This is a genomic window from Streptomyces yerevanensis (assembly GCF_000716805.1).
Lineage (GTDB): Bacteria > Actinomycetota > Actinomycetes > Streptomycetales > Streptomycetaceae > Streptomyces > Streptomyces flaveus.
This window is the reverse complement of record NZ_JNWJ01000022.1, coordinates 1-57,671: the sequence shown is the minus strand read 5'-3', so window position 1 is coordinate 57,671 and position 57,671 is coordinate 1. Positions and strand designations below refer to the sequence as shown.

The window sequence follows — 57,671 nt, the reverse complement described above, 5'->3', positions numbered from 1 at the left end:
GGTGCCGGTGCTGGTCTGGCCGCCCGGGGCCGCGATGTCCACGACCGAACCGAAGTTGGAGTACGAGGCCTTGGCGCCGGTGCGGCTCAGCGCGGCGACGGAGATGACGTTGTTGCAGCTCGCCGGCGAGTAGTTGGCCGCGTTGGCATTGCTGTTGCCCGCCGCGACGACGACCGTGGTGCCGCGGTTCACGGCGTTGTTGATCGCGGTCTGGGTGGCGCTGGTGCAGGCGCCGCCACCGCCCAGGCTCATGTTGATGACCTTGGCGACGTTGGTGTTGGCGGGGACGCCGGAGACGGTGCCGCCGGACGCCCAGGTGATGGCGTCGATGATGTCGGAGTCGTAGCCGCCGCACTTGCCGAGAACGCGGACCGGGGAGATCTTCGCGTTGTACGCGATGCCGGCGACGCCCTTGCTGTTGTTGGTGGCGGCGGCGATGGTGCCCGCGACGTGGGTGCCGTGCCAGGAGGAGGTGCTGCCCTCGGCCTGGCCGCACTCGCCGTCGGCGTACCAGTCGCCCGGGTCGGCCGGGTTGCTGTCGCGGCCGTTGCCGTCGACGGAGACCTCGGTGTCGGCGATGAAGTCGTAGCCGCCGACGATGTTGGCGGCGAGGTCGGAGTGGGTGACGTAGCCGGTGTCGATCACGGCGACGGTCACGCCGGTGCCGGTCGCGGTGTCCCAGGCGCCCGGTACGCGCATGCCCGCGGTGGTCTCGAACAGGTCCCACTGCTTGCTGTACTCGGTGTCGTTCGGGTCCGCGAGAGGCTTGTTGAGGCGGTCCGGTACGACGTATGCGACCTGCGGGTCGGCCTGGTACTCGGCGACGACGTCGGCGACCGCGGCCTTGCTGAGCTTCGCGCCCAGGTCGACGAGCGCGGCACCGGTGCCGAGGCGGCGCTGGAAGTCGAGGTCCTCGCCCGCGTCCTTGCCCTTGGCCTCGGCGTCTTCGCCGGCGGCCTTGTTCGACTTGGCCTCACTGGCGCCGGACTTGTACCCGACGATCAGCCGCTCGGCGGGGGCGGCCACGGCGGAGGCGGCGGCAGTGGTCTGCTCGGCGGCGGCAGTCTTCGTCTGCCCGGTGGGGACGGCGGCGACCGAGGTGGCGGTGCCTGCCAGCAGCGTCGCGGATATCGCGGTGACGGATATCAGCGTCCGTCTCGCGGAGCGTGAAGTACGCAAGAGTGTGTGCCTTTCGGGGGCCGGCTCCGGGGCGAGGCGCCCAGCGTGACGCGACGGAGCAGCGTTCGAATCGCTTCGTCGTCGAAGCGGCGGGGGGTGCGATCGAAAAGACAGGTGCGATCGGAAAGACGCGGCGGCCAGCCAGGTGCGAGCGACCCTTATGGGGGTGACCCATGGGTCAGCTGTGTTCGAACAATAGGCGGGGCCCTGAGCCTCCGGATACGGGGAAAACCCTCGATCCCCCACCGAGACCCCCCTACGGACCGCCCGGTCGAGGGCCGGAAGACACCGCTTTCCCCCGCTCGGTCCGCTCTCGTCCCGTCGTTCCGTATCGGACTGCGGGGTGAAGACAGACGAAACAGCCCCGCGCCCCTTCGGGGCGCTAGGCGTCTGCCGCCGCGAGGAACTGCGTAGCGGCGAGTTCGGCGTAGAGCGGGTCGGCGGCGACGAGTTCGCGGTGGGTGCCGACGGCCCGTACCTCGCCCGCGTCCATGACGACTATGCGGTCCGCCATGGTGACCGTGGACAGCCGGTGCGCGACGACCAGGACCGTGGTCGTACGGGCGACATCGGCGACGGTGTCGCGCAGCGCCGCTTCGTTGACCGCGTCGAGCTGACTGGTGGCCTCGTCGAGCAGCAGCAGCCGGGGGCGGCGCAGCAGGGCGCGGGCGATGGCGACCCGCTGGCGTTCGCCGCCGGAGAGCTTGGTGCCGCGGTGGCCGACGAGGGTGTCCAGGCCGTTCGGCAGCCGGTCGACGAGGCCGTCGAGGCGGGTGGTCTTCAGTGCGCGGAGTACGTCGTTCTCGTCGGCGCCGGGATTGCCGAGCACAAGGTTGTCGCGAAGGCTTCCGGAGAGGACGGGCGCGTCCTGCTCCACGTAACCGATGGAGGACCGGAGCCCGGACACGTCCCAGTCGGCGAGATCCCGGCCGTCCAGCGTGATCCGGCCCTCGCCCGGGTCGTAGAACCGCTCGATGAGGGAGAAGACGGTGGTCTTGCCCGCGCCTGACGGCCCGACGAAGGCGGTCATGCCGCGCGGCGGGATGGTGAAGGTCACGCCGTGGTGGACGTACGGCAGGTCGTCGGCGTACCGGAAGCGGACGTTCTCGAAGGCGACGGCGGCGGGTTCGGCGCCGGGGCTGGGCAGCGGCGCGGGTTCGGTCGCCGGTTCGGCGGGCAGCTGCCGGGCCTCCTCGATCCGGGCCAGGGCGGCGGCACCGGTCTGGTACTGCGCGACGGCGCCGACGACCTGCTGGATCGGCGACATCAGATAGAAGACGAACAGCAGGAAGGCGACCAGCGTGCCGATGTCGATGGCCCCGGTCGCGACCCGCGCCCCGCCCACCGCGAGCACGGTGATGAACGCGATCTGCATCGACAGACCGGCCGTATTGCCCGCCAGCGCCGACCACTTGGCGGCCTTCACGCTCTGCCGCCACGACTCCTGCGCGGCGGCGTGCACGGCCTGTTCCTCACGGTGCTCGGCCCCGGACGCCTTGACGGTACGCAGCGCGCCCAGGACCCGCTCCAGTGAGGCACCCATCGCGCCGACCGCGTTCTGCGCCTGCCTGCTGGCCCGGTTGATACGGGGCACGATCACCCCGATCACCGTGCCCGCGCCGAACACCACGCCCAGGGTGACGGCGAACAGCACAGGGTCGACCACCCCCATCATCACGAGCGTGGCGACGAGGGTCAGTCCGCCCGTGCCGATACCGACCAGCGAATCGGTGGTGACCTCGCGCAGCAGTGTGGTGTCGGAGGTGATCCGGGCCATCAGATCGCCGGGTTCGCTGCGGTCGACGGCGGCTATACGCAGCCGCAGCAGATGCGACACCAGCGCACGCCGCGCCCCGAGCACCACGGACTCGGCGGTGTACCGCAGTACGTAGCCACCCAGCGCCCCGATCCCGGCATTGGCAACCACAAGCGCGGACATGGCCAGCAATGCCCCGGTGATGGCCCGGTCGTGCTGCAGGTCGTCGATCAACCCCCGGGCCACCAACGGCAACGCGAGCCCCGCCGCCCCGGTCATCAACGACAGAACCGCCCCGCCCAGCAGCGCCCAGCGATGCGGCCGCACATATCCGAGCAACAGCCGCCAAGGCGGCACGGCGGGCGGGGCGGACGGCTCGGAATCCTGCACGGCGCTCCCCGTACGGCATTGATGACACCCTGACGTTGTTGGAACTGTAGCCGTACGCTGGTCGCCACTATCAAGACGGTTTACGACGTACGACGAACTCGACGGCAGCTGGTGGCGATCGGGAGGTCACGGGGGTGGAAGGGCGCAGCCCTGCACGGGTTCGCAATGAGTTGGCGGCCGAAGTCGTCGACGTATTACAGGAGTCGGCCACGGTGCGGCACGGAAACAGTGTCGAACTGTGGGTGAGCATGCTGGGCCAGGAACTGCGCACGCCGGTGGAGCCGTTACGCAGCGAGGCGCTGCGTCCGTGGCTGCTGCGCCTGGTGGAGAGCTGCACGCAGATCCCTGACGGCTTGTCATGTCTGGTGCGCTGCCTGGGATATGTGGAGCAGCAGTCCGTCGCCATCGTGTCGCTGCGACGTCTGGTGGACGAGTGGGAGGCGGTGGATTTCTTCGACGGCGCGGACCTGCGTCCACTGCGGCCGGTACTGCGCGAGATTCGGTCGTCGGCGGGCCTCGCGGCGATGATGCGGCGGGCCAGCCGGTCGCGTATCCAGGAGCTGCCCGAGTGGTGCGACACGGGCTGGGCGGTCTTCCTGCGCCTTGCCGGGGACAACTCGGCCGCGAACGAACTACCGGTGAGCATGGCGTTCCTGGCGCTGGCCGCCGATCAGCTCATGGAGGACGGGCAGGCGGAGGCGGCGGAGCTGCTGCGCCGCTGGAACCGTGGGCAGGCCCGCGCGTGGGGGCTGGAGGACAAGATGGCGGACTGGCAGCGTGGTGGCGCCGTCCAGCCGCCGCCCTCCCTGGTGCCGGCCTACCTGATGATCCAGTTCGAGCCCGACGGTGTGGATTCCGACCGTTACTACCTCTCCCACTGGCGGCAGTCGGACGCGGAGGGCTGGCATCCCGTGCCGGGCGAGACGCTGCACCTGCACCGCGACGACCTTCCCCGCGAGGTCGAGCAGCTCATCGAGCAGACCGAGGAGCGGTGGGCGGATCTGAGGCAGCCGGTCGTCCTCGAGTTCATCCTCCCGTGGGAATTGCTGGGCGAGCCGGTGGAGTGGTGGCACAAGGAGTCGTCCTCGTCGTCCCCGACCCCGCTGGTGATGGACTACGCCGTCCTGGTCCGCAGCTTCGAGCGGCTGCGCAAGGCGGCCTGGCACCGGCCCTGGCACAAGAAGTGGCGTCATCTCAAGGAGAAGCCGGCGGACAGCCACCCGTACTGGAACCGTCCCGGCCGGTCGCAGTTCCACCTGGAGCTGGAGTTGAAGGAGGACGAGCACGCGGTGTGTCTGGTGCTCAGCCAGCCGCCGGGCACCGACTCGACGGCCAGTCAGCAGGAGTTCATGGCGGCTCTGCGGGCCGGCATACCGGCGATGATCTGGCATCGCGGCGACTGCGACGACCCCGCCTTCAAGGAGGCGGTCGCCGACATCGTGCAGGACAGGGGGCTGGCCGGTCTGGTGGAGCGGGCCGGAAAATGGCGCAAGGAGGCACTGGCGGTGGGGCCGGAAGGCTGGGACAACCACGTGGGGCGCCATCTCGCGATCCTGGTCGATGATCCGGAGCGCAGACCCGGTCCCTCCGGGCCGGACCGTGCTCCGGTGAAGCCTTGAACCGGCCGCACGGACGCATGTCCGTGGACCGCGCGCACCCGGCGAGGAAGGGGCGTCACGCCGTGCACCTGGATGCTTCCGCTGACGCACATATGTTCCACCCCGGCGCCATGATCCCAGTCATGCCGGGCATGCTGTCGCCCACGCCTCGTGTGAGCCCCCGCACGCACTTGCCCGGAGAGCGGACGCACTGCGAGGCTTTGCCCGTGGACGTCACGCATGCCCGCGGTCTGCGGGGCTCCGCGAAACTCTCACCGTCACCGCGACGCCATGAGAGCAAGAGCACCTATGCACGATGACGACGGGCAGCGGCCGGCACCTGCCACGCGGGCACGGCGGGAGGCCGCACACGTCCTGAGCAGGCTCAGCCGGCCGGGCGGACAGGAGCCCGCGGAGGCGGTCCTCGTCATCGACACCCACGTGACGATGAAGCTGTGGGACCGAGCCGTCGAGGAGCTGGCCGGCGAGCTGGATCAGGCGGGGGACTTCACCCGGGTGCGGGTGGTGCGCCTGCTGGGGACGGACGAGACCGATCCGGCGCGGATACAGCTGGAGGAACCTCTCTGGTACGACGCGCGGGTGCGCCGCGTGGTGCTGGTACTGACCGACGGGCTGGCCGCCGGATGGCGATCGGGCGCCGTGCCGCCCCTGCTGCGCGCGTGGGGGCGTACGTGCCCGGTGGCCGTGGTGCACATGCTGCCGCAGCAGCTGTGGTTCCGTACGGGGCTCGACGTCTCGCGTGTACGGATTCGCTCTCCCCGTGCCTGGGCGGCCAACAGCGAGTTCGACTGGGAACCGCGTGTCGCCCCGGTGGAGTTACCCGACACCCGCGAACACGAGTCCGACAGGGACGACGGCAACACCGACACCGTCGTCGTACCGGTCCTCGCGCTGACCAACACCTGGGCGGAGGCCCTGACACGCCTGGTCTCGGGGCAGGAGCCGCGCTGGCTGGACCTGTCCGCCGTTCAGGCCAGGTCGTGGAAGCGCAGGCCCGACGCCGCGCGTGCCCTGCCCTGGGTGGAGTACGTTCCCGACCCGCAGAGCACGGTGCCCGCGGCGGAGCGTGTCTCGGACTTCCGGGCGGGCGCCTCCCCCACGGCGTTCACGCTCGCGACCCGGCTGTCCGCCGCGCCGTTGAGTCTTCCCGTCATCCACCGGATCGTGGCGACCACTCCGGGCGCGGGCCCGGTCCATGTGTCGGAACTGCTGATGAGCGGTCTGGTCCGGCCCAGCGGAGTACGGGGCGAGGGCCCGGCGGCTGTGACGTTCGTCTTCGCTCCCGACATCCGCGAGGAACTCCTCGCGCTGGGACGCCGGAGTGACACCGCGCGGATTCTGCGTGACGTACGCGAATTACTGGCCGACGAGGCGGCGGAAGGCGGCTCGCCTCTGCCGCCGCCCACCGAACCGCTGGACACCCTGGCCATGCCGCGCGTGAACAGTCGCAATATCGCGTTCCTGCGTGTGGAGCTCGCTGCTCTGCGGGCGTTGTCCGGCCGCTATGCGCAGCGCACCGACATGTTGGCCAGTGTGTTGCACTGGCACGATCGGCGATACGCGGTCAGCCTGGAGAAAACACCGCACATTCCGACGGGCCCCGCACCGTCCGGCTCGGGGACAGCTGAACACGGTGATTCCCCCATTTCCCGTAACGTTTCTGAAGGAGCATCGGAGATGTCGACTACGCCCCAGCCAACGGTGGCGGGGGACCGCACCTCACAACCGCGCGTCTGGGGAAATCTGCCGCCCCGGAACCCCAATTTCACCGGTCGCATGGAGTTGCTGGAACAGCTCGACGAGCGATTGCGGGAAGGCACGACCACGGTTCTGCCGGAAGCGATTCACGGCATGGGCGGTGTCGGCAAAACACAGCTCGCCATCGAGTACGCGTACCGCCACCAGTCGGAGTACGACATCGTGTGGTGGATTCCCGCGGAGCGGCCCGGCCAGATCGGGCAGGCCCTGGTGGAGCTTGCCGGGCGCCTCGGTATCGAGACCAGCACCGAAGCCAATATCGCCGGACCCGCGGTCCGCGAGGCGCTGCGCGAGGGGCGGCCCTTCTCCCGCTGGCTGCTCATCTTCGACAATGCCGACAGCCCGGAGCAGGTACGTCACTATTTCCCCACCGGCGGCGACGGAACGATCCTTGTCACCTCCCGCAACCGGCGGTGGGGGCTGGTCGGCGGATCCCTCGAAGTGGATGTGTTCACCCGCGAGGAGAGCAAGGAACTGCTGCGCCGCTCCGGTCCTGCGCTGCAGGACGACGAGGCCGATCAGCTGGCCGAGGCGCTGGGCGACCTGCCCCTGGCACTGGAACAGGCGGCCGCCTGGCGGGCGGAGACGGGAATGCCCGCCTCCGAATACCTGCGGCTGTTCGAGAGCAAGCGCACCGAACTCCTCGAAGTGGCCCCACCGCCGGACTACCAACTGCCTGTCGCCGCGGCCTGGAATGTTTCCCTCGACCATCTGGAAACGCGGAGTCCGTCAGCTCTGCGGCTGCTGCAGCTGTGCTCCTATTTCGCCCCGGACCCGATCTCCCGGTCCATCTTCTCCGGACTCGGGAACAGCAGCATTTTCCCCGAGCTGGACGCGACGCTGAACGATCCGATGAAACTCGCCCGGGCCATAAGGGAGGTGAACCGCTACTCCCTGGCGCGGATCGACCATCGCACGAACTCCATTGAGATGCATCGCCTGGTGCAGCTCGTGCTGAACAACCGCATGACCCCCGCGGAGCAGTCCCGCATGCGCCACGGCGCCCACACCCTGCTGGCCGCCGCCGACCCGAAATCTCCCACCAGCCCGGGGAGTTGGCCGCGGTATGCCGAGCTCTACGGTCACGTCATCGCCTCCGACGCGATCAAGTCCGACCAGCCGTGGGTGCGGCAACTGGTCATGAACATCGCCCAGTACCTCTACTACTGGGGCGACCACGAGGTGTCGCTCGACTTCTCCGAGCAGGCCTGGGGCTCCTGGCGCACCATTTTCGGCGAGGAGGACCAGCAGACGCTCCTCATGGGGCAGTGGCTCTGCTTCATGTACCGGGTCGTGGGCCGCTTCGACGACGCGGCCGGGCTGGTGGCCCAGCTCCGGGAGGTCTACGAGCGGACCGCCCCCGCCGAGGGCGAGGACACCCGAGAGGACGCCCTGGACGCGATCAACCTCGAAGCCGCCGTTCGCCGCTCCGAAGGCAGGTTCGCCACCGGCGCCGAACTGGACGAGATCGCGTACGAGCGGGCCCGCAGGGCCTTCGGCGAGGACGACCCCACCACCCTCAACACCGCCCACAACCTCGGAGTGAGCCTGCGCTCGGCCGGCGAGTTCCGCCGGGCTCTGGAACTGGACCAGCAGACTCTGGCACTCAAGCTGCGACTGTTCGGCCGCGACGACCAGCGGACCCTGATCACCGAGAACTCCGTCGCCATCGATGTGCGGGAGACGGGGGACTACATCGGGGCGCGTGCCCTCCAGGAAGCCGTACTGGACGCGTACCGCGATGTGTTCGGCCGCGGAAACCCCGCCACCATCGCTGTGACACGTCAGCTCAGCGAGGCGTACCGCAAGGAGGGCGACCACGCCCGCTCACTCGAACTGGCCACGGAGGCCCACGCCAAGTTCACCCGGCGCTACGGCGACGCCCATCCCCATTCGCTGTCCGCCGCGCTGACCCTGTCGGTGGCCCTGCGCCAGAACGGCGACCTGCAGGCGGCCCGTGCGCGCGGCGTCAACGCCTGCAAGGACTACCGGCAGGTCTTCGACCCGGCCCATCCGCTTGTCCTGTCCTCGGACGTCAACCTCGCGGTCACCCTGCGGCTGCTCGGTCAGCCCGAGGAGGCACACCGCCTGAACGCGGCCGCTCTCACCTCCCTCACCGAGCGGCTCGGCGCGGCTCACCCCACCACCCTCAACTGCGCGATCAACCTCGCCAGTGATCTCGCCGCTCTCGGCAACCACGTCGAGGCCCGCATCCGGGGCGAGACGGCGCTGCCGCTGTGCCTGAACACCTTCGGCCCGGACCACCCGACCACGTTGGCGTGCGCCGGAAACCTCGCGATGGACCTCATCGCCGTCGGAGCCGAAGAGGAGGGCGCCGCACTCCGCCAGGACACTCTGGAGCGGATGGAGCGGGTTCTCGACGTCCCGCGGCTGCGATCCGGCACGGGCACCGCCCACCCGGCCACTGTCCAGGCCAAGGAGGGACAGCGGGCCAACTGCGACATCGACCCGACGGGGCTGTGACGGTCCGCGGATGACGGTCCGGGCCGTGCTTGACGCGCCGCAGGGCCCGCTCGACGCCCGGCTCAGGGCCTGTCCGGCCCTGAGCCGCCGGACAGGCCCTGGCGTTCCGTCGCCTCGCCCTGGCCCAGCCAGGCCGCGAGGCGCACGGGGTCCGGCGCCCGGCCTGTGACGGCCTCGACAGCCTCGTGCACGGCACGTGCCCGCTCCGGGAAGCGGAGCAGCAGCCGGGAAGCAGCCCTGTCGGCCTGCCCCTCACCCGCAAGTGCCCGCCCCAGACCGGCCCAGGCAGCCACAGACGCACCCTTGCCGGACAACTCCGCGACGAGAGCGTCTCGCGCTCCGGCACGATCGTCGCAGGCCAGCAGGACGTCCGCTGCACTGGCGCCCTCGACGCCTCCGGCAACCCCGGAGTCCTGGGCGGCGAGGTGCCGCCAGGCTCCGTCGGGTTCACTGAGGCGGTACCGGGCCAGGACGGCCGCGCTGTCCAGAAAAGGGACCTCGCTGTCCGGCACCAGCTCGGGCTCGGCGGCGAGGCCGGCCGGAGCCTGTGCGTCGCCCCTCTGCCAGGCCCGTACGGCATCCTCCACGGCCGCCGCGGGAGGCCGTAGATGGTACGCGCGCCAGCGGGCCCGGTGGTCGGCCACCGCTTCCCGGGCCAGCGCCAGCTCGGCGTCCGGAACGGGGTCGGCCAGCCACTGCGCACTTCGCTCGCGCAGCCCCTCGATCACATACCGACCCAGGGGTGTCAGCCGCTCATGACCGCGCACGAGATTCAGTGTGGACCACACCTGTGTACGCCACAGAGCGAACTCGAAGTGCGCCGACGGGACCTGCCCGGCGTCGGCGGCGTACCGATGTACGCGCCAGAAACGGGTGACCCCCACGAAGGCGTAGATGCCCTGCAACAGACCGCGCAGCGGTCGGGGGTCGTCCCGCCAGGGGGCGTAGAACAGCTCCTCCGGGTCCTGCGCGGGCTGGAAACGGACCAGCGGTTGCAGGTGTATCAGGCCACCCAGCTTGGTGTGCTGGAACTCGTGCACCAGCGTGGCGGCGAGCTGCGCCGCGTCGTCCGGACAGGACGCCGTGACACCGCCGAACGCGTCCCCGGCTGTCCCGCTGTACGGCCGGAACCTTTCCCTCGTCGATGCGGGAACCATCGCCAGCAGTCCGTACCGCATCGCCTCCGCGCTCTCCGGCTCGTCACGCAACAGGATCTCCCACGCGTCGGCGAGCATGCCCTCCCATGTCCCGGCCTCGGCGGCTGACAGGAGCCGGGGCTCACTCGGGCGGGGAAAGGTCCGGTAGGGGTCCAGCTCTTCGAGCGTCAGGCGTTTGGGACGGTCTCCCGACTCCAGTACGACGCGGCGTACCGGGTGCCAGTCAGGGACGTTCGCCTTCGCCTCCGCATCCCGCGGGACCAGCACCTCTCCGTGCTCACCCGTGATCCTCAACGTCCCTCGGCGCGCCTCGATCCGGGCCACACTCCACTGCTCGCGCACGGGCAGCACCGCGCAGCCCAGCGTCGGCAGCTGTACCAGGCCACGGCGCACGGGGACGGCGATCGCGAAGTCCAGGCCTGCCCGGGCCGCGGCCGCGGCCGCCAGCGCCGACAGATGTCCGAGCACCACCCACAAGGGAGCGTCGTCCGAGAACTTGCCTCGCGTCTGGTGCAGCGCGAGGGACACCCACCTGCCGGTGGGCGGCGACATCAGGACGTCCTCGAACACCTCGGGCGCCTGCCGCTGGACACGTTCGAGGAGGGACCAGGCGTCCCGGTGCGAGATCGCCGTCCCGGGCGCCTGCGGCGGGCCGCCTTCGGACGAATCCGCACCCGCGGACAGGCCCTCGGCCTCGGACGCGTCCGCGCCTTTGGACATGCCTTCGTCGAGGGCGCGCAGGAGCAGCAGCCGACGACTGCGCTCGGCGGCCAGGATCTCCGCGACCACGGAGGCACCGCCCTCACCTCGGGAAAGGGCCTGTAAGCTCACCGCCGACAGTTGGTGGAACGACAGGTCCCCCGACGCCTCGGGCTCACCCGGCATGCGTACTCCACCGCACCGAGCCGGTCTTCTCAGTCCTGGCGTGACGGGTTGTAATCCGACTCCGTGATGGACTGAGGGCTGTCGATGTGGTGCAGCAGCCGCTCCAGCGACTCGGCGACGGCCGTGTTGTCCATGGAGCGCAGCGCTTCAAGAGAAACCCCCGAGAGATCTACGAGACCGGACTCGACGGCAGGCATCGATCGCTCCTCGGCTGCCAAGTCCCCTCCTGTATCCCGTAATTCCATGTCCGCGCGGTCCGTGCCCTCATCATGATGACCCAGCAGGCCTCAAGCCGAAACCCCGCGACCAGGCCACACCGCGAGATCGAGTCAGCCAGATCGCCGGGCCAGCCGGGCCGCCTCCTGGTCGACCTTGGCCACTTCGGAGGACGGCCCCTCCAGCAGACGTACGGCCTCCAGGAGCTGGTCGAGCGTGCCCGGATAGCGCAGACAGGTGCGTACGATCCCGTAGACGTCCATCCTCAGCCGGGGATCCCTCGGGCTGTTCGCCGCGATCTCCGCGCTGATGCTGTCGAGCAGCAGGGCCATGCTGTTCGCGTTGCGCAGGGAGGGAAGCGCCACCAAGGCGTCCACGAGGTCCGTGAGTTCACTCAGCGGCAGGTCGGGAGGCAGACCGGTCAGGCCGGCGACCGGCCGGGAATGTACGGGGTCTGTCGCGGACCCGAGGCGCTCACGCGCCGGCAGGCCGGCGTACCGGTGGAACCGCTCCAGCTCGGCGGCGGACAGCACGTCGTACCAGTGCTCGACGCGGCTGGCGGCCAGCCTCCCCAGGCCGTCCGAGCGGTGATGAGCGCTCACCACTCCGATCACGGCACCGTCGCACCACACCACGGCACCCGACATTCCCTCCCAGGGGGAACGCTCCGGTTCGCTGTCGGCTCGTGGGGCGGGGACGGCCAGTTCAAGGGTGCCTTCCCGGCGGTTGGACAGTACGGAGACCGTTCCCGTGAGGTGGCAGGAGTCCCGGTACTGGCTGGGAGCGCCGTCGTCGAGGAGGCGCATGCTGTCCTTGCGCAGTTTGAACCGGGGGAAGCCCACCGCGCTGAACGGCAGCACCACGTCGGCGTCGGGCACCGCGGCGTAGCGAGGCCGCTCGGTGCCATCGGGCCCGGGCGGCGCGCCCGTGATCTCGAGCAGTGCGACATCGGCGGCTTCGGCGAGGAGCACGACGTGGGCGTCGGCGGTCCACTCCCCCGGCCGGTCGGCATCGACGCGTACCCGCACCGACGTCACCGGCCCCGCCACCACGTGCGCCGCCGTCAGCACGCACCGCTCCGCCACCCGGTAGCCGGACCCACGCCGCCCGGGCTGTCCACCGGGCCTGCTGACGAGTACTTCGGCGACCCGCACCGCCGCCAACCCCTGGGCCCGTATCTGCGTCTGAGCTGACATCGGACCGGCTCAGCGCTCGCGTTCCGCTGCGTCTCCGCTCACCTGTGGCCGCGCCTCCGAGTCACGGAGGCGAGGCTCCAGGGTCAACGTGACCCGATGGGTGGTGCTGTTCCCCGTATGGCCGACGGCGCCGGCCTCCACGACCCAGAAGCGGACCCTGCCCTCCGCCGTACCGGACCGCTCCACGACGAACTCCGCCTCGAGCTCCACAGCGCCCAGCTCGAAGCGCAGCTCCTCGTCGCGCGCCGCGGACATGGCGGCGGAGAGTTCCGTACGCAACTGGGCGATCATTTCCGCGAGTTCAATCACATGGCCCCTCTACCCCCGGCGTGATCCCAGCACGCGTGGGGACGGGGAAACATGGTTCGACCCGGACCGCCTTCACGTCCAGGACGGATCGGCCGCATGGGCGTCGGCCGATCCGTCCTGGGGCTCCGATACCGCCGATACCGCCGATGTCGCGGATATCGCCGCTGTCTCCACTGCCATCGCTGCCTCTGTCGCCGTCGCCGTCGTCGCCTCCGCCGGCAGTTCGGCCCAGACGATGCGGCCGGACCGGTGCGGTGCGTCCCTGACGCCCCAGTCGTTGCTCAGCACGCCGACGAGCAGAAGCCCGCGGCCACCTTGGTCGTCGGGCTTCGGCTGTCTGCACGCCGGGAGAGTATGGCCGCGGTTCTGGTCCTCGACCTCGATATGGAGCCGCTCTCCCGCGGCGCGGAGTCTGCACACGACCAGATCGCTCTCCGTGTGCGTGAGCGCGTTGGTGACGAGCTCGGAGGTCACCAGTACGGCGTTGTCACAGGTCTCGCGGCTGATGCCCCACTCGCCCAGCAGCTCCCGTACGTTCCTGCGGGCCGCGCCCACCGAGGCGGGGACGGCGGGCAGGCCGAACACGCCTGCTTTGTGGAGGAGTTCGTCTCCGGAAAGTCGGCCCAAGGACTGGGGGAAGGAGGGCGAAACCATCGCCGTACGCCTTTCGTCTGCAGAGCACAACACTCCGAGTTGCGGCCCGTGATCCCCCAACTGGGCTGCACAGCCCCTTCGTTCACCGGCCCGGGCGGTACGACCACTGTGACACCTGCCGACAACGTCCCGCAACCATCAAGTTGAAAATTGCATTTTGTAGGGCGCAGGCCGCCCCGGTCGGCGATGATCGTGACAGACTGCGATGCGTTGGCCCGGACTACGGGTGAGGAGGTAAGGCGTGACCTCGGAAACCGACTGGGGCGGCGCGCCTTCCGTCCTGCGCATGATCCTGGGCAAACAGCTGGAGGAGCTGCGCAACCGGGCCGGTCTGACGTACGAGCAGGCAGCCATGGCGATCGGGGTCAGCCACTCCACGATCCGCCGGATGGAGTCCGCCAAGGTGGCGCGGCTCAGGCTCGCGGACGCCGAGAAGCTGCTCCAGATCTATGGCGTCAAGGACCAGCAGGAGATCGACACCTTCCTGAAGTCGGTCCGCGAGGCCAACAAGCGCGGCTGGTGGCACACCTACCGTGACGTACTGCCCGACTGGTTCGCCGCGTATCTGAGCCTGGAGCAGGCGGCGTTGCAGATCCGGGCGTACGAAGCGCAGTTCGTGCACGGACTGCTGCAGACCGAGGCCTACGCGCGCGCCCTGCTCGGCGCGGGCAATCCGCACGCTCCGGAGGAGGCGACGGAGCGCCGGGTCGCGCTCCGTATGCAGCGCCAGGAACTGCTGTCCCGTCCGAACCCGCCCCGCGTGTGGATCGTGATGGACGAGACGGTGCTGAGGTGGCCGGTCGGGGGACCCGAAGTGATGCGCGCCCAGGTCGACCACCTGATCGCGCTGAACGCGCTGCCCCATGTGACCGTCCAGATCATGCCGTTCAGCAACGGTCCGCATCCGGCGATGCGGGCCGGCGCCTTCCATCTCTTCCGGTTCAGGGCCAGGGAGTTGCCCGACATCGTGTATCTCAGCGGCCTGGTCGGCGCTGTGTATCTCGACAAGGCCGACGACGTCCTGGTCTATCGCGAGGCCCTGGACCGGCTGGGCGCCCAGTCGACGCCCGCCAGCAGGACCGAGGCTTTCCTCGGTGCGATACGCAAGGAGCTCTGACGTGCACCACCACCACATACGCAACGGCATGCCGGCCCGTGATCTCGGCGCGCAGGACTGGCACAAGCCGTGGAGCGACGACGCGGGCGGCGCCTGCCTCGAAGTGAAGAAGCTGGGCGACGGACGGGTGGCGGTGCGTCAGTCCACCGATCCGGGCGGTCCGGCCCTGGTTTTCACCCCTCGCGAGATGACGAGCTTCCTGACGGGCGTGAAGGCGGGCGACGCCGACTTCCTGCTCTGACCGCTCCGACTGCTCTGATCGCTCTGAGCAACCCCGGTCCGAAACACCCTTGTTGACCGAACTACCCTTGTTCTCCGACGACTTGATGGGAGGGCCGCGTTGTCCGACAACGGATGGCCTGCCGACCGTATCGACACCGAGAGCGCGCACTCAGCGCGTATCTACGACTACATCCTCGGCGGAAAGGACTACTACCCCGCCGACAAGGAAGCCGGCGACGCCATGTCGCACGAGTGGCCCGCCCTGCCGGTCCACATGCGGGCCAACCGCGACTTCATGAACCGCGCGGTGCGCTGGCTGGCCGAGGAGGCGGGGATACGCCAGTTCCTCGACATCGGCACGGGCATCCCCACCTCCCCGAACCTCCATGAGATCGCCCAGTCGGTGGCCCCCGAGTCCCGCGTCGTCTACGTGGACAACGACCCCATCGTCCTCACCCTCTCCCAAGGCCTGCTGGCCAGCGCGCCCGAGGGGAAGACGTCGTACATCGAGGCCGACTTCCAGCACCCGGAGGCCATCCTCGACTCCGCCGAGTTCCGCGACACCCTCGACCTGTCCAAGCCGGTCGCGCTGACCGTCATCGCGATCGTCCACTTCGTACTGGACGAGGACGACGCGGTCGGCATCGTCCGCCGCCTCCTCGAACCGCTCCCCTCGGGCAGCTATCTCGCGATGTCCATCGGCACCGCGGAGTTCGCACCGGAGGAGGTGGGCCGGGTCGCGCGCGAGTACGCGGCGCGCAACATGCCCATGCGGTTGCGTACGTTCCCGGAGGCCGAGGAGTTCTTCGAGGGCCTCGAACTCGTCGAGCCGGGGATCACGCAGGTCCACAAGTGGCATCCGGACGGCAGCGATTCGGAGCCCATCCGGGACGAGGACATCGCGATGTACGGGGCGGTGGCTCGTAAGCCCTGAGCCAGGCCCCGTCCTGGCCGCAGGCACCGTTGAATGTTCTATTCAGCATCTCTAGCATCACTCGGTGGGTCCATTCACCCACCGAGGAGATGCCGTGCTCTCAGCCACTCGTGTCAGAGGTAGGAGTAGGAGACGGACGCGGCGACCGGCGATGCTGGTCGCCGCGCTGCTGACGGCCGCGGGGATGGCGGCCCCGCCGTCGTCGTCCGCGGCGGAGCAGCCGCCGAGCGCCGCTGCGAAGGTGTGGCCGACTCCCCAGAGCATGAAGGCCGGTTCGGGTCGGCTCACCGTCCCCGACCGGGTCGTGGAAGTCGTCGGCCCTCGGACCGACCCGTCGGCCCGACAGCTCGTCGAGTCCGTTCTGCGCGACGCCGGAGCCGACAAGATCATCACCGTGAGCGACGGTGACAAGCCCCCCGCCGCCGGGCTCACGGTCTACGTGGGCGGCCCGGACGAGAGCGGCGCCACCGGGAAGGCGCTGAAACGGCTGGGCGCCGAGCCGCCGACCGGCCTGGCCTCGGGCGGCTACGTCCTGGCGTCCGGGCGCAAGGACGGACGGGCCCTCGTCGCCCTGTCCGGTGTCGACACCACCGGCACGTTCTACGCGGCCCAGACCCTGCGCCGGCTCGTCACCAAGACACGCGGATCGCGTTCCGTACTCCCCGAAGTGACCGTGCGGGACTGGCCGGCAGCCGCGCTGCGCGGGGTCATCGAGGGTTTCTACGGGACTCCCTGGTCGCACGCCGAGCGGCTGAACCAGCTGGACTTCTACGGCCGTACGAAGCAGAACGTCTACGTCTACTCGCCCAAGGACGACCCGTACCTGCGGGCGAAGTGGCGCGACGCGTACCCGTCCGCCGAACTGGCCCGGATCGAGGAGCTGGTGGACCGGGCCGACGCCAACCACGTCCGCTTCACCTACGCCCTGTCGCCGGGACTGTCGGTCTGCTACTCCTCGGACGCCGACATCAAGGCCCTCACCGCCAAGTTCGACTCGCTGTACGACATCGGCGTGCGCTCCTTCGCGATCCCGCTCGACGACATCAGCTACACGAAGTGGAACTGCGACGCCGACGAGAAGGAGTTCGGCACCGGTGGCGGCGCGGCGGGCACGGCACAGGCCCATCTGCTCAACCAGGTGTGGCAGGACTTCTCCGCCGACCACTCCGGCCTGCAACCGCTGGAAATGGTCCCCACCGAGTACTCCGACCTCGCCGACTCCCCCTACAAGAAGGCGCTCCGGGAGAAGCTGGACCCCTCTGTGGTCGTGGAGTGGACCGGCGTCGGCGTGATCGCGCCGACCATCACCGCCGACCAGGTCGAGCAGGCCCGCAAGGTGTACGGCCACCCGATCCTGATCTGGGACAACTACCCGGTCAACGACTACGTCACCAGCCGCCTGCTCCTCGGCCCCTACACCGGCCGCGAACCCGCAGTGGCCGCGGCGGCAACCGGAGTGACCGCCAACCCCATGGTCCAGGGCGAGGCGAGCCGGATCGCCCTGTTCACCTCCGCCGACTACCTCTGGAACCCGGACGCCTACGATCCCCGCACGTCCTTCCTCGCCTCCGTCCGCGACCTCGGCGGGCCCGCGGCGGCGAAATGGCTGCGGATCTTCGCCGAGAACAACTACTCCTCCCAGCTCGACGCGACCGAATCACCCACACTCACCCCGCTCATCGACGCCTTCCGCAAGGCGTACGAGCAGGACAGCGGCCTCGACCAGGCCGCCGAGGCCCTCAGGGCGTACTTCACCGACATGGCCGCCACGCCCCGCGAACTGCGCGCCCGGCTCGACAACCCCGGCTTCCTGACGGAGACATCCGCCTGGCTGGACAAGCTCGGCCGCTACGGCACGGCGGGACAGACGGCCGTGGACCTGCTCCTGGCGAACAAGCGGGGCGACGCCGACGCGGTCGCCACGTACTGGAAGAAGCTCGGGGCCGAGCGCAAGGAGCTGGACGCGATTCCCCAGCAGGTCTCACCGGGAGTGATGGACCAGTTCCTCTACACGACGGTGATCGAGAACGCGCCCGACCCCGGCGTCGACATCTCCTTCGATCCCGGTTCCCTCGCCCTGAAGCCCGGCACGACCGAGACGGTGACCCTGGCTCTGACCGACAAGCGGTCCACGTCCGCCCGGACGGTCTCCTGGAAGCTCGACGTGCCCGACGGCGTAACCGCCGCACCCAACGAGGGCACCCTGACCGTCCCCGCCGGAGGCAGCGCCTCCACCACCGTCACCTTCACGGCGCGGGACGGCGCCGTAGACGGGGTCCGCTCCGTCGTGGCGACGGGCTCGGCGGACGGCACGGCCGTGCTGGACCGGGCGATCCCGGTCCAGGTCGGCGACGGCACGGGCACGCCGCGGGCGCTGACGGCCAACTTCAGCGGCGCTTCGGTCAGTTCGATCGACCTGGACTCCGGGAAGAGCACCGACATCTCGGTGGGCGACAACCCGGGTGAGGTGATCCTCAGCGCGGACGGGCGTACCGCCTACGCCGCCAACCAGGGCTCGAACTCGGTCAGCGTCATCGACGTGGCGCGCGGCACGGTCACCGCCACGGTCGCCGTGGGCCGCGTCCCCGCCGGGCTCGCGCTCACGCCGGACGGCCGTACGCTCTGGGTCGCCAACTACTCCGACAACACGGTCCAACCGGTGGACACCGCCGACCTCACAGCGGGCACCGCCCTCCCGGTCGGCTCCGGCCCGGAGAACATGGCGATCACGCCTGACGGCAGGACGCTGTACGTGGCCGACATCCACGACAACACCGTCACGCCGGTCGACCTGGCCACCCAGAAGGCCGGCGCTCCCATTCCGGTGGGCCCCCGCCCCTTCAACGTGGTGGCCGCACCCGACGGCAGGACGGTGTACGTGTCCAACTCCGGCGGTTCGACGGTCACTCCGATCGACACGGCCACCAACGACACCGAGCCGACGCTCCTGGTCTCCGGCCAGGCCTACGGTCTCGCCCTGTCCCCGGACGGACGGACCCTGTGGGTCAGCCCCAGCACCGGCGACACCGTCACCCCCGTCGACACGGTCACCGGCGCCCCCGGCACCACGATCAAGGTCGGCAGGTCCGCCTTCGACGTCGCCCTGGACTGGAACGGCGCCAAGGCCTACGTCACCACCGCCGACGGAAACGTCCTGGTACCGGTCGACACCTCGTCGGGCACCACCGGGCCGCCTCTGGCCACCGGCGCCTATCCGCTCGCGGTGGCGCTCACATCCGTACCCGTGGGGTAGCGGGGGTCAGCTCGCGGTGATCGGTGGTTCCGCCATGACGGCGGGCAGCAGCCGCATGCGATACGCCTCTCGCTGTGCCCGGGACGTGAAGATTGGTCCCTTCGCACCACCAGCCTTCTCGCTCAGGTCGTGTATTCCAGCTCCGTCATAGCGGCCTGGTGTACCGCCATGGCCCTTTGTGACATGTCGAGACTTTCGAGGTACCGCACCAGGGCCTCGCGAGCCTCCAGGAGCTGCAGTTTCCGCCGTGCCGCCCACTAGTTTCTGTTCACGGTTCGGGTCACCCCCGCGACGACGGCTGTGGTGAGCACCCAGCCTGCGGCGATCAGCACGTAGGCCAGCCACTGGCGGACGCTCTCCGTCCAGTACCAGGCGGTGCGCTGCCCAAGACCACCGATGGGAATCAGCAGGTCGAGGGTGTAGACGAAGGGCTGGAACGGGGCGCCTTCACCTGGCTTCACCTGGGTAGGAGAGTGGGTCCCGAAGACCAGCGTGCCGAGCAGGGTCAGCGCAATGAGCCACACACCGGCCAACCACGGGCGGTAGCCGTAGCCAACGGTGGCATCCAGCAGATGACCCCACACGCGTCCGCCAGCGTGCAGCGTGCGGCGGCGGTGGCGCTGCTTCGCCAGGAGCACCCGGCGCGCGTCGCTGTCGTGGCCGATCTGCCGGTACCAGCCTGCCAGTTGCTCGTACGGCTGCGGGGCGTAGCCGGGATTCCGGCGGATCCATGCCAGGCGACGTGCGACCTCGTCCCTCGCGGGCGTCGTGTCTCCCGCAGTCGTTCCGTCTTCCCCTGCCACCCCGTCTTCCGCAGACTCCGTCTCCCCGAGACGGATGGAGCCGTACGTGAACCCTTCCAGCAGCACTTCCTCCGGCCAGGCACGCTCGCTGTCCTGGCACCAAATGGCATGCGCGGAGCGGAGATCCACCGTTCCCGAGGGCGGTGTGGCGGTCCTGAAGTCGAAGTCCCCTACGTGCATCGCTATGCACACCAGGGCGGTGCCGTCGCCCTTCAGATGTGCCCCCTCGAAGGTCAGCAGGTCCTCTATGCGAGCACTTCGCAACCGTACGGTCCCCTGCGCGGTGAATCCCTGGGAGCAGTCCACGGTCGAGGCGGCCACATGGCCTGCGGCGAGTGCGACGCCGTCGGCGTTCTCCAGCCGGGCGCCCTGCAGGAACAGGCCCCTGGGGAGGTGTGCGCCCGGCAGCCGCAGCCCGCCCTGCGTGGTCAGTCGCTCGGCGAAGACGCCGCCTTCCATGACGAGCCCGCCCGCGAGCACCGCCCACTCTCCGGGACCCGAGATCCTGGCGTCGGTCAGGATCAACTCCCCGGCCACCCGGGCGTTGATGAGTGTGAGTGAGCCGCCTTCGATGGTCGACCGCCTCAAGTCGAGGGCGCCGTCGATCCGGGCGATCCCGGCGTCGATCCCGGGAACCCAGCTGTTCGCGATCCTGATCGTCCGGGTCGTGGCCCCGTACAGGCTTACCGCCTCCTCCAGGCGGCAGTCCTCGAGCGAGAACGTGTGACAGATCTCCGCTCCTGACAGGTCGAGACGGCCGGAGATCCGCGCACCGGCGAGCCGCAGGGCGGCGACGACGCCGGCCCGCTCGTTGTTCGCGCCGAGCAGCAGCGCCGCCACGACAGCCGCGCGAACCGAGCGTTCCGGGCCCCACTGGGCACCCGCGTCGGGGGCGTCCGCCTCGGGCATGCCCGTACGCAGGTCCACTCGACGCCCCTCGGGGAAGGCGTCCCACAGCTCACGTTCCGGCTGGGTCAACTCATCGTATGAAAGCACCCATGCAGGGTAGTGACCTGCTCGTCCTCGGAGCTCGCCCTGCCCAACACCCCAAACACCACGGGCGAATGGTCGGCTACACCATCACGCGGGACGCCATCCGTGACGTTGCTGGGCTGCAGAGCGACCGGCGAGCCCTCCTCGGCATCCTGCAGCGCTTACATCGAGAGGCTTCGTGGATGGTCGGGCGTCTCTCGTGTCCCAGGCGGATTGCATCGAACACCCGCCGCTTCTTGCCATTTCTGACTGTGATTGAAGTGGCGGGGTTGGAGTGCTGTGCAGGGTGAGAGTCTGCACCGGCACTCCAGCGCTATTTCAGCACGTGCTGTCTGTTTCTGGTCGGACGAGATTTCCGCAGGCCCGCGACACTGCGGCCAGCAAAATTCGAACAAACCCGGGCCCAAGCCTGACCCACGGCGTGTTTGGGAGGCAGTCCCGTGCTCGACGCTGATCGTCCCGGCGGATTTGTCAGTGCCCGCTGCTAAACCAATTCCTGTAGCCCAGACCGCAGTTGGCGGTCTGCCGACAGGAGGAGGAATCAATGGCGAAGCCGCCCGAGGGATATCACAGGGTCCGCAGCCATAACCGTCGCAACCCGCGCCCGAGTGGGAAGAAATTGAGTGGCTGGACGATCGCAGGGCTGATCGCGGTGGTGTGGTTATGGAGCCAGCTCATCGGCTTCGGCGAGGCCTCTCCGACGAAGCCGGATGCGCCCACGCCGACCGTGTCGGCGAGTGTGGGCCGTTGATGGCCCGCCCTCGCCGGTCTCGGCTGCGCCCGCCCCGCGGCGGCAGGGAGCAAGCTGCCGCCGCAGCCGTCGCCTGCGCCGTGCTCTGGCTGCTGGCCAAGATCGCGGTGACCACCTGGCACGCGACTGTACGTGTCTGGCCGCTGCTCGCCCTCTTCGCCATCGTCGGCCTCGGGTACGCGGCCTGGCGGTTGGTGCGTGCGGTGCGAGCCCGGCGGGTGCGTGCCCAGATGCTGGCCCGGTTGCGGATCACACTCGCTCAGTTCGACGTCATGGACGACCAGGCCTTCGAGTTCGCACTACGTGACCTGCTCATCAGGGATGGCTGGCGTGCACGGCAGGTCGGCCGGCAGGGAGACCAGGCCGCCGACGTCATCGGTGAGGACCGGCGGCGAGGCAGGATCGTCGTACAGGCCAAGCACACCACCGTCGCGGGCAAGGTGGGCTCGTCGGTGATGTATCAGGTCAAGGGCACCGCCGGCCCAGTCCACGGCGCCGACATCGCGGTCGTCGTGACGAACGGCTCCTTCACCCGCGACGCCAAGGCATGGGGCGAACGCCATCAGGTGTACTGGGTCGACCGGGACCGGCTGCGCCGGTGGGCCGAGTACGGCACGCCGTTGCAGGACCTGCTGCGCCTGCCCAGCCGACCAGCTCCTAGGACGGCCTTTCGCCGAGCGGCATGAAAAACACCTGTCTGGCCGCTTCAGAAGCCGTCTCTCAACCGAACGGGAGGCGGCTGCCCGTGTGGTGTGTGAGCGCTCATCGGTTGGGCACCTTCGACGGCTTCTGTAGCCTGGCGTTGGTCGTGTGCCGGGGGGGGAGCTGAGCTGACCGTGGTGAACATCCTGTCCGTGGCCATCGGTGCCGGTTTCGGCCTCATAGGGGCCGTGTTCGGTTCTTGGTTCACCGCGCGCCGACAAGACCGCATGTGGCTTCGCGAACAGAAGCTCAAAGCCGGGATCGGCTTCAACACTGCTGTGACTCAGCTGATCGACTACCTCCGGGAAACACAGCTGAGTGACGACGGTGCTGGGGGCAACGAGCTGGCGGGCCGGATGCAGGAAGCCCGGTCGGCCCTCTACCTGGTGTGTGCCGACGACACCGTCGAACTAGCCGACACTCTCGCGCGTCGAGTCTGGAAGGCCCGGTCCAGCGAGGGCAGGGACGATCGCAGGGCCGAGCACCATGAGACGTTGGACCTCCTTCGCCGCTTTACCCATCAGCTCCGGCGAGAGATCGCCAGGACGTAGTCTCAGGCGAATCAGCGGTCGGGCCAGAAGAAGATGCCTGCGATGTGGAGTCCGGCCAGGTAGATGGTCGCGATCTTCTCGTAGCGGGTGGCGATGCCTCGCCACTGCTTCAAGCGGTTGATGCACCGCTCGACGGTGTTGGGCTGCTTGTATGTTTCGCGGTCGAAGGCCGGTGGCCTGCCGCCCCGGCTGCCCCGTTGCGGCCGTGGGCCTCCTGATCCGCCGGGACGGGGATCACAGTGCGGATGCCGCGCACCCCGGCGTGGTGGGCGGCTTCACCCTGACCGGATTCCCCCAACCCATGCCGTCCGTAGTGCTTTTGGAACACCTCAGCGGCGCGACGTACGTTGAGGGCGACGACGCGACGCCCTTCGCCAAGGCCTTCGAACGCATCCGTGCGACGGCGCTTCCTGTGGAGGACTCGCTCGCGAGGATCGCCGAGTTGGAAGAGGGCCACCGAAAGTGACCGACCCCAAGGCTGCGCTGTACGCATGCGACCTCACCGGGGCGATATGGCGCAAGGCATCCGCCAGCGGCGCGGAACACGACTGCGTCGAGATCGCCGACAACCTCCCCCGTCTCGTCCCCGTCCGCGACAGCAAGCACCCCACCGGCCCACTGATCACGTTCAGCCCTCAAGCCTGGCGCGCTTTCATCGCCCACCTGGACTGAACCCGACGACGCCCAGAGGCCCAACGCGGGCAATCGCCCCTGCCTGATGCCGTGACCGGAAACGTTCACCGGGTTGTGGCAGCAGAGCAGTGTGTGCCGATATTCGTTTCGTGCCGTGTGGGAAGCGCCTTACCGTGGCGCGGTGACGACTCAGGTGATCATTCTCAACGGTGGTTCCAGCTCGGGGAAGTCCGGGATCGTACGGTGTCTGCAGGCCGAACTGCCGGATCCGTGGCTGGCGTTCGGGTGCGACTCGTTCGTCGACGCCATGCCCGCGAAGATGCAGTCGTCGGACGAGGGGATCGTGTTCGCGGCGGACGGCGGGGTGAGCGTCGGGGCGGACTTCCGGGCGCTGGAGGCAGCCTGGATGGAGGGCGTCATGGCGATGGCCCGTGCGGGGGCCAGGGTCATCATCGATGACGTCTTCCTCGGCGGAGCGGCATCCCAGGAGCGGTGGCAGAAGGCTCTGGGTGGAATGGCCGCGTTGTGGGTCGGCGTCAGGTGTGAGAGCGCGGTCGCCGCAGGCCGTGAGGCCGCACGAGGCGATCGCACCCCGGGGATGGCCGCGTTGCAGGCGGACGTGGTTCACGAGGGCGTGGTCTATGACCTGGAGGTGGACACGACGCATACCGAGTCCCTGGTGTGTGCGCGAACCATCGCTGCCCACGTCAGCTGATCGTCGGATTGGCTCCCGCTGCCCAGCATCGAGACGACAAGGAGCACAGGATGACGGCCCGTCTGGGTTCATTGAACGAGTTCTGCTGGATGGACCTCAAAACCCGCGACTTGGCCGGCACAGTCAACTTCTTTTCGAAGACGCTGGGCTGGCGCTTCGCGGTGGACGAGGAGGACTGGCGCAAGGCCACCAAGATAGCCATCGACGGCCATCTGATCGGCGGCGTGAGTGACTTGGCGAACCCGGTCTACCCAGCGGGAACGCCCGCCCACATCGCCTACTATCTGGCAGTCGACGACGTCGATCGCCGTGCCGAAGCGGCGGCAGTGAACGGCGCTCGCCTTGTCGTGCCTCCCTTCGACGCGGGCGATCAGGGCCGCATGGCGACGTTGATCGATCCGGTGGGTGCGGCCTTCTCGCTGTGGCAGCCGCACCGCTTCACCGGGTGGAAGTTCCCGCACCACTCGGCGGGTGCTCCGCACCGCATGGTCCTGGCCTGCGAACAGCCCGACAAGGTCCGGCACTTCTACGGGAAGACTACTGGTGCCCCTCTGACCTGCGCCGATTTCATCGCCACACGCGGAACCAGTGCATCCGCCCCGCAGTGGGAACTCGCGGTCGAGGTCGGTGATCTGGATGGCGTCGTTGCCCGCGCACACGACCTTGGCCAAGACTCGGTTACCTGGTCCGAAGAGACCGGGGCTCGTGTAGTGCGGTTGAGCAGCCCCGAGGGGCTGACCTTTCAGGTTCGCCGCCTGGCCGCCCGTAGCAGTGAGCCTTTTCAGCGGTCCGCTCAAGGGTGAGAGCGGCGGCGGAGAATGACGACCGGGGCGCCCCTGGCTGGCGGGTGGGCGATGACTGTCGGGGTCGGTTCAGTTCCCGGTCGACCCGGTTGAGCGGGCGTATTCGGTGGGGGTTTGACCGTAGCGCTTCTTGAAGGCCCGGATGAAGTGGCTGCTGTCCGCGAACTGCCAGTGGGCGGCGAGTTCCGAGACGCTCAGCCGGGTGGCCGGGGCGGTGAGGGCGAGGCGGGCCTCTTCCAGTCGCCGCCCGCGGATGTAGGCGGTCACCGACTCTCCCTCCGCGGCGAACGCCCGCTGCAGGGTGCGTACGGAGACGTTGAGTTCACGCGCCAGCATCGCCGGAGACAGTTCGGGATCGGCGAGATGGCTGTTGGCGAGGTCTTTCGCGGCCTGGGCGAGCGCGGGCACCAGCCTGGGTTCCACGTCGTCGAAACGGCCCTGCGCCACCGCCTTGGCCAGCTCGATCATGGCGCTGTGGGCAGCATGCACACCGGCCGCGCCGAGGTCGGCGGCGGTCGCGTGGACCATATTCGTGTGGGCCACCAGCAGACGCAGCTCGGGGGAGTCCACCGGACCGGTGATGCTGCGATTCCTGAGCAGGGGTCTGAGCATCGCAGCAGGTAAGAAGATGAGCTTCGCCGTCGTGTGCGGCGCCGACTCGAAGTGCGACGGCCGGCCGACGTGCCGCAAGAGGAACTGCCCGGCCGGTATGGTCCGTTCGTCGCGACCGCGCGGGTCACTCACAGCCCATGCGCCGCGCCGTACCACCTGCATCCGCACCTGATCCTCGACGTTGCCCAGGATGGCATTTCCCCGGGCGGCTGACGCGCCGTGGACATCGACGATCACCACGTCGCGCACCCTGACGCCGCGGACCTTGACCCGAAAGTCTCCGATCGTGGCGGGACTCAGGTCCGGCAGCCGGAAGACGGCGCCGAGCTGCGTCTCCCACTCGCGCCGGAAGGCCTCGAATCCTCGCGGTAAGGCGCCCGGGGTGGTGGAGTCCACGGCGAACGACCCGCGCGACCCGTCGGCCTCCGTTCCAGTGCTGTTCATTGCGGTCGATCCGCCTCGCGTTCGGTTCGATACTCGGGCGCTGTCCAGTGGTGCGTAATGGTTGGCGCCTATGTTCTGTCCGGACGCTGCTGTGGTTCAAGTGGTTGCCGTGCCGACCTTCCTGAGCTCCGGGCCGGCGGAAGATCCGCCGACCGTGCGGTGCGTCGGGACGAGTCGCCACCCTCAGCTCAACTGGCCGTGCGGCGGATCCGCCCGGCGTAGTGCTTCTCCAGTTCCAGGTTGCCCTCGAAGCCGCCGGGGACGTTGGCCGAGACGTACACCGGCGGTCGTCGGTCGGCGGCCAGGAGGAGGGAGGTCGCCTCGGCGACGGCCATCTGGACCAGCATGACGCCGGTGAGAGTGGACAGGGCGCATACGGCGCCGCCGTCGGGGAGTTCGAGGAGGGCGTCGCCGGGCGGGGCCGCGTTGTCGAGGACGACGTCGGCGAGGTCGGCGAGTTTCTTGCCGCTGGGGTGGGAGGCGGGGACGGCTCGGGTGTGGGCGACCGAGGTGATGGCCAGGAGGCGGTGGCCCTGTTCCTTGGCGTGCAGGGCCATCTCCACGATCACGTTGTTCACACCGGAGTTGGAGATGATGACGAAGAGGTCCTCGGGGCGTGGGGCGGCGAGGTCGTAGATCCGCCGGGCGACACCGGACTTGCGCTCCAGAAGCGGGTCGTCGAGGACTCCGGCGTCTTCGCCGCCGTACAGGACGAGGTCGGCGATGCTCAGCCGGTTGGTGGGCACCAGGCCGCCGGCGCGGCCCGCGACCTCCAGGACGATGGCCTGGGAGTGCCCGGTGCCGAAGGCCTGGATGACGCCGTCCGCGCTCACGCAGTCGGCGATCAGCTCGGCGGCACGCCGCACCTCCTCGCGCGCGGACCCGGTGACCCGGTCAAGGACAGCCAGGCTCTCGCGCGCGAAGCCGTCGGCGCTCACGGAGCCGCCGTTCACGGACTCGACAGACAAGGGGTACTCCCCACCGGTGGCTGTAACCACCATCGCGTGCATCCGTACGTGAATGAATAAAACACACCTCGCGATCAGCGGGCAACCACGGGCGACATCCGCAGCCGCATCCCGCTCGCATCCATCGCCACGTCCGCCACCACGTCCGCTGGCACCCCGTACCCGCCGGTCCTGAATTTCAACAAGCCAGTTGTACGGTGGCTGTTACCTTCTCAGCGGCCAGTTTCAAGGAGATCGGATGCCCCCTACGGACGTCACCTCACTCATCCGCACCGAGCTGCCCCGGCTGGCCGGCTCCCTGCGGAAGGTGGGCGAGCTGATCCTGGAGGATCCGGCGAGCGTCACGCACGCCTCGGCCGCCGAGCTGGGCCGCAGGACCGGGACCTCGCAGGCGACGGTGACCCGTTTCTGCCGCGCCATCGGGCTCGACTCGTACCAGCATCTGCTGATCGAACTCGCCCAGGAACGCGGTCGCGGTGAGGTCTCCGACTGGGGCAGCGCCGAGATCGGCCCGGACATCTCCCCGGACGACGACCTCGAACGCGTCGTCCAGGTCGTGGGCAGCGCCGACCTGCGCGCGGTGCAGCAGACCATCGACCGGATCGACCTCGACGCGATGGAGCGCGCGGCCCAGGCCGTCGCCCGCGCCAGGCGCATCGACGTCTACGGCGTCGGCGGCAGCGGCGCGGTGGCGCAGGAGACCGAGACCCGGCTGTTCCGCATCGGCTGCTCGGTGCGCGGCTGGACCGAGGTGCACGCCGCGGCCACCTCCGCGGCCCTGCTCACACCGGCGGACGTCGCCATCGGCATCTCGCACTCGGGAGCCACCCGCGAGACCATCGAGCCGTTCGAGCTCGCCAAGGAGCGCGGTGCCACGACGGTGGCGATCACCTCCGACCCGCGCTCGCCGCTCGCCAAGGCCGCCGACATCCGGCTCACCTCCACCTCTTCGGAGACCATCTTCCCCGGGCGCACCGGCAGCATCGGCGGCCGGCACTCGGTGCTGGTACTCATCGACTGCCTGTACGTACGGGTCGCCCAGCTCTCCTACCAGCGGGCGAGCGCGTCGCTGGCGCTGACCGACCACATCACGCCGCAGCATGCGGTGAAGACGCGCCGTACCCGCTGAGCGCCCGGCTGGAGGTGCAGTGATTCGGCTGCGGGCCGGTGGGGGCTGGTCGCGCCCACACGGCGGAGCCGCACATTGACACAGCCCCGCGCCCCTGTTGAGGGGCCTACGGCCCTCAACAGGGGCGCGGATACTGCACCGGAGGCCCGCGTAGGCGCATCCTGCATGGATGAACCACCAACAACACGCACGCATGGTTGTTTGAACCATCCCTCCGGTGTCAGGATGTGGCTCCGCCGAGCCCTCTCGTAGGAGACCCATGCGCGTCACCTCTGTCGAGTCGACCGAGCTTTTCGTCGGAACCACCGATCAGCCGCGCCAGGTGGTCGCCGTCGAGCTGAGCCACCTCCCCGGCCGGACCGTCCGCCTCACCGTCGAGGGTCCCGGCGTGACCGGCGAGACCGAGGCCACCGCTGCCGAGGACGGCACCGTGCGCGCCGAGATCCCCGTGGTCACCGAGCCCGGGCTCGCCGTCGGCGAGCGTCGCGAGATCACGGTGACAGTCGCCGACGAGGACCAACTCGCCCGCCATACCGGTGAGTTCACCGTCGCCGAGCCCGGCTGGACCATGTTCATGGTCAGTCACTTCCACTACGACCCCGTCTGGTGGAACACCCAGGCCGCGTACACCGAGACCTGGGACGTCGCCGACGACCCCGCCTCCACCGGCCTCCCGGCCCGTACCTTCGATTCACGCGGCCAGTCCGGGATGAGCCTGGTGCGGGCCCACTGCGATCTGGCGCGGCGCGATCCGGCGTACACCTTCGTGCTCGCGGAGGTCGACTACCTCAAGCCGTACTGGGACGCCTTCCCGGAGGAGCGCGCCTTTCTGCGCGAACTGATCCGCACCGGTCGCGTGGAGATCATGGGCGGTACGTACAACGAGCCCAACACCAATCTCACCGGCGCCGAGGCGACCGTACGCAACGCCGTGTACGGCGACGGCTTCCAGCGAGCCGTCATGGGCGCGTCCCCGGAAACCGCCTGGCAGTTGGACGCCTTCGGGCACGATCCCCAGTTCCCGGGGCTGATGGCGGACGCGGGGCTGAGCTCCAGCTCATGGGCGCGTGGGCCCTTCCACCAGTGGGGGCCGACACTGTCCGTCTTCGGGGAGGAGCCGCGGGATCCGAACCGGATGCAGTTCCCGGCGGAGTTCTCGTGGATCGCTCCTTCGGGGCGCGGGCTGTTGACCGCGTACATGGTCAACCATTACGGGGCGGGCTGGGCGATCGACAACGCGCCGACGCTGCCCGAGGCGGAAGCCGCCGCGTACAAGCTGTTCAAGGGGCTCAAGCAGGTGGCGCTCACGCGCAATGTGCTGCTTCCGGTCGGCGGGGACTACGCGCCGCCGTGCCGTTGGGTGATGGACATCCACCGGAACTGGAACGCCCGTTACGTCTGGCCCCGCTTCGTCAGCGCGATCCCGAGGGACTTCTTCGCCGCCGTACGTGCGCAGCTCGACGAGGAAGGTCGCAAGGCCTCGCCGCAGACGCGGGACATGAACCCCGTCTACACCGGCAAGGACGTCTCGTACATCGACACCAAGCAGGCGCAGCGGTACGGGGAGACGCTGCTCGCCGACGCGGAGGCGTGGGCGACGCTCGCCTCGATGGTCACCGGGCATCCGTATCCGGACGCGGCGCTCGACAAGGCGTGGCGGCAGCTGATCTACGGCGCCCATCACGACGCCGTCACCGGCTCCGAGTCCGACCAGGTCTATATCGACCTGCTGACGGGCTGGCGGGAGTTGTACGACCTGGCCGAGACCGTGCACGCCGACGCGACCGATGCACTGGCCCAGCAAGTGACCCAACTGCCCAGCGGCGACCCGGACTTGGTGGTCTTCAACTCCGCCACCTGGGAGCGGCGGGACGTGCTCACCGTGGCCGACCCGGGTCTCGTACCGCTCGACGACACGGGTCTGCCGCTGCCTGCCGTACGCGACGAGGACGGCCGACTGCGCGTGGTCGTACCGCAGGTGCCGGGCATGGGCCTGCGCGCCCTGCCGCTCGCCGAGGGCTCCGTGGCCGGGTGGACGCCGGGCGAGGGGACGACGATCCGCAACGAGTTCTACGAGGTGACCGTCGATCCGGCGCGCGGCGGGGGCGTGAGCGGCTTGCGCGCGCTGGCGGAGGGCGGCCGCGACCTGCTGAGTGCCGGGGACATCGGCAACGAACTGGTCGTACAGGAGGAGTACCCGAGGCACCCGCGTTTCGGTGAGGGCCCCTGGCATCTCACGCCGACCGGCACGACCGCCGCCCGCAGTGGCGAGGTGACCGCCGACGTGCGGGTCGAGCACTCCCCCGCCGGATCCCGTATCACCGTCACCGCGGATCTCGGCCTCTTCCGCTACACACAGCGGCTGTGTCTGTGGAAGGGGGTCGCTCGGCTGGACGTGTCCACCACCATCAACGGTTACGACGGGGCCGACCGGCTCATCCGGGTGCGGTGGCCGTCGGATGTGCGGGGCGGGCTGCCGGTACATGAGGTGGCGGACGCGGTGATCGGGCGCGGGTTCGGATTCGTCGACGTCGACAGCGAGCAGTTCCCCTGGACGCTGGACAACCCGGCCAACACGTGGTTCGCGCTCGGCTCCACCGCGCGGACCGAACTCCGGGACGACACGGGCACGTTGCTCGGGCACCGGTCGATCGGGATCGCCGAGTTGATCTACGGCTCCTGGGAGGAGGCCGGCGAGCTCGGGGCCCCGCTCGCGGCGGCCCTCGTCCGCGCGGGCGTCACGGCGACCTCGACGATCGCGGACGGTCCCCGGTACGGCGATCTGGAGGTCGACTCCAACCTCCCCGACATCCGTATCGCCGTCGGCGCTCCCGACCGCAACTCCGTGGTCGCCGAGGCGCTGGGCTGGGACCCGGCCGCCGGGCGCGAGCTGCGGCGGCAACTGGCCGAGCAGGGTGTCGCGGCGGTGTGGGTCGCGCCGCGTGCGGGGCTGCGCGAGGAGTGGGTGCCGGGGGCGGACCTCCGTGACCTGGAGCGGCTGCCGCTGCTCGTGGTGGCGGGTGCCCGCCCCGAGGACGACGCGAAGGCGGTCGCCGAGCTGGTGGCCGACCTGGAGGACGCGACGGTACGGGCCACCGCGGCGGGCGGCGGTGAGGCCCTGCCGCCGGGTGACGCCTGGGACGGCCGCAGCTTCGCCGTCCTCAACCGCGGCACGCCGGGCTGCGTGGTCACGTCCTCCGGCGATCTCTACATGTCCCTGATGCGCTCCTGCACCGGCTGGCCCTCGGGCATCTGGATCGACCCTCCGCGCCGTACCGCCCCCGACGGCTCGTCCTTCCAGCTCCAGCGCTGGTCCCACACCTTCGAGTACGCGGTGATGGGCGGCGAGGGCGACTGGCGCGAGCTTCAACTCCCGCAGGCCGGCCATGAGTTCAACCATCCACTCACGGCGCGGCTGCGTGCCGGCCAGGCGGCGGATGACGACTCCGTACTGCCGAGGCGGACGGCTCTGCTGGGGCTTGAGCCGGAGGGCAGGGTGCTCCTCGACGCGCTCAAGCCGCTCGGCTCCCCGCTGGCCCGGGGCAGCGTGACACCGTCCGACCCGAGGCGTGGGATCGCGGTGCGGATGCATGAGGTGTCGGGCCGGCCGGTGCGGGCGCGGGTGCGTGGGCCGCTGCCGTGGACGGGCGGTTCTCGGGCCGACGTCCTGGAGACGCCGGGGGAACCACTGGTCCCGGAGGACGGTGTCCTCGGTGTCGGGCTGACCGGGTTCGAGGTCGCCACGGTGCTGGCGACACCTGGGGACGGCTCCCCCAGCGCGACGCAGGGTCCCGGGACCGCCGCGTACGAACCCGCTCAACCCGTCCCCACCCGGTACTGGCTGCACAACTCCGGCCCCGCACCGCGCGGGAACATGCCCGTGACCGTGTACGTCTCGCCGAGCACTCTCACCGTCGACGGACCCGTCACCGCGACCGTGCGGGTCGCCTCGGAGCTCACCGACTCCCCGGTGTCGGTCGACGTGACCCTCCACGTACCGCCCGGCTGGGTCGCCGAGCCCGCCCGGCTGCCGTACGCACTGGGTCCCGGCGGATTCACCCTCGCCGAGTGCACCGTGACGCCCGCCCCCGATGCCGTACCCGGCCGGCACTGGCTCGCCGCGCGGCTGTCGTACGGCGGGCAGGTGTACGAGGATGTCGTGGCCCTCGATGTGCCGGGCACGGTCCCGGAGGGCGAGCCGGACGGGCGTACTGGCCCAACCCTCGTGTCCCGGCTGGGAGTTGAGCGGGTCAGTGTGCGCAGGGGTGAGCGGGGGCGGGTTCCGGTGAGCGTGCGGAACACGACCCGTGGTCCGATCGCTGGAACCCTGTGGGCCGTTTCCTCGTGGGGCACCTGGCCCGGGGTGGGACCTGGTTGCCAAGGGTTCACGGTCGCGCCCGGGGAGCAGGTGGAGCGCGTCATCGAGGTGGACGGCGGGGCGGTGCCGCCGGGCTCGTACTGGCTGATGGCGAAGGTCGCCTGGCACGGCAGCGTCGCGTACTCCGAGGCCGTTCCGCTGGAGGTGACGCCGTGACGCATGTGCACCCGCCCGACGGTGCCGCCGCCGTGGTGCACGGCGAGATCCTCGCCGAGGAACGGGTGGACGCGCTGTTGGAAGCCGTACCGGCGCGGGATCGCGAGACGCGCCCTGATGCGCTCGCGCGTGCCGAACGCCAGCGCCGCCGCTGGGCCACCCAAGTCGTCGTCGCCGACGAACTCGCCCGCCGCGCCTGCACCGAGCGCGGCCTCGAGCCCTCTGCTCAGGCCGCGCCCCACGTACTCGCCGTGGACGAGGCCGACGTCGCCGACCTCGGGAGCATCGTCGCGGTCGTACTCGCCTACTCCCCCGCCGCACGCACCCTGCTGGCCCAACTCGCGGACGAGCAGGACCTTCCCGAAGCAGCCGTACGGGACTACTACGACCGCAACCGGGACCGCTTCCTCACCCAGGACGCCCTGCGGCGAGGAGTCGACCCCTTCGGCGGCGCGGCACCGGCGGACTTCCTGCCGTACGCGGACGTACGGGAGGGCATCGCCCACGGCCTGCGACAGGCGGCGGGCCGGCGCGCCTTCTTCGCCTGGCTGGACCGGGCCCGCGCCGGTGTGGTGTACGCCGTCGGCCACGAACACCCGGGCGACCCCTCGCACCCGGACCACGAGCACCGTCACTGACCGAGGGCACTGACGGACACCGACCGGCACCCGACGCCCGGCATCCGACTGCCGACGACCACGAGCCGGAACCCAAAAGCAACACGGCAGCCCATTGACCTCCGATGAATTTTGGTCCACATTTTCATCAATCGGAGTCCAAGTTGGTGAATTGAACCAGCACATCCCCAGATACCTGTTCGCAGGAGGGCATCCCATGCGTGCGAGAAGACTGACCGGATCCGTGGCTGCAATCGTCGTACTGTCCCTGACAGCCGCCGGCTGCGGCCTCGGCGGCTCGGACGGCGGCGAGGCCACCGCCGGCGGCTGCAAGGTCGACGAGGGCAATGTCGGCTCGGGGAAGCTCACCGGCGACGTCAAGGGCGACATCACCTTCCAGACGACCAACGTGAAGAAGGACTTCGGGGACTACTTCAACGGCGTCATCAAGGCCTTCGAGAAGGCCAACCCGGACACGAAGATCAAGTGGATCGACGACCCGGGCGACGCCACCTTCACCCAGCGGCTGGTCGCCGACGCGCAGGGCTGCACCCTCCCGGACGTCGTGAACATCAACGTCAACACGGCGATCGCGCTGACGAAGAACGGCTACCTGCTCAACCTGGACAAGAAGGCGCCGGACGCGGGCAAGCCGTTCACGGACGCGATGTGGAAGTCCACCACGTACGCCGACGCCGAGGGCAACAAGGTGCACAGCGTGCTGCCCTGGTACTCCGGCGGCATCCTGCAGACCTTCAACACCGAGCTGATGGAGAAGGCGGGCCTGGACCCGGCCAAGCCCGCGACCACGGTCCTCGGTCTGTTCGCCGACGCCGAGAAGGTCGCCAAGGCCTCCGACGGCGACTACTACGCCTTCCTCGCCAACCCGCAGCACCACATCCCCGCCCACTGGCAGCAGATGGGTATCGAGGTGCTGTCCTCCGACGGCAAGAAGTTCACCTTCGCCGACGACCCGAAGACCGTGCAGTGGGTCGAGGCCATGACCAGCCTCTACAAGGCCGGCGGGATGCCCAGGGACTCCCTCTCCTCCACCCAGGACCCAGCCAACGTCTACGGCCAGGGCAAGCTGGTCTACGGCCCCACCAACCCCAACTTCCTGCGCTTCATCCAGCAGAACAACCCGACCGTCTACGAGAAGACCGGCGTCGCCCCCTACATGCTGGACGCACTCGGCCACACCGTCGGCGCCCCGCAGTACGTCGGTGTCGCCTCCACCAGCAAGAACGCCTCGACCGCGCTGGCCTTCGCACAGTTCCTGACGAACGCGCAGAACCAGCTGGAGTGGGCGAAGGACCCGAACGTCGTCATCTTCCCCTCCACCACCGAGTCGTTGAAGGACCCCTTCTTCCAGAAGGTCGAGGGCACCGACCCCTTCTCCGAGGCCCGGAAGATCGTCGCCGATGACCGCCAGACCTCGACGGCCGACGAAATCGCCCTCACACCGGGCGAGTTGAACGCCATCGTGGCCCAGATACAGCTGGCGATGCAGGGCAAGAAGAGCGCCCAGGACGCCCTCGACGAGGCCCAGTCCAAGGCCAACGAGCTGATCGAGCAGGGCAGCTGACCCATGGCCGTACGCCCCCTACGCACTCTCGACAAGGCGCCCGCCCCCACCTCCCCGGGGGCGGGCGCCCCGCGCCCCGGCGCTTCCCCCTCACCACACCCGCCGGGGCCGCTGCGCCGCGCCCTCCGCTCCGTGACGCCCGGCCCGGCGCCGGACGCGGGGGGCGCGGCGCTCTACCGCAAGTGGTGGCTGCCCTGGCTGTGGATGGCCCCGGCCGTCGTCGGCGTCACGGTCTTCGGAGTGTGGCCGTTCCTCAACACGCTCATCCTGTCCTTCACCGACGCCAAACCCCTCGGCGGCGCCGCGGGCTTCGTGGGCCTGGACAACTACACCCGGATGTTCGGCGACTCGGACTTCTGGCTCGCCACCCGCAACAGCCTGCTGTACGCGGTGATCGTCGTCCCCCTGATGGTGCTGCTGCCGCTGACGCTGGCCGTGCTGGTCGAGAAGAACCTGCCCGGCATCGGCTTCTTCCGCTCTGCCTTCTACACCCCCGTCCTCGCCTCCAGCGTGGTCGTCGGCCTGAGCTGGCAGTGGCTGCTGAGCGACCAGGGCCTGGTCAACACCTGGCTGCAGAAAGGCCACTTGATCAAGGAAGCCATCCCCTTCCTGTCCGACTCGTGGCTGATCCTGCTGTCGGCGATGGGCCTGACGATCTGGAAGGGCCTCGGCTGGTACATGATCTTCTACCTGGCCGCCCTCGGGAACGTCCCGAAGGAACTGCACGAGGCCGCCGCCGTGGACGGCGCGGGCTCCATCCGCCGCTTCTGGCACATCACCATGCCCGGCGTACGTACGTCGATGATGCTGGTCGGCACTCTCACCGGCATCGGCTCACTGCGGGTCTTCACCGAGATCTACATGCTCGGCGGCTCCACCGGCGGCCCCGGCGGCGCCGACCGCACGCTCCCCTTCTACATCCGCGACGTCGGCCTCGACCCGCTCACCGGCAACGCCGGCTACGGCGCCGCCGTCTCCGTCGCCCTCTTCGCACTCACCCTGGGCCTCACGCTGCTGGCACAGCGCCTGACGAAGGAGGACGAAGCATGACGACGACAGCTGTCGTGAAACGCCGACGCCTGATGCCCCGCTGGCGGGACTACGGCCGCCCCCGCGAACTCATCGTCCGCTACCTGCTGTTGCTGTTCGTCCTGGGCATCACCGTCGGCCCGCTGCTGTGGCAGCTGCTGTCGTCCCTCAAGGGCGCGGGCGAGGACGTCTTCGGCGCGGGCGCCTCCCTCTTCCCCCGCGACCCGTCCCTGCGGGCGTACCGCCAGGTCTTCGATCAGGTGCCGGTGTGGACGTACATCAGGAACAGCTTCTTCGTCGCGGTCATCTCCATCACCAGCCAGCTCGTCTTCTCCACCATGGCCGGCTACATGCTCTCCAAGCCCGCCTGGAAGGGCCGCAAGCTGGTGTGGGTGCTGCTGATGGCGTCCATGATGTTCCCCTTCGAGTCGATCATGGTGTCGCTGTTCCTCAGCATCCGCGACCTGGGCCTGGTCGACAACCTCGTCGGCGTCTGGCTGCCCGGCTTCGTGGCCGCCATCAACGTACTGATCATGCGCGCGGCGTTCCTCGCCGTACCGCGCGAGATCGAGGACGCGGCGATGCTGGACGGGGCGGGCGAGTGGAAGCGGTTCCGGTACCTGTACCTGCCGTCGGCATACGGCGCGATCCTCGTCGTCACCATCAACACCTTCATCAGCGCCTGGGACGACTTCCTCTGGCCCCTGATCGTGCTGCGCTCGGAGGAGCACTTCACGCTGACGCTGGGTCTGGCGCGGCTGTCGTCCTCGTCGTTCGGGTACGACCAGCGGATGGTGATGGCGGGGTCGGTGATCTCGGTGATTCCGGTGCTGATTCTGTTTGTGATCACGCAGAGGTGGTTCTATCGGGGGGTTTCCTCGGGGGCCGTGAAGCTCTGAGTCGGTGCGGTGGTCAGCGCCTCCCGCGCCGACTCGGCGACGCGGAACTCGACCACCGTGCCGTGCAGGTCGGCGCCGAGCGAGAACGTGACCGTGCGGGTCTCGCCCGGCGCCAGGTCGACGGCCTGGAAACCGTGCAGTTCCAGCGTGCGCGGCCAAACGGGGGTACTGGTACGCAGACGACGCAGGTAGAGCTGGGCGACCGAACGGCCATGACGCTGGCCTGTGTTGGTGATGTCGGCCTCCACGGTGCGCCCTGACAGCCGCGGTGGGCCGTACGCGAAGGTCGTGTACGACAGCCCGTGCCCGAAGGAGTACAGCGGCTCGGCGCTTTCGTCCACGTAGGAGCCGTACTCGGTGTCCTTGTGGTTGTAGTAGACGGGGAGTTGGGCCGCCGAGCGCGGGACGGAGACGGGGAGGCGGCCGACCGGTTCCGCGTGCCCGAGCAGCACCTCGGCGATCGCGTCTCCTCCCCACGGGCCCGGATACCAGGCGGTGAGCAGCGCCGCCGCGAGGTCCGCCGCCTCCGGAACGGCGTGGGGGCGCCCCTGCACCAGGACCACGATGGCAGGGGTGCCGGTTGCCGAGACGGCGCGCAACAGCTCGTACTGCGCCTCGCCGAGCCGCAAGCCGGCGAGGTCGACGCCCTCGCCGCAGGTCATCTCGGAACCGGTTTGTTGTGCTGCCCCGTTGGCGGCGAAGCCGGTCTCAGGGGTACGGGCGCTGCTGCCGCCGAGTACGAGCACGGCCAGGTCGGACTCGCGGGCCAGGGCGACGGCTTCGGGTATGCCGGAGGTGTCGCCGCCGGTGAGGGCGCAGCCGCGCGCGTGGCGTACGTCCGTGCCGGGCAGGGCGAGCCGCCGCAGCCCGTCGAGCACGCTCGTGCCGGTGCCGGGGCGTTGCGGGGCCGTGTAGTCGCCGAGTTGGTGCGCGGTGGTGGCGGCGTGCGGGCCCAGGACGGCGATACGGGTCGCGGTCGGGGGGATGGGGAGGACGCCGCTGTTGTTGTGGAGGAGGGTGACTGCGGCTCGGGCGAGGGCGGTGCTCAGTGCTCTGCCGCGGGCTGCGGAAGGAGGCGCCAACTGGTCTGCGGCGTAGGAGTCGTAGGGGCGTTCGAAGAGGCCGAGGCGGAACTTCAGGTGGAGGACCCGGGTGACGGCGGCGTCCAGGGTGTCCTCGCGTACGAGTCCCCGCTCGACCGCCTCCTCCATGTGCGTGAAGCCCTCGTCCCACAGGCTCAAGTCCACACCCGAGTTCAGGGCGAGGGCGCCCGCCGAGACCGGGTCGCCGGTGATCCGGGCCAGCCGGTCCACGGCCAGCCCGTCCGCCATGACCAGGCCCTCGAAGCCCCAGCGGTGGCGCAGGAGTTCGTCGAGCAGGTGGCGGTTGGCGGAGCACGGGATGCCGTCGACCTCGTTGTACGCGGCCATCACGGCGGCGGCTCCGGCGCGTATGCCGACCCTCGCGGCGGGGAGGTGGATCTCATGCAGCTCCCGTGGCCCGAGTTCGGACTCGGCGGAGTTGCGGCCGCCGATGGTGGCGCCCTGGCCCGCGAAGTGCTTCAGCACGACGGGGGCCTTGTCGGAGGCGAAGAGATCCCCGGGGTTCCCCTGCATGCCGCGTACGAGCGCCTCGGTGAGACGGGATGCGAGGTACGGGTCCTCGCCGAAGCACTCCTCAGTACGGCCCCAGCGGGGGTCGCGGGCGATGTCCAGTGCGGAGACGAGCGCCAAGTGGCCGCCGCGGGAACGGAGTTCGGCCGCCGCGTGGGCGGCGGCCTGCTCGTACAGCTGGGGGTTCCAGGTGGCTCCGACGGCCAGGTTCACGGGGAAGACGGTGCCGTCCAGGGCCATGTGGCCGTGGGGGACCTCCTCGACGAACAGGGCGGGTATGCCGAGCCTGCTGTTGTCGACGACGTGACGCTGCACCAGGTCGGCGAGCGCTGCGCTGTCCGCGGCGTCGGCTCCGGTGGCGTGGTCGACACCCGACCAGGCGTCGGCTCGCAGCAGTCCGTAGAGGGCGCCGAGGCCGGCGAAACGCTCGGTTTCGGCGTACAGCGCCTCGGTGAGCTCGAACCCGGACGGAGTACGGCGGTAGGCGTCCCAGCCGTACATCCGCTGGTTGAGCTGGCCGACCTTCTCGCGCAGGGTCATTCGGCTGAGCAGGTCGCGGGTACGGGCTTGGATGGGGGCGGTGGGGTTGCGGTAGAGGGCAGTCCGGTTGGGGGTCAGCATGCGGCTGGCCGCTTTGTTGCCGGGTCGAACTCGCGCTCCAGCCGGGCCAGCGCCACAGCGCCACCGCAGCCGTCCGTCACCCGGTCGACGTCCAGCCCGAGCTCGCCCAGGCTGCGATGCACGGCCTCCGTAAGAGGCCCTCCCGCGCCGAGCAGCCCGCCGGTGGCAACCAGCCGTTCCCCCGGGCGGCAGCCCAACGCACGTACCGTCTCGGTGAGTTGATCGGCCGCCTCGCGCAGAATGGCCGTGGCGACGGCATCCGTACCGCGGGCCGCCTCGCTCACCAACGGTGCGAGCCCGGCGAGCCGGATCGGAGGCTCCGCCATGACCGCGGGCAGCAGCCGCATGCGATACGCCTCGCGCTGTCCCCGGGACGTGAAGGCGAGCCCTTCCGCCTCACCACCGCCCGGCAACACGTCGTCCGGAAGCCCGTACGCCCGGCCGACCAGGGCAGCCAGCACCGTAGAACCACCCCGCCCATCCGCCATACGCAGCGCCGAACGCACCGCCTCGCGCCCGATCCAGAAGCCGCTGCCGTCGTCGCCGAGGAGCCAGCCGTCACCGCCCGCGGTGGCGGTGCAGCGGCGGTCGGTGATGCGGGCCGCGACCGCGCCGGTGCCGGCGACCAGGGCGAGGCCGTCCGCGGGGGTGCCGGGCGCGGAGGCGAAGGCGGCCTCGATGTCGCTGTAGACCTCGACCGATACGGCGGCGATGCCCAGCCGCCGCAGCGCCGAGGTGAGGGCGGAGTGGGCGTTGAGCCGGCCGGGCTCGTCCACGGCGGTCCGCGAAGCACCCGCGAACCCGCCCGCCACCGCCACCACCCGGCCGCGCAGCCCTTCTGGCACGGCCTGTGCGACTGCCTCGGCAAGGTGGTCGGTGAGCTGAGGCACCGGGACGGTCAGGGCGTTGCCCGGTCCCGCGGCGCCCTCACCCCGCGGAAGGCCGTCGCGCACGGACGCCAGAACGGCGCGCGTACGGGTGCCGCCCGCGTCCAGGCCGACCATGAGATCCCGGTTCAAATCATTGTTCATTGGCAACCATGGTGGTTGATACATTCGCCCGAGACAAGGTCCGGCAAGGGTCCGACGAGATCCGACCGTTCCGGACGAGAACCGACGGGTTCCGACGGGCCCGACCGGAGGAGGCCCTCATCAACACTCCCACCGCGCCCGCGAACCTGCGCTTCGGCGTCAACTACACCCCCCGACGCGGCTGGTTCCACTCCTGGCACGACTTCGACCCGGCGCACGCACGCGAGGACCTGGCGCAGATAGCGGGCCTGGGCCTCGACCACGTACGGATCTTCCACCTCTGGCCGCTTCTCCAGCCGAACCGCACGCTCATCCGCACCGCCGCCGTCGACCAACTGGTGCGCCTGGTCGACCTGGCTGCCGAGGCGGGCCTCGACGTACTCGTGGACGGCATCCAGGGCCACCTGTCCAGTTTCGACTTCTACCCGGAGTGGACCCGCAGCTGGCACCACCGCAACGTGTTCACCGACCCCGAGGCCATCGAGGCCCAGGCCGAACTGCTACGGGTCCTGGGCCGCGCCCTGGCCAGCCGCCCCAACCTCCTCGGCCTCCAGCTCGGCAACGAGCTCAACAACCTGGTCGAACACAACCCGGTCACCCCCGACCAGGTGGACCACTACCTCGACACGCTGCTGACCGCCGCCCGCTCCGGACTGGGCGCGAAAGGCCTGGTCACCCACTCCGCATACGACGCCGCCTGGTACGGCGACGACCATCCCTTCACCCCCGAGGCCTCCGCCCGCAAGGGCGACCTGACCACCGTCCACCCCTGGGTGTTCTCCGCCAACTGTGCACGCCGCTACGGCCCCTGCTCCCCGCAGGTCCAGCACCTCGCCGAGTACGGGGTGGAACTCGCCAAGGCGTACGCCACCGAACCGGCCCGCCCGGTCTGGGTTCAGGAGACCGGAGCGCCCGAGCCGCACATCCCCGCGCCCGACGCCCCGGATTTCGCCCGCGCGACCGTCCTGAACGCGGCCGACTGCACGGACCTGTGGGGCGTGACCTGGTGGTGCTCCCACGACGTGGACCGCTCCCTCACCGACTTCCCGGAACTGGAGTACACCCTGGGCCTCTTCGACTCCACGGGCCGCACCAAGCCCATCGCCTCAGCTCTCGCCGACGCGGTGGCAAAACTGCGCACCGGCTCACACCAAGCACAGCCCCGCGACACCGCCCTGGTCCTGGACTGCACACCCGCGACCCGTTCCGTGTCCGGCCCGGGCGGCGCGTACTTCGAGGAGTGGATGCGACTGCGGGTCGAGGGGGTACGCCCGGCGGTGGTGAGGGCGGCATGGGCGGACGATGCGGAGTACTTGAGTGCGCGAGGCATCAGGGAACTCATTCGGATGCCGTGACTTCACCTGGCGTACTGGCACCGCGACCCCATGACCCCTGTCGCGCGAATCGTGAACACACGGCAGAGGAATGCCATTCAGGCACTCAAACGAGCACTGCGTGAACACAAGCGGGAGAAGTGCTCACGCTGTGCGACTCACTCTGGGTCCGCCCCGCCCCGACCCGCCCTGGCGGTCGCGCACCGGCGACATCGGCATGGCGGCCAGGCGCCCGATCCCAACGGCTCACCAGCTCGTCTCCAGGTGCGCACCGCCCGCCCTCATCTGTGTGATACCGAGGTCTGACGGGATCCGCCGACAGGGGTACGCCCAAGTAACCCTGGAGCCGGACGTGTTGTGGAGAACCAGGGCCTAGCTTCGACTGCATGATCCCCAGACATCGCAGAGCCGCTGTGGCCAGTCTGCTCACCCTGGCCCTGTCTGCGCCGCTTTTGGGCGCCACACCGGCCGACTCCGTCAACCCCGCGCAGATTGCGGCCCAAGTCCCGTACAGCAGCGGGTTAGAACTACCGCCCCCCACCGGTCAGTACCCCGTGGGCCGCCGCACCCTGCACTTGGTCGACCGGAACCGCACCGACCCATGGGTGCCGACGGCCGGTAACCGGGAGCTAATGGTGACGGTGTCCTACCCAGCACGCTCGGCGAGTGGATCACCGGCGGCATACATGACCGACGAGGAGGCGCAGCTCCTCTTGGAGGCGAGAGGACTCGGCGGCGTCGTACCCCGCGAAACGGTTGCCCGCGCGCGTACCCATGCTCAGGTGGGCGCCCGTCCGGTGCCGGGACATTTCCCCATGGTGCTGCTCTCCCCGGGATTCTCGATGCCGCGCACCACACTCACCTCGATCGCCGACGATCTCGCGAGTCGCGGCTACGTCGTTGCCTCGGTGGACCACGCGTACGAATCCGTCGGCACTGCCTTCCCCGGGGGCCGGATGCTGACCTGTATGGCCTGTGAACGGGTCGACACTCCGGAAGAGCAGGCCGTCGTCGTGCGCGGCCGGGCCAAGGACATGTCCTTCGTGATCAGCGAGTTGACCAACGGCCGACGGGCCGGGGCACTGTCCCATGTGATCGACCCGAGCCGAATCGGAATCGGAGGGCATTCGATCGGGGGTGCGGCCGCCGCGGCCACCATGGCCGCCGACCGCCGCGTGCGGGCGGGGGTCGACCTGGACGGTAACTTCTTCCTGCACCCTGCTGCGGCGGGCCTTGGTAAGCGCCCGTTCATGATGCTCGGCGCCGAGTCCACCCACAGCCCCAGCAGCCCGACCACCGACTGGGCCCAGGCGTGGAAGCATCTGAACGGCTGGAAACGCTGGCTGACTGTGACCGGCGCTGAGCACTTTTCCTTTACGGACCTGCCGTATCTGGCCGCGCAGTTGGACCTGAAGGACCCTGCCATACCGCTGTCCGGAGAACGCGGGTGGCGCATAACCCGCGACTACGTGTCAGCCTTCTTCGACCTTCACCTGCGGGGCATACCGCAGCCGCTCCTCGACGGCCCGAAGGCCACGCATCCTGAGGTCGCATTCCAGCAGCCGTGACCTGGCGTCCGATATTCGTGCCGCGACCGCATAGGTCAGCCAGGTCGCTCACGCGCCGCTCTTGGAGCATGCAGTCGAACAGGGTTCCTGGTCGGGTGATCATCCGGGAGTACGCGCATGAGGGCAGGGCCTCTCGGCAGCTCGGGGACGCGAATCTGGCCGAGCAGTGCCGGGAGGCCCTGTTGTCGTGTGTGTCGGGCCGGAGACAGCACTCCGGGAGTGACGCAGGTCAAACCAGGTGACCCTGGAGGGCGGCGATCACGGCCAGGGCCGCCAAGCAGGCCACGGGCCCGAGCAGGGCGAACCGCGCGGATCGCGCGAGGCGACGAACGCCGGGGGCAAGGGACGTTGGGCACGTTCCGTTGCGAGAGGCGGGAACGGAGGGCTGCCCCTGCGCACATCGGAACCCAAACACAGGGACGGCCGATTCCAGGAGATCAGTGCGTTCCAGCTAGGGCCTGTTCTGAGTTGAGATCACGGGATCGGTCATTCCCGCTTCAGGAGGGTGCTGGCTGCGGTAGACCGGTGGCGTGACTCGTGGTGATCTGACTGATGCCGAGTGGGAGTTGATCGAGCCGCACCTGCCGCTGGGGGCGTTCGGACCGATTCCTGACCTGCGCAGCTACTTCAACGCGGTGATGTGGCGGTTCCGTACCGGCAGTCCCTGGCGGGATGTGCCGGAGAGCTACGGCTCCTGGTCGACGATCTATGACCGGGTCGACGATCTATGACCGGTTCCGGATGTGGGCGCGTGACGAAGTCTTCCAGACCCTCATGGAAGCGATGATCGCCGAGGCGGCGGCCCGCGACGACGTCGATCTCAGCCTGGTCAGCGTGGACTCGACCGTTGCCCGCGCGCATCACCACGCGGCGGGCATGGTGGTCGAACCGGAGCTCCTTGAGGACTTGGAGAAGGCCGTGGCGGAGGAAAAGGGGCTGCGGCAAAGGGGCAAAACGATCCCGTAGGCGAGGGGGCCGCGGACAGGGAGGATCCCGAGCGGGAACAGCGCCGCGCCGTGCGCCGACGCCGCAGGGCCCGACTGCGAGCCGCGGGTCGGGCGCAGTCGGCGAGTCACCGGGTCAACTCGGATTGCACTGCCGCGAATGCCTCGTCCAGATGGTCGGCCAGCGGCCCACGGCGTTCCAGGCTGCTCCAGATCTCGATGGCCAGGGGCAGTGTGCCGACTCCGGCCATGGCGACCAGCCGGAGTGCCTGCTGCCGTTCAGGGTCCGGCCAGCGTTCGGCCAGGGCCTCGGCGATGATCCGCTCCTGGCGCTCATGGTTGGAGTGCTTGCGGGCGGGAAGGGTCTCCGTCGACCGCATCAGCCGGTCGAGTGCTACCGGCCCGGCCGCTCGGGCTCCATTCGGAAGCAGACGAGGCGGGTCTTCGCGGCGGCCGTGCGCAGCTCGTCGTCGGTGGGCTGCCGGTCGCCTGGGAGGCCGAGCATCAGCCCCTTGGCGGCCTTGGGCCCTTTGCGCCGGCCGAACTCACCCAGCAGGGCGGCGACTTCCTCAGGGTCCTCGACGACCGTCGGGACGGCGCCGTGGTCCTGGCCCCGGATGCGCAGCCGGACGGCGGACCCTTGGCGCATGCTGGGGATCCAGCCGAGCTGGGAGGACATGGCGAGCACCGTGCCGGGATCCCAGTCGAAGTAGCCGATGGGGACCGTGAATTCGCGGCCCGTCCTGTGCCCCTTGTACGTGAGCAGCATCAGGCGCCCGCTCAGCGGCTTGTGGAAGCGGGAGGCGAGCAGCGGCCGTACGACCTTGTTGGCGGCTCGGAAGATCTTCACCAAGGGTGGCCTGGTTGCGTTCGCCGCGGGCGTGCCGGAGGTGCTCACCAGATGCCGCCGGGGACGGTGTGGACGATCTCGGCCTGGTCGCGCTTGGTGTAGGCGTCCCAGTAGTGCTCGGCGATGGTCTCGGGCTCGGTGCCGGGACCGCTGCCGATGAACACCCCGATGGCCACGTGCGCGGTGTGCACCCCGTGCTCGGCGAGGTCGATACCCAGGGCCATGGCGTAGTTACGCAGGGCCGCCGCCGCGACGCCGATGCTGCCGAACGCGCCGCCGAGCGGTCGGACCGAGGAGGCGCCCGTGGAGAACAGCAGGGTGCCACTGCCGCGTTCGAGCATGGCGGGCAGCACCTGACGGACCGCGGCGACCGCTCCGTACAGGTAGTAGTCGAGCTGCTTGTGGAGGTCCTGCGCCGTGGCGTCGACGGCGGCGGCGCCGGCGAAAGTGGGGTCGGCGGGCGAGTACTCCAGTACGTCGACGGCCCCGAACCGGTCGGCGACCGCGGCGAGCGCCGACTGCAGTGAGTCGGGACGCGTCACGTCCGCGGCGAAGCCTGCGGCCTCGATGCCCTCCTCGGCGAGCTGCGCGGCGAGCGCGTCGAGCTTGTCCTGGGTCCGGGAGACCAGGGCGACCTGGAAACCCTCCCTTCCGAAGCGGCGGGCGATGGACAGGCCCAGGCCGGGGCCTGCCCCGATGACGGCGATGACGGGCATGGGTGGTGCTCCTCCGGTCGGACGGCCTGAATGGATGAGGCGCACTTCCCGCCACGACAGCGGTCAGGACTGAAAGTCGAGGGCAGCCTCATGTTCTTGGATCGTAGCAGAGAAATATGAGGCACCCCTCCGGTTGGTAGGCTGAGTGACATGGCCATCGACCCTCCGTCCGCCTCCGCCGGGAACCCGGCACCTGTCCGCCCCCTGCGGCGCGACGCGCAGCGCAATCGCGAGGCCCTGCTCACCGCGGCCCGCTCCTGCTTCGCCGAGCAGGGCATGGAGGCACCCCTGGAGCAGGTGGCCAAGCGGGCCGGGGTGGCCATCGGCACGCTGTACCGGCACTTCCCCACCCGGCTGGACCTGGTGCAGGCGACCTTCGCCGAAAAGCTGGCCGTCTGGCGGGAGGCCGCCGAGAAGGCCGTCACCATGGATGACGCCTGGGCGGGGCTGTGCCACTTCCTGGAGACCATGTGCGAACTCCAGGCACAGGACCGGGGGTTCAACGACTTGGCCTCCATACGGTTGCCGGAGAGCGCCTGCCTGGCGGGCGCCCAGACCCGCATCCGCGAACTCGGTGTACACATCGTCGAGCGTGCGCAGGAGCAGGGCAGCCTGCGCCCCGACCTCACCCCCGAGGACCTTGCCTTCGTCATCTGGTCGCACAGCCGCGTCACCGAGGCCACCCACGCCATCGCCCCGGACGCCTGGCGCCGCCACCTTTACCTTCTGCTCGACGGCTTCCGAACCGACCGCGCCCACCCGCTGCCGGCGCCGCCGCTCACCGAGGAGCAGCTGTACCGCGCCATGATCAGCCTCGGCGGAAACGGGGCCTGCGGCGCCTGACCGTCGGCACGCGTCGTTGTCTCAAGGCGCCGCGGGAGCCCCTTCCCGGCGACCAGGCCGAGCCGGTACGCCTCCGTCCCCGCGACGCAGAGTTCGCGGAGGCGTTTGGTGACCTCCGCGTGCACCGGCGACACGGCGTGCGTCTCGAAGGCCGCCTCAGGGCTGGCCACCCGCTATGACAAGACACCCGAGAGCTATGCCGCAGGACTCCACCTGCGCGGGTCCATCCTCTGGTTACGCAGCCTTCCAGCCCTCCCGTGACCTCAACTCAGAACAGGCCCTAGGGCGCCCGGGCCTCAGGAGTGCGCAAGGAGTCCGCGTTCCAGGGCGACGACGACGGCGCGGGTGCGGTCGCTGACGTCGAGTTTCGCGAAGACCCGCAGAAGGTGCGTCTTCACCGTGGCCTCCCCGATGACCAGGCGACGGCCGATCTCCGCGTTGGACAGGCCGTCGGCGACCGCCTTCAGCACGTCCCGCTCGCGGGCGGTGAGCACGACCGGCTCGGGGCGGCGCATCCGGGCCACGAGACGCTCCGCGACCTTGGGCGCGAGGACCGTCTCACCGCGCGCCGCCGAGCGGATGGCGTCGGCGAGCTGCTCGCGGGTGGTGTCCTTGAGGAGGTAGCCGACGGCGCCGGCCTCCACGGCTCGTTCGATCTCGACGTCCGTGTCGTACGTGGTGAGGATCAGCACCCGGGTGGCCACCGGCAGGGCGACGATCTCGGTGGTGGCGGCCACGCCGTCGAGCACCGGCATGCGCAGGTCGAGGAGGGCCACCTCGGGGGCGAGCCGCTCGACGAGGGCGACGCCCTCGCGGCCGTCGCTCGCTTCGCCGACGATCTCTATCGTGGGCTCGTTGGCCAGCAGGGCGATGACTCCGGCGCGCATCACGGCGTGGTCGTCGACCACGACCACGCGGATCCGGTCGTACGCGGTGTCGGTCATGGTCAGTCCTGACTGTGCGTGGGAAGGCTGGCGAGGACACGGGTGCCGTCCCCGAGGGAGCTGGTGACGGCGAGTTCACCGTCGAGCTCGGCCAGCCGTCGGCGCATGCCGTCGAGGCCGAAGCCTTGGGAATCCTCGACGACGAAACCGCAGCCGTCGTCGGTGATCTCCAGCTCGACACCGCCCGCGAGTTCGGTGAGGACGACGCCGACGGTGGAGGCGCCCGAGTGTTTGCGCACGTTGGCGAGGGACTCCTGCGTGCAGCGCAGCAGGGCGACGCGGGTGCGCTGGTCCAGGTCCATGTCGGGCAGTTCGGCGGTGACGGTGAGGCCGGTGTCCTGGACGAAACGGTCCAGGGTTCTACGCAGGGTGGTGGCCAGCGAGCCGGGTGCGACGCCGCTCTCGGGGGCGGAGCCGACGAGCACCCGGGCCTCGGCCAGGTTCTCGCGCGCGGTCTGCTCGATGGAGGTGAGCTGCTCGGCGCAGCGCACGGGGTCGGTGACGGTGGCGGAACGGGCGGCCTCCGCGAGCACCACGATGGAGGCGAAGCCCTGGGCGAGGGTGTCGTGGATCTCCCGGGCGAGCCGTTCGCGCTCCTCGGCCGCGCCCTGCCGCTGATACACGGCCGCCAACTCCTCCTGGGTGACGGCCAGTTCGGCGGTCAGTTGCTCCTGTCGCTCGTTGCTCTGGCCGATGAAGCGGTGCAACCACAGCCCCAGACCCACCCCTGCGGCGTAGGCGACGACGGTGAACACCACGTTTCCGGTGAGGAATTGAGGGCTCCAGCCCTGGCCGAGCGTGCCGCCGATCACGGTGAGGGCCGCGGCGGCCCCGCTGAGCGTGATCGCGTCCCGCGGGGCGCTGGTGAAGAGCCAGAACTGCGGCAGGGACACCACGTAGAAGGCGGCCCCACCGTCCAGGAGGTAGGACGTCGCGCCCAGGACGAGGGCGAGGACGGCGAGGTAGGTACGGGGAAGCAGGACGGGGTTGTCCGGTCGGACGAGAACGACGGTGTGGCACAGCGCGATCAGGGTGAGCAGACCGAGCATCCAGTACTTCAGGGCCGACGACTCGTCGAACACGGCGATGGCCGGGGGCAGCAGGCCGAACAGGATCCAGCCTGCTGCGTTCCAGCGGCGGATACGGTCCTGGGTGAGCCGGTCACCCGGCTGCTGCTGCCACTGACTCACGCTGATTCACCTCGTGCGTGGAGGAGTTGAGGGGCCGACGGTCGAGTCGATCAGCCTACCGATTCCAGGGGGCGGGAGGCCTGTTCGGTGCTGCGGCGGGCACGGCGCACTCCGCGCGAGGGCCACCAGTTGGCCTCGCCGAGCAGGAGCATCATGGACGGCAGAACCAGCATACGGATGACGAAGGCGTCCAGGAGGACGGCGACCGCGAGGCTGAAGCCGATCTGCTTCATCTCGATCAGGTGCAGGGCCGCGAAGCTGGCGAAGACCGTGACCATGATCACGGCGGCGCTGGTCACCACGCCCGCCGAGCTGCCGACGCCCTCGATCACGGCCTTGCGGGTCGGGACTCCGCGCAGGGCGGCCTCCCGGACCCGGCTGATCACGAAGACCTGGTAGTCCATCGACAGGCCGAACAGGATCACGAAGAGGAACAGCGGGACACGGGTGCCGATCGAACCGGTGGAGGTGAAGTCGACCAGGCCTTCGGCCCAGGTGTGCTGGAAGACCATGACGAGAATGCCGAGCGAGGCGGCGGCGGAGAGAAGGTTGAGGAGGATGCCGACCAGACCGAGGACCACGGAGCGGAACGCCCAGACGGTCATGGCGAAGGTGACCAGGAGCAGTGCCCCGATGATGAGGGGCAGCTTCTGTTCCTGGTGGGCGGGGTAGTCGGTGTAGCGGGCGACGTCACCGGTGACCGCGGTCTCGGCACCCTTCACTTGGCCGACGGTCTCAGGGAGGTATGTGTCGCGGATGTCCTTGAGCGACGACTGGGCCTTGTCGCTGCTGACGTAGTGCGGGACCTGTAGCTGGAGCATGCTGATCCGCTTGTCGGGCGACGTGGTCAGCTGGGAAGTGCCGCTCAGGCGCGGGTCGTCCTTGACGTCGGCGGCGAGTTCGCGCAGGGCGGCGGTCACCTCGGGCGAACGGTCGGCGTCGGCGCGGACGACGACCTGGTGCATGGACTTCAGCTCCGGGTAGGCCGCGTTCAGCCGGTCGTAGACCTGCATGGCGGCGATGGAGCGGGAGTGTGTCTCGCGGCCCATGTCGGTGAGCTTGAGGCCGAGGACCGGGGCGGCGAGGGCGAGCAGCGCGACAACGGTGACGGTGAGCGCGGCGATGGGGTGCTTGGCGACGGGGCGCAGCACCGCGGCGGTCAGGCGGCCGGGGCCGGTCTTGTGCGTCTTCTGCTTCTTCGGCGCGAGCCCGCGGGCCGTCCGGCGCTCGGCACGGCGCTCGGCGCGCATGCCCAGTTTGGCGAGGAGGGCGGGCAGCACGGTCAGGGAGCTGACGACGGCGACGAGGGTGACGAGGACCGCGCCGGTGGCGATGGACGAGAAGATGACGTCGTCGGCGAGGTAGAGGGTGGCGCTGGAGACGGCGACCGCGAGGCCGGAGACGACAACGGCCCGGCCGGACGTGGCGGCGGCGAGTTCGACGACGGCCTGCGGGCTCAGTTTGCCGCCGGCGCGGGCCCGTTCCTCACGTTCGCGCTTGAGGTAGAAGAGCGTGTAGTCGACGCCGACCGCGAGGCCGATGAGCAGGATGATGTTGGTGCTGATGCCGTTGTCGGGGAAGACGTGCGAGGCCACCATCGTCAGGCCGACGGCCGCGGCGATCGAGGACAGGGCGAGCAGCAGCGGTACGAGGGCCATCGCCACGGAGCTGAAGACCAGCAGCAGGGTGATGAGGGTGACCGGCAGGGCGATCATCTCGGTACGCGCGAGGTCGTCGCCGCGCAGCTTGTCGACGCCCTCGCTGATGGAAGGCGATCCGGTCTCCTCGACGCGCAGCCCGGGGTTGGCCTTCTGCACGGCCGCGGTCTGCTCGAGCAGCGGGTCGACGTGCTCCTTGCCCTCCAGTTCCGGGCCCTTCATGGTGACGGTGACCCGCACCGCCGTGTTGTCCGCGCCGCGCACCGGGTCGGCGACGGAGAACACCTCGGGCAGCTTGCCCATCCGGGCGGCGACATCGGCGGCGGCCGAGTCGGCCGCGGCGATGTCGAGCTTTCCGGTGCCCGGATTCGCGGTGATCAGGACGTGTTCGACGGGGCGCTGCTGTAACCCGCCCTCCGCTGCGATCGCCTCGCCGCGTCCCGCCTCTCCGATGCGGAAGTCCTCGGTGGTGGCCGCGTTGGTGCCGACGGTGATGCCGATACCGAGGCACAGGACGACGAACACGAACCAGCCGACGATGCCCCGCCAGGGGTGGGCGGCGCTCCAACGAGCCATGCGTACGGGAAGATTCTTCATGTCATCCATGCTCTTCGTCGGGGGTGTGGTGCCGACAGCAGCGACCGGTTGAACTTGAGGTCCACCAACTGGTGGACCCCCGTCCGGCGAAGAGACCGGATCGCTTCAAGGACGCGGGCTCACTTGGCCCGGCTGTCCCGGCGCCGGGCTTCTTTCAGGACCTGCGCGGGAGTCCGGCTCTGCGCACGGCTGCGGCTTCCCGGGTCTCCGTCATCTCAGGCCCAGATCGCGCAAGGAGCGCAGGACGTAGGCCTCGACCACAGCCACGAAAGGAACGGACGGCTGGCCTCGCCGCACGGAGGCGCTGTGGTGGACCAGAGGAGTGCCGACGGCCTGCCCGCGCAGCCACGTGTCCAGTGTGGAGCGAGGAATCTGCAAGTACTGGCGTGTGGCTCGGCTACCCGTGCGGAGGTCGGGCGTCGGCGGAGGCGTTCAGTCCAGGTGGGCGATGAAGGTGCGCCAGGCGCGGGGGGTGAAGGCGATCACTGGGCCGGTGGGGCGCTTGCTGTCGCGGACGGGGACGAGGGCGGGAAGGTTGTCGGCGACCTCGACGCATTCGCCCTGCCCGCCGCTGTAGGTGCTGATGCGCCATGCCGCTCCAGCGAGGGCGGGGGTGCTGTCGGTGACCTCGACGCAGTTGCCCTGCCCGCCGCTGTAGCTGCTGACGCGCCATATCGCTTCTGCGGGAACGGGCGAGGGGAAGTGGTCCCGGCTCATTGCGTGTACTCCTTGGCGATACGACGGATCAGCGTGAGCGATTCCGTTGGCGGCAACGCCGACGTGCGAGCGTCGTCGAAGAGTTCGCGGTAGTGGGCCACCTCGGACTCCTGCTCCATCCAGATGTTGCCGATCGGGGTCTCTGTCAGGACGAGGTCCAGCGCTGACACCCGCGGGAAGCTCAGCAGTAGGTATGGGCCGAACATACCTGAATGCGCACCGCGCGAGAACGGCAGTACCTGGACGGTGATGTTGGGCATTTCGGCCATGGTTGCCAGGTGTTCTAGTTGATCGCGCATGACGGCGGGTCCCCCAACCTGCTGGCGGAGAACGCCTTCGGCGAGTACGGCCCAGAGCTCCAACGGCGCCTCGCCGGCGAGCCGTTCCTGCCGGGCGATCCGCACTTGTACGAACTGGTCGATCTCCTCCGCCGTCTTCCATGCGCTAGACGCCACGGTGATCGCTCGTCCATACGCGGGTGTTTGCAGGAGCCCCGGGACCAGCTGAGCCTGGAACGTCTTGATGCCGTCGCAGATGTTCTCCATCTCGATGTAGTCGCGGTACGTATCAGCGAGGACGGCACCGTACTGATGCCACCAGCCTTCGCGTCGACGCCGGTTGGCTCTGCGGGCGAGGGAGCCGAGGCGTTCGCGCGTCTCCGAGTCCCCGACTTCGTATGCCTGCATGAGGGCGATCAGGTCTGGGGTGCGCACGGGCACGTGACCGTTCTCGATGCGGCTGATCTTCCCCTTGGTGCAGTCGAGCGCATCGGCCGCTTGCGTAGTGGTCAGACCCGCGGCTTCACGCAAGCGCCTTAGTTCGTCGCCCAGTTGGCGCCCGAGCACGGTGGATGGTTTGACGTTTGGCATACGTACCTCCCTACCAGGGCTGTTGCCGAACTGCCCGCAGATTACTCGAAAGGGTGAATTGAGGCCTGACTCTCCCTTCAACGTTGCGCCATCTCACCGTTTCGCGGCACCCTTTTCGTGGCGGGAGTCCGAACTTCCGCAGGCTCGCGGGGACTTGAGCACCATCTATCGACCCTCAGGGGGGCGTCATGACAGAGACCTTCGGCTCGAACGAGGTCACCTTCCGGCTGCCCCGTTGCCGCCGCAGCGTGCCGAGATCCCGAGCGGCGCTGCACGCCGCGCTCGGCGAATGGGGCGTGGCCCAAGGCGTCCTGGACACCGCCGAGTTGGTGCTCTCGGAGCTGGTCACCAATGCGTTGCGCGTACCCGTGCCGAGTGATCGGCAGGTGGGCGTACAGATCGCGCGATCGCTGGAGGACGGCCTGCTGCGGCTGGAGGTCAGCGACGCGGGCTCGGGCAGGCCCGAAGTGCGGGAGCCCGGTGACGACGAGACCGGTGGGCGTGGGCTGTTGCTCGTGGAGGCGCTGGCTCACCGCTGGGGAGTTGACGAGCGCGCGGGTGGGATCGGGAAGACCGTATGGGTGGAGCTCAAAGCGCCGGACATCGTGGCTGAGCCTGTTGAGCGAGAGGTCGCCGCCGTCATGGTCCGGCCCGGACAGCGCGTGCGGGCGCGGGGCGAGTGGCGTGCTGTCCGTACTGTACGAAGTGAGCGGTACGCGACCGGTGGACTCGCCGTCGTGCTGGGGCTGGACGAGGGCCCGGCACTGCGCGTGCCCGCGGCCGAGCCGCTGGCCGTACGGAGTGAGGACGGCGTGAAGCGGACCGGCCGGGGCTCACTGCGGGGGCAGATCCACACCCCCGACGACTTCGATGAACCACCCGACGACCTTGCCGATGCTTTCAGGATGCGCTGATGCACCGACTCCCGGCGCATCACCGGGACTTGGGCGCGGTGGTGGGCCCAGAGGGGTTTTCAATTGCTGGTCTTCAAGGTCGAGTGAGTGAGCGTAACCATGTGTGAGTGAGTGTCGTTGTCAGAGCATGAATCTCACGGAATGGGCGAAGGCGCAGGGCGTGCATCCGCAGACCGCGTATCGCTGGTTCCGTGAGGGGACGCTGCCGGTACCCGCTCAGCGGGTCGGCCCGCGCACGATCCTCGTGAACGTGGGGGTCAATGCCGCGCCCGAGGCGATCGGCGGGCTAGGCCTGTATGCCCGTGTCTCCTCCCATGACCAGAAGACCGACCTGAAACGGCAGGTCGCCCGGCTGTCCCGGTGGGCGGCGCAGGCCGGTCACCGGGTGGTGCGGGTGGAGAAGGAGATCGCATCCGGTATGAACGGTGCCTGCCCCAAGGCCAAGCGGCTGCTGGCCGATCCGGACGTGACCACGGTGGTGGTCGAGCACAAGGACCGGCTGGGCCGGATGAACATCGAACTTGTCGAAGCCGCCCTGTCCGCACATGGGCGCCGCCTCGTGGTCCTTGATGACGGCGAGGCCGAAGACGACCTGGTGCGCGACATGGTGGAGGTGCTGACCTCGTTCTACGCTCGCCTGTACGGTCGCCGGTCGGCGAAGAACCGGGCCCGCAGGGCTTTGGAGGCCGCCGAGCATGGCTGACTCCACACTGCGCACGATCGAGGCGCCGTTCGTTGCGCCGGGCCCGTCCGGGGTGGCGATCCGCACCAGCATCAAGGGCATGTCCCAGCGGGACCGTGAGGTGCTGCCCCTAGTGGGCGCACACCTGGGTTCGCTGGCTTGCGCCGACCTCAAGGCACGTTGCCGGGCGGGTACCGATCACGACAGCGACCAGTGGGCGGAGCGCAAGCGGGCCCTGACCGAGGAGTCGTCCTCGCGCTGGGCCGGGAGCATCACGAAGGCCACCCACGACCAGTGGGGCCTCTCGCGCCGTGCCCAACTCGCCCACATCCAGAACCTTGAGGCCGGGGTGCACACGATCGCGCACCGCCTGTCCCAGCCGGTCGGGGAGAAAGGCACGAAGCGGGCGCCGGGCGGCTACCGCACGAAGCAGGAGTGGTTCCAAAAGACCCGGCGCCTGCATGTGCTGGAAGACCGGCTGGAGCGCGAGCGGTCCGACCGTGAGGCCGGTGTCGTGCACGTGGCGCGGGGCGGGAAGCGACTGGCTCGCAACCGGCACAGTCTGGAAGCCGCCCAGCTCACCGAGTACGAGTGGCGCAGGCGCTGGGATGCCGAACGCTGGTTCCTCCAGGCAGACGGGGAGTCGGGGAAGCGTTTCGGGAACGAGACCATCCGCGTCAGCTCCGACGGCGAGGTCAGCATCAAGCTCCCGGCTCCGCTGGCGCACCTGGCCAACGCCCCGCGCGGCCGGTACGTGCTCGACGGCCGGATCAACTTCCGGCACCGCGGCGAAGAGTGGGCCGACCGCGTATCGGCGAACCGTGCTGTCGCCTACCGCATCCACCTGGACGTGGACCGGGGCCGCTGGTACCTCACCGCGTCGTGGACGATCCCGCCGGTCCAGACCGTTCCCCTGACCGTAGCCAGGGCGAACGGGCTCATCGGTGTGGACACCAACGCCGACCACTTCGCAGCGTGGCGTCTGGATGAGCACGGCAACCCGATGGGTGAGCCCCGCCGATTCTTCTACGACCTCGACGGGCCGGCCACCTACCGGGACGCCCAGGTGAGGCACGCCCTCACCCGCCTCCTTCGCTGGGCACGGCGCGAAGGCGTCTCCATCGCGATCGAGGACCTGGACTTCGGCGCGGAGAAGACGCGGGAGAAACACGGCCGCAGGAAGCAGTTCCGCAAGCTGATCTCCGGCATGCCCGTCGCCGAACTGCGGGCACGGCTCGTGTCCATGGCCGCCGAACTCGGCATTACCATCGTCGTCGTCGACCCCGCCTACACCTCCCGCTGGGGCGCCGAGCACTGGCAGAAGCCCCTCAGCAGCAAGAACCGCAAGGCCACCCGCCACGACGCCGCCGGCGTCGCGATCGGGCGACGCGCTCTCGGACACCGCGTCCGGCGACGGACGGCACCGCCCCCACACGACCAGAGCGATCGTGTGGGGCATCGGACCGCCCAGGCCGGACACGGCACCCGCGGGCGTGAGGAAACCCGCCCCCGCATCCCCGGACCACGGACACGATCCGTGTCGCCGGACGCGGCGCGAACGCGGGTGACCAGCGCATCCACAACCGTTCGGGATGCGCCAGTTGACCAGGTTTGGGTCCAAGACTCACTCCTGCTCACTGATTAGGAACGGTGCCAGTCCCACAGCGTGAGCACTTCTCCCCGCCACGTTCACGCATCGCTCGTCTGAGCGCCTGAAGGACAAACTCCCCCTGCGTGTTCACGCTCTGCGCGACAGGGGCCATGGGCCCGCGACGCGGAAGCGTCCTGCGGGTTTGCGCGTCCGCGCGGGACTGTACCGACCTGTCCCCGGCCATCGCCCCGCCGGGCATGGCGTACGAGCAGGCCGGCTCCCGCAGCCTCCCCGGCGGGCGGGTGCGGGTCCGCCGGCACTTCGAGGCAGGCGCGTTCTCCGGGCCAGGCGGCCCGCCCCTGCCGAACGGGGACGAGGACACATATGTACGTGAAGTGCCGATCCCGCATCTGCGGTTGGCGGAGTTCAGGGAGTCGAAGCCACGGTGCGCGGTCCGGTCGGTGCGTGGGATGTCCCGCCACCCCTGTGGCGCAGGACACACCCGTCCGCAGCACGCTGCGGACACCTCCGCGAACGCACTCAACAGCCGCTGGCCACGGTCGTGTTACCCGACGCGCGACCTGACGGGAGCCCTCAGCCTGGATCTTGAACGCTCAACAATACCCGCCGGTTGGGACAAATGACCCTGGTGACGGAAATGCGCCTCCGTCGACCATGCGGCCTGTGAGGTTGCTGTGGCTTACCGGGTCTGGTGTGACACGGCCCGCGTACATCCCACCGACCTCGCCGGTGTCCAGTCGGAAGCAACTCCTGGATACGCACGGCGTCGTCCGCTCCCCGAGCGGACGACGAAGGCATCGGAAGACGACGGAGGCATCGGAAGACAGAAGACATCGCATGGGGGGCGAGCACACTCCGCCCCCCCATGCGATGCCTCGCACAGATCACTGAAGCACCGACTGCCCGTTGGGGGCCGAAGCGGCCATCAGCCCTCGATCGACAACCAACACCACCACGATTCAAGGAGCAACCATGGAGATGACCCCAGCCTCCGGCACCGGGCGGGCGCCCAGCGCCCACGCGCACAGACGCCGTTCCCGATGGCTCAGCGGGAAGTTCCTGGCGCTCTTCCTCGCCGTGGCGACGCTGCTGGGCGGCGGAACGTGGTTCGTCGCGTCCCAGGAGCAGCAGGCGAGCGCCGCCGTCGACGACGGTAAGAACTTCCAGTTCCCGACGGAGAAACTGGATACCGCGATCGCCTACTGGATGAGCCGGGGCTTCCCCTTCGGCAGGCGGAGCGACCGGATCGACATGAGCGACCCCAACGACCCCACGAACGCAGCGACAAACCGGGTCGGCCACATCATGCGCGGAGGCTTCTTCCTCGACGCCGCCGCCGGGGATCTCACCAATTTCATCCGGAGCATCCCCGGGACGCAGGAGCCGCAGCTCCTCGAGTACGACATCGACATCCGGCCGACCCGGGGCACGAATCGCGGTGACGAGCGGATCGTCCGGGACAACGTCAACGGCTTTATCTTCTACACCCCCAACCACTACACGGACTTCCACCTCTACCAGTACCTGGAGGGCCCCAACGCATCGGACGTGACCATGCCCGTGCCTGCCCCCGTGTGCCAGGAGAGCGGAGGATCCATCACCTGTCCCAACCCCACAGCGGGTGCCCCTGCTCTGCAGGTCACGGAGGAGACGCCCACCGCCGAGGAGCTGGCCGACCAGCCCGCCGAAGGGCCGGAGACCCCCGGCGCCAACAGCAACGACGCCCCCGTCAACAACCCGGAGTTCGAAGCAACGAACAGTGACCTCCTGGGGATAGCGCAGCAGAGGGGCGACAACCAGGCGTCGGAGTGGGCAGTCCTCATCACCGCACTCTGGAAGCTGTTCCTGGACCCCAGTAACAGCAGCCCCAAAACCGAGCTTTGATCGCTGACCTGACCTGCGGAATCAGGGCCTCTTGGCAGCTCGCGGACGTCGAAATCCGCGAGTACCAGGGGCCCTGATTCCTTGCTCCTCCACGAGCGCCGGAAAATCGCCAAAAAAATCTTGGCCGGCGATGTCGAGAACCCGTGACCGGCTCCGTCCCCGAGGTGAACGCGCCCACAATGGGTCG

Annotated in this window: 49 protein-coding genes and 1 pseudogene (1 of these 50 running past the window's edge); 28 read left to right on the top strand and 22 right to left on the bottom strand. The window is 69.5% G+C overall.

Annotated elements, in window-relative coordinates; translation table 11 throughout:
• Together OP79_RS23550 and OP79_RS23545 are read right to left on the bottom strand one after the other, a co-directional pair.
• On the bottom strand, positions 1–1,179 hold the 5' portion of the coding sequence (locus OP79_RS23550) for a S8 family peptidase (RefSeq protein ID WP_033322578.1). 624 nt of this gene lie to the left of the window's left edge; only the first 1,179 of its 1,803 coding nucleotides appear in the window; the start codon lies at positions 1,177–1,179; its stop codon lies beyond the left edge, outside the window.
• A 382-nt stretch (positions 1,180–1,561) separates the two neighbouring features.
• Positions 1,562–3,325 (bottom strand): ABC transporter ATP-binding protein, encoded by a 1,764-nt coding sequence (locus OP79_RS23545; protein ID WP_033322577.1) that lies wholly within the window; start codon positions 3,323–3,325, stop codon positions 1,562–1,564.
• A gap of 134 nt (positions 3,326–3,459) precedes the next feature.
• On the opposite strand from OP79_RS23545, the gene OP79_RS23535 reads away from it, so the two are divergent.
• Both OP79_RS23535 and fxsT read left to right on the top strand, forming a co-directional pair.
• On the top strand, positions 3,460–4,944 hold the full coding sequence (locus OP79_RS23535) for a VMAP-C domain-containing protein (protein WP_281193236.1): 1,485 nt from the start codon (positions 3,460–3,462) through the stop codon (positions 4,942–4,944).
• Positions 4,945–5,232: 288 nt separating this feature from the next.
• Positions 5,233–9,186 (top strand): FxSxx-COOH system tetratricopeptide repeat protein, encoded by a 3,954-nt coding sequence (gene fxsT / locus OP79_RS23530; protein ID WP_051744857.1) that lies wholly within the window; start codon positions 5,233–5,235, stop codon positions 9,184–9,186.
• A 62-nt stretch (positions 9,187–9,248) separates the two neighbouring features.
• Here the strand turns inward: fxsT and OP79_RS23525 are convergent, their stop codons facing one another.
• The 5 genes from OP79_RS23525 to OP79_RS23510 form a co-directional block, all read right to left on the bottom strand.
• Positions 9,249–11,228 (bottom strand): HEXXH motif domain-containing protein, encoded by a 1,980-nt coding sequence (locus tag OP79_RS23525; protein ID WP_051744856.1) that lies wholly within the window; start codon positions 11,226–11,228, stop codon positions 9,249–9,251.
• A 29-nt stretch (positions 11,229–11,257) separates the two neighbouring features.
• Entirely contained in the window at positions 11,258–11,425 is a 168-nt protein-coding gene (locus OP79_RS55360; protein WP_157857359.1) for a hypothetical protein, read from the bottom strand.
• Between the two features lie 132 nt (positions 11,426–11,557).
• On the bottom strand, positions 11,558–12,640 hold the full coding sequence (locus tag OP79_RS23520) for an effector-associated domain 2-containing protein (RefSeq protein WP_078491967.1): 1,083 nt from the start codon (positions 12,638–12,640) through the stop codon (positions 11,558–11,560).
• A gap of 9 nt (positions 12,641–12,649) precedes the next feature.
• On the bottom strand, positions 12,650–12,949 hold the full coding sequence (locus OP79_RS23515) for a trypco2 family protein (RefSeq protein ID WP_033322570.1): 300 nt from the start codon (positions 12,947–12,949) through the stop codon (positions 12,650–12,652).
• 72 nt (positions 12,950–13,021) lie between these two features.
• On the bottom strand, positions 13,022–13,603 hold the full coding sequence (locus OP79_RS23510) for an ATP-binding protein (RefSeq protein ID WP_211270850.1): 582 nt from the start codon (positions 13,601–13,603) through the stop codon (positions 13,022–13,024).
• A gap of 241 nt (positions 13,604–13,844) precedes the next feature.
• Here OP79_RS23510 and OP79_RS23505 point away from each other — a divergent pair, with 241 nt between their 5' ends.
• The 4 genes from OP79_RS23505 to OP79_RS50535 all read left to right on the top strand — a co-directional run bounded on the left by OP79_RS23505 (position 13,845) and on the right by OP79_RS50535 (position 19,129).
• Positions 13,845–14,720 (top strand): helix-turn-helix domain-containing protein, encoded by an 876-nt coding sequence (locus tag OP79_RS23505; RefSeq protein WP_033322569.1) that lies wholly within the window; start codon positions 13,845–13,847, stop codon positions 14,718–14,720.
• 28 nt (positions 14,721–14,748) lie between these two features.
• Positions 14,749–14,961: a DUF397 domain-containing protein gene (locus OP79_RS23500; RefSeq protein WP_051744871.1), complete on the top strand. Its 213-nt coding sequence runs from the start codon at positions 14,749–14,751 to the stop codon at positions 14,959–14,961.
• A 99-nt stretch (positions 14,962–15,060) separates the two neighbouring features.
• Positions 15,061–15,876: an SAM-dependent methyltransferase gene (locus OP79_RS23495; RefSeq protein ID WP_033322566.1), complete on the top strand. Its 816-nt coding sequence runs from the start codon at positions 15,061–15,063 to the stop codon at positions 15,874–15,876.
• A gap of 151 nt (positions 15,877–16,027) precedes the next feature.
• Positions 16,028–19,129, top strand: a complete 3,102-nt coding sequence (locus OP79_RS50535) for a beta-N-acetylglucosaminidase domain-containing protein (protein WP_051744855.1) — start codon at positions 16,028–16,030, stop codon at positions 19,127–19,129.
• Positions 19,130–19,386: 257 nt separating this feature from the next.
• Here OP79_RS50535 and OP79_RS23485 read toward each other — a convergent pair whose 3' ends face one another.
• Entirely contained in the window at positions 19,387–20,928 is a 1,542-nt protein-coding gene (locus tag OP79_RS23485) for a hypothetical protein (protein ID WP_033322565.1), read from the bottom strand.
• A 541-nt stretch (positions 20,929–21,469) separates the two neighbouring features.
• Between OP79_RS23485 and OP79_RS52050 the strand changes: the two genes are divergently transcribed.
• The 3 genes from OP79_RS52050 (at position 21,470) to OP79_RS23475 (ending at position 22,929) form a co-directional block, all read left to right on the top strand.
• A complete protein-coding gene (locus OP79_RS52050) occupies positions 21,470–21,676 on the top strand; it encodes a hypothetical protein (RefSeq protein WP_078491965.1) in 207 nt (68 codons plus the stop codon).
• A complete protein-coding gene (locus tag OP79_RS23480; protein WP_033322564.1) occupies positions 21,676–22,362 on the top strand; it encodes a restriction endonuclease in 687 nt (228 codons plus the stop codon). The genes OP79_RS52050 and OP79_RS23480 overlap by 1 nt, the downstream gene beginning before the upstream one ends.
• A gap of 150 nt (positions 22,363–22,512) precedes the next feature.
• On the top strand, positions 22,513–22,929 hold the full coding sequence (locus tag OP79_RS23475; RefSeq protein ID WP_033322563.1) for a hypothetical protein: 417 nt from the start codon (positions 22,513–22,515) through the stop codon (positions 22,927–22,929).
• Positions 22,930–22,940: 11 nt separating this feature from the next.
• Here OP79_RS23475 and OP79_RS55355 read toward each other — a convergent pair.
• Positions 22,941–23,182: pseudogene (locus tag OP79_RS55355) on the bottom strand (IS5/IS1182 family transposase); the annotation flags it as partial.
• Between the two features lie 48 nt (positions 23,183–23,230).
• On the opposite strand from OP79_RS55355, the gene OP79_RS58575 reads away from it, so the two are divergent.
• The 4 genes from OP79_RS58575 (at position 23,231) to OP79_RS50530 (ending at position 25,080) form a co-directional block, all read left to right on the top strand.
• The gene (locus tag OP79_RS58575; protein WP_425428594.1) at positions 23,231–23,395 is read left to right on the top strand and encodes a hypothetical protein; all 165 of its coding nucleotides are present in this window, start codon (positions 23,231–23,233) and stop codon (positions 23,393–23,395) included.
• Positions 23,392–23,601, top strand: coding sequence for a DUF397 domain-containing protein (locus OP79_RS23460; RefSeq protein ID WP_051744853.1), 210 nt, complete (start codon positions 23,392–23,394; stop codon positions 23,599–23,601). Before OP79_RS58575 ends, OP79_RS23460 begins: the two co-directional genes overlap by 4 nt.
• 142 nt (positions 23,602–23,743) lie before the next feature.
• Positions 23,744–24,277, top strand: coding sequence for a chloramphenicol phosphotransferase CPT (gene cpt / locus OP79_RS23455; RefSeq protein WP_033322560.1), 534 nt, complete (start codon positions 23,744–23,746; stop codon positions 24,275–24,277).
• Positions 24,278–24,327: 50 nt separating this feature from the next.
• Positions 24,328–25,080 (top strand): VOC family protein, encoded by a 753-nt coding sequence (locus OP79_RS50530; protein WP_051744852.1) that lies wholly within the window; start codon positions 24,328–24,330, stop codon positions 25,078–25,080.
• Positions 25,081–25,149: 69 nt separating this feature from the next.
• Here the strand turns inward: OP79_RS50530 and OP79_RS57110 are convergent, their stop codons facing one another.
• Both OP79_RS57110 and OP79_RS23440 read right to left on the bottom strand, forming a co-directional pair.
• The gene (locus tag OP79_RS57110) at positions 25,150–26,136 is read right to left on the bottom strand and encodes a helix-turn-helix domain-containing protein (protein WP_051744851.1); all 987 of its coding nucleotides are present in this window, start codon (positions 26,134–26,136) and stop codon (positions 25,150–25,152) included.
• A gap of 188 nt (positions 26,137–26,324) precedes the next feature.
• The gene (locus OP79_RS23440; RefSeq protein ID WP_425428597.1) at positions 26,325–27,089 is read right to left on the bottom strand and encodes a sugar isomerase domain-containing protein; all 765 of its coding nucleotides are present in this window, start codon (positions 27,087–27,089) and stop codon (positions 26,325–26,327) included.
• Positions 27,090–27,342: 253 nt separating this feature from the next.
• Between OP79_RS23440 and OP79_RS23435 the strand changes: the two genes are divergently transcribed.
• From OP79_RS23435 to OP79_RS23410, 6 genes are all read left to right on the top strand, one after another.
• Positions 27,343–28,233, top strand: coding sequence for a MurR/RpiR family transcriptional regulator (locus OP79_RS23435; RefSeq protein WP_033322558.1), 891 nt, complete (start codon positions 27,343–27,345; stop codon positions 28,231–28,233).
• A gap of 259 nt (positions 28,234–28,492) precedes the next feature.
• Positions 28,493–32,767 carry a glycoside hydrolase family 38 N-terminal domain-containing protein gene (locus OP79_RS23430; protein ID WP_033322557.1) on the top strand — a complete coding sequence of 1,425 codons (4,275 nt, stop codon included), beginning with the start codon at positions 28,493–28,495 and terminating at the stop codon, positions 32,765–32,767.
• Entirely contained in the window at positions 32,764–33,405 is a 642-nt protein-coding gene (locus OP79_RS23425) for a peptidyl-prolyl cis-trans isomerase (RefSeq protein ID WP_211270848.1), read from the top strand. Before OP79_RS23430 ends, OP79_RS23425 begins: the two co-directional genes overlap by 4 nt.
• A gap of 196 nt (positions 33,406–33,601) precedes the next feature.
• Complete coding sequence (locus tag OP79_RS23420; RefSeq protein WP_033322556.1) at positions 33,602–34,969, top strand: extracellular solute-binding protein; 1,368 nt, start codon at positions 33,602–33,604, stop codon at positions 34,967–34,969.
• 3 nt (positions 34,970–34,972) lie between these two features.
• Positions 34,973–36,019, top strand: a complete 1,047-nt coding sequence (locus OP79_RS23415; protein WP_245685428.1) for an ABC transporter permease subunit — start codon at positions 34,973–34,975, stop codon at positions 36,017–36,019.
• On the top strand, positions 36,016–36,897 hold the full coding sequence (locus OP79_RS23410; protein ID WP_033322555.1) for a carbohydrate ABC transporter permease: 882 nt from the start codon (positions 36,016–36,018) through the stop codon (positions 36,895–36,897). The genes OP79_RS23415 and OP79_RS23410 overlap by 4 nt, the downstream gene beginning before the upstream one ends.
• Here OP79_RS23410 and OP79_RS23405 read toward each other — a convergent pair.
• Together OP79_RS23405 and OP79_RS23400 are read right to left on the bottom strand one after the other, a co-directional pair.
• Complete coding sequence (locus OP79_RS23405; RefSeq protein WP_033322554.1) at positions 36,861–39,131, bottom strand: glycoside hydrolase family 3 N-terminal domain-containing protein; 2,271 nt, start codon at positions 39,129–39,131, stop codon at positions 36,861–36,863. The genes OP79_RS23410 and OP79_RS23405 overlap by 37 nt on opposite strands.
• Entirely contained in the window at positions 39,125–40,162 is a 1,038-nt protein-coding gene (locus tag OP79_RS23400; RefSeq protein ID WP_033322553.1) for an N-acetylglucosamine kinase, read from the bottom strand. The genes OP79_RS23405 and OP79_RS23400 overlap by 7 nt, the downstream gene beginning before the upstream one ends.
• An 8-nt stretch (positions 40,163–40,170) precedes the next feature.
• On the opposite strand from OP79_RS23400, the gene OP79_RS23395 reads away from it, so the two are divergent.
• The 4 genes from OP79_RS23395 to OP79_RS54055 all read left to right on the top strand — a co-directional run bounded on the left by OP79_RS23395 (position 40,171) and on the right by OP79_RS54055 (position 44,030).
• Positions 40,171–41,517 (top strand): glycoside hydrolase 5 family protein, encoded by a 1,347-nt coding sequence (locus tag OP79_RS23395; protein ID WP_033322552.1) that lies wholly within the window; start codon positions 40,171–40,173, stop codon positions 41,515–41,517.
• A 365-nt stretch (positions 41,518–41,882) separates the two neighbouring features.
• Complete coding sequence (locus OP79_RS23390; RefSeq protein WP_033322551.1) at positions 41,883–43,064, top strand: alpha/beta hydrolase family protein; 1,182 nt, start codon at positions 41,883–41,885, stop codon at positions 43,062–43,064.
• 530 nt (positions 43,065–43,594) lie between these two features.
• Positions 43,595–43,795 carry a transposase gene (locus OP79_RS54060; protein ID WP_106972461.1) on the top strand — a complete coding sequence of 67 codons (201 nt, stop codon included), beginning with the start codon at positions 43,595–43,597 and terminating at the stop codon, positions 43,793–43,795.
• Positions 43,773–44,030 carry a hypothetical protein gene (locus OP79_RS54055; protein ID WP_106972460.1) on the top strand — a complete coding sequence of 86 codons (258 nt, stop codon included), beginning with the start codon at positions 43,773–43,775 and terminating at the stop codon, positions 44,028–44,030. The genes OP79_RS54060 and OP79_RS54055 overlap by 23 nt, the downstream gene beginning before the upstream one ends.
• 106 nt (positions 44,031–44,136) lie before the next feature.
• On the opposite strand, the gene OP79_RS23380 is transcribed toward OP79_RS54055, so the two are convergent.
• Genes OP79_RS23380 through OP79_RS23370 form a run of 3 tightly spaced genes read right to left on the bottom strand, consistent with a single transcriptional unit; the run spans position 44,137 to position 45,574 of the window.
• Positions 44,137–44,388 carry an acyl-CoA-like ligand-binding transcription factor gene (locus OP79_RS23380; protein WP_051744850.1) on the bottom strand — a complete coding sequence of 84 codons (252 nt, stop codon included), beginning with the start codon at positions 44,386–44,388 and terminating at the stop codon, positions 44,137–44,139.
• A gap of 14 nt (positions 44,389–44,402) precedes the next feature.
• Positions 44,403–44,858 (bottom strand): PNPOx family protein, encoded by a 456-nt coding sequence (locus OP79_RS23375; protein WP_245685427.1) that lies wholly within the window; start codon positions 44,856–44,858, stop codon positions 44,403–44,405.
• A gap of 44 nt (positions 44,859–44,902) precedes the next feature.
• Positions 44,903–45,574, bottom strand: a complete 672-nt coding sequence (locus OP79_RS23370) for an SDR family NAD(P)-dependent oxidoreductase (protein WP_033322548.1) — start codon at positions 45,572–45,574, stop codon at positions 44,903–44,905.
• A gap of 150 nt (positions 45,575–45,724) precedes the next feature.
• Here OP79_RS23370 and OP79_RS23365 point away from each other — a divergent pair, with 150 nt between their 5' ends.
• Positions 45,725–46,417, top strand: coding sequence for a TetR/AcrR family transcriptional regulator (locus OP79_RS23365; RefSeq protein ID WP_033322546.1), 693 nt, complete (start codon positions 45,725–45,727; stop codon positions 46,415–46,417).
• 296 nt (positions 46,418–46,713) lie between these two features.
• Here OP79_RS23365 and OP79_RS23360 read toward each other — a convergent pair whose 3' ends face one another.
• The 6 genes from OP79_RS23360 to OP79_RS23340 form a co-directional block, all read right to left on the bottom strand.
• Complete coding sequence (locus OP79_RS23360; protein WP_033322544.1) at positions 46,714–47,361, bottom strand: response regulator; 648 nt, start codon at positions 47,359–47,361, stop codon at positions 46,714–46,716.
• 2 nt (positions 47,362–47,363) lie between these two features.
• Entirely contained in the window at positions 47,364–48,551 is a 1,188-nt protein-coding gene (locus tag OP79_RS23355; protein WP_033322542.1) for a sensor histidine kinase, read from the bottom strand.
• A 50-nt stretch (positions 48,552–48,601) separates the two neighbouring features.
• Entirely contained in the window at positions 48,602–50,806 is a 2,205-nt protein-coding gene (locus OP79_RS23350) for an MMPL family transporter (protein ID WP_033322644.1), read from the bottom strand.
• 210 nt (positions 50,807–51,016) lie between these two features.
• The gene (locus OP79_RS58280) at positions 51,017–51,184 is read right to left on the bottom strand and encodes a hypothetical protein (RefSeq protein ID WP_425428593.1); all 168 of its coding nucleotides are present in this window, start codon (positions 51,182–51,184) and stop codon (positions 51,017–51,019) included.
• Between the two features lie 54 nt (positions 51,185–51,238).
• Positions 51,239–51,523, bottom strand: a complete 285-nt coding sequence (locus OP79_RS23345; RefSeq protein ID WP_033322540.1) for a DUF397 domain-containing protein — start codon at positions 51,521–51,523, stop codon at positions 51,239–51,241.
• Positions 51,520–52,392 (bottom strand): helix-turn-helix domain-containing protein, encoded by an 873-nt coding sequence (locus OP79_RS23340; protein WP_033322537.1) that lies wholly within the window; start codon positions 52,390–52,392, stop codon positions 51,520–51,522. Before OP79_RS23340 ends, OP79_RS23345 begins: the two co-directional genes overlap by 4 nt.
• Positions 52,393–52,580: 188 nt before the next feature.
• Here OP79_RS23340 and OP79_RS23335 point away from each other — a divergent pair, with 188 nt between their 5' ends.
• From OP79_RS23335 to OP79_RS23320, 4 genes are all read left to right on the top strand, one after another.
• Complete coding sequence (locus OP79_RS23335) at positions 52,581–53,306, top strand: ATP-binding protein (protein ID WP_078491963.1); 726 nt, start codon at positions 52,581–52,583, stop codon at positions 53,304–53,306.
• Between the two features lie 127 nt (positions 53,307–53,433).
• On the top strand, positions 53,434–54,009 hold the full coding sequence (locus OP79_RS23330) for an IS607 family transposase (protein ID WP_033322536.1): 576 nt from the start codon (positions 53,434–53,436) through the stop codon (positions 54,007–54,009).
• Positions 54,002–55,633, top strand: a complete 1,632-nt coding sequence (locus OP79_RS23325; protein ID WP_033322534.1) for an IS200/IS605 family element transposase accessory protein TnpB — start codon at positions 54,002–54,004, stop codon at positions 55,631–55,633. Before OP79_RS23330 ends, OP79_RS23325 begins: the two co-directional genes overlap by 8 nt.
• 939 nt (positions 55,634–56,572) lie before the next feature.
• Positions 56,573–57,484, top strand: coding sequence for a hypothetical protein (locus OP79_RS23320; protein WP_033322533.1), 912 nt, complete (start codon positions 56,573–56,575; stop codon positions 57,482–57,484).
• Positions 57,485–57,671 lie beyond the last annotated feature (187 nt).

Bases quoted from the DNA above. Each gene is read 5' to 3' on its own strand.
- OP79_RS54055 (WP_106972460.1), top strand. From the start codon at position 43,773: ATGACCGGGTCGACGATCTATGACCGGTTCCGGATGTGGGCGCGTGAC.
- OP79_RS23330 (WP_033322536.1), top strand. From the start codon at position 53,434: ATGAATCTCACGGAATGGGCGAAGGCGCAGGGCGTGCATCCGCAGACC.
- OP79_RS23380 (WP_051744850.1), bottom strand. From the start codon at position 44,388: ATGCGGTCGACGGAGACCCTTCCCGCCCGCAAGCACTCCAACCATGAG.
- OP79_RS23400 (WP_033322553.1), bottom strand. From the start codon at position 40,162: ATGAACAATGATTTGAACCGGGATCTCATGGTCGGCCTGGACGCGGGC.
- OP79_RS23395 (WP_033322552.1), top strand. From the start codon at position 40,171: ATGGTGGTTGATACATTCGCCCGAGACAAGGTCCGGCAAGGGTCCGAC.
- OP79_RS57110 (WP_051744851.1), bottom strand. From the start codon at position 26,136: ATGAACAGCACTGGAACGGAGGCCGACGGGTCGCGCGGGTCGTTCGCC.
- OP79_RS23360 (WP_033322544.1), bottom strand. From the start codon at position 47,361: ATGACCGACACCGCGTACGACCGGATCCGCGTGGTCGTGGTCGACGAC.
- OP79_RS23390 (WP_033322551.1), top strand. From the start codon at position 41,883: ATGATCCCCAGACATCGCAGAGCCGCTGTGGCCAGTCTGCTCACCCTG.
- OP79_RS23350 (WP_033322644.1), bottom strand. From the start codon at position 50,806: ATGAAGAATCTTCCCGTACGCATGGCTCGTTGGAGCGCCGCCCACCCC.
- OP79_RS23500 (WP_051744871.1), top strand. From the start codon at position 14,749: ATGCCGGCCCGTGATCTCGGCGCGCAGGACTGGCACAAGCCGTGGAGC.
- OP79_RS23340 (WP_033322537.1), bottom strand. From the start codon at position 52,392: ATGCCAAACGTCAAACCATCCACCGTGCTCGGGCGCCAACTGGGCGAC.
- OP79_RS58575 (WP_425428594.1), top strand. From the start codon at position 23,231: ATGCCGTCCGTAGTGCTTTTGGAACACCTCAGCGGCGCGACGTACGTT.
- OP79_RS23525 (WP_051744856.1), bottom strand. From the start codon at position 11,228: ATGCCGGGTGAGCCCGAGGCGTCGGGGGACCTGTCGTTCCACCAACTG.
- OP79_RS23370 (WP_033322548.1), bottom strand. From the start codon at position 45,574: ATGCCCGTCATCGCCGTCATCGGGGCAGGCCCCGGCCTGGGCCTGTCC.
- OP79_RS50530 (WP_051744852.1), top strand. From the start codon at position 24,328: ATGACGGCCCGTCTGGGTTCATTGAACGAGTTCTGCTGGATGGACCTC.
- OP79_RS23480 (WP_033322564.1), top strand. From the start codon at position 21,676: ATGGCCCGCCCTCGCCGGTCTCGGCTGCGCCCGCCCCGCGGCGGCAGG.
- OP79_RS23430 (WP_033322557.1), top strand. From the start codon at position 28,493: ATGCGCGTCACCTCTGTCGAGTCGACCGAGCTTTTCGTCGGAACCACC.
- fxsT (WP_051744857.1), top strand. From the start codon at position 5,233: ATGCACGATGACGACGGGCAGCGGCCGGCACCTGCCACGCGGGCACGG.
- OP79_RS23520 (WP_078491967.1), bottom strand. From the start codon at position 12,640: ATGTCAGCTCAGACGCAGATACGGGCCCAGGGGTTGGCGGCGGTGCGG.
- OP79_RS23365 (WP_033322546.1), top strand. From the start codon at position 45,725: ATGGCCATCGACCCTCCGTCCGCCTCCGCCGGGAACCCGGCACCTGTC.
- OP79_RS23405 (WP_033322554.1), bottom strand. From the start codon at position 39,131: ATGCTGACCCCCAACCGGACTGCCCTCTACCGCAACCCCACCGCCCCC.
- OP79_RS23415 (WP_245685428.1), top strand. From the start codon at position 34,973: ATGGCCGTACGCCCCCTACGCACTCTCGACAAGGCGCCCGCCCCCACC.
- OP79_RS50535 (WP_051744855.1), top strand. From the start codon at position 16,028: ATGCTGGTCGCCGCGCTGCTGACGGCCGCGGGGATGGCGGCCCCGCCG.
- OP79_RS23345 (WP_033322540.1), bottom strand. From the start codon at position 51,523: ATGAGCCGGGACCACTTCCCCTCGCCCGTTCCCGCAGAAGCGATATGG.
- OP79_RS23410 (WP_033322555.1), top strand. From the start codon at position 36,016: ATGACGACGACAGCTGTCGTGAAACGCCGACGCCTGATGCCCCGCTGG.
- OP79_RS23435 (WP_033322558.1), top strand. From the start codon at position 27,343: ATGCCCCCTACGGACGTCACCTCACTCATCCGCACCGAGCTGCCCCGG.
- OP79_RS23325 (WP_033322534.1), top strand. From the start codon at position 54,002: ATGGCTGACTCCACACTGCGCACGATCGAGGCGCCGTTCGTTGCGCCG.
- OP79_RS23420 (WP_033322556.1), top strand. From the start codon at position 33,602: ATGCGTGCGAGAAGACTGACCGGATCCGTGGCTGCAATCGTCGTACTG.
- OP79_RS52050 (WP_078491965.1), top strand. From the start codon at position 21,470: ATGGCGAAGCCGCCCGAGGGATATCACAGGGTCCGCAGCCATAACCGT.
- OP79_RS23320 (WP_033322533.1), top strand. From the start codon at position 56,573: ATGGAGATGACCCCAGCCTCCGGCACCGGGCGGGCGCCCAGCGCCCAC.
- OP79_RS23510 (WP_211270850.1), bottom strand. From the start codon at position 13,603: ATGGTTTCGCCCTCCTTCCCCCAGTCCTTGGGCCGACTTTCCGGAGAC.
- OP79_RS55360 (WP_157857359.1), bottom strand. From the start codon at position 11,425: ATGCCTGCCGTCGAGTCCGGTCTCGTAGATCTCTCGGGGGTTTCTCTT.
- OP79_RS23335 (WP_078491963.1), top strand. From the start codon at position 52,581: ATGACAGAGACCTTCGGCTCGAACGAGGTCACCTTCCGGCTGCCCCGT.